The organism is Hoeflea sp. BAL378 (assembly GCF_000759435.1).
In the GTDB taxonomy this organism is placed as follows: Bacteria; Pseudomonadota; Alphaproteobacteria; order Rhizobiales; family Rhizobiaceae; genus Hoeflea.
Genome location: NZ_JRJG01000001.1, coordinates 1 through 55316 on the forward strand (window position 1 = coordinate 1; position 55316 = coordinate 55316).

Sequence of the window (55316 nt, forward strand, 5' to 3'; positions counted from 1 at the left end):
CGCCGAGATCGAGCGCCAGAACCGCCGCGACGCCGGACGCTACAAGGCGAGCCGGCGGCATGCGATCCAGGTCGACACCTATGAGTATCGCGGCGAACTCGAGGCGATCCTGCGGGCCGCGGAAACGGCCGGCCGCACCAGCGCCTAGCGCGCCGCGCGCTTCACCGCCTTGAGGATTTCCGCCTGCAGCGCGCCATTGTGGGTGACGGTCCAGTGGTCATCGCCCGCGCCCGCCACGTCGGCGCGCTTGCGCATGTCGATGTTGCTGATGCGCGACGGCGCGACGCCGGACCTGGGCTTGAGCTCGGAGCCGAGCCCGTTGCCAGGAAAATAGTAGTTCACGTATTTCTTGACGTTGGCCGACAGCGGGCCGGCGCGGGTCGGATCGACGCTGATGACCAGCGCCACAGGAATATTGTCCTTGGCCAGCAGCGAGGCGATCTCGAAGACGGCGTTGCCGCCGAAGGAATGGCCGACCAGCACGACGGGCCTGGGCTTTTTCGACTGGCGCCACTGGCTGACGATCTTCGCGCGGACCGTCGCGCCGGACAGATGGCCGTAGACCTCGGCCCTGATCCTGTCGCGCGCGAGCGTCCTGGCCATCTCGTCGAAGCCGGTGGAGAAAACGCCGAGGAAGCCGCGGATGAAATAGACCTGGGTCGCGGGCTCGCCCGCGGGTTTCGCGGCGGCTGTGGCGGGCGAGGGGACTGGCAGAATCAGGGCGAGGAGCAGGAGGATTGCCGCGCCCGGAGCGCGCGACAGGCGCCACAGGCGCAAACTCGAAATCGGAAACGCGGTCACGTGTCAGCTCCCGTTCAGACTATGTCGCGAGATCCCGTCGCCACGGCGCGCCTCAGGCGTCGACCAGCCCGAGGGCGGCCTCGAACAGGGCGCGGCCGTCGGCGCCGCCATGGGCGGCTTCGATCAGGTTTTCCGGATGCGGCATCATGCCGAGCACGTTGCCTGCGCTGTTGACAATGCCGGCGATGTTGTTGACCGAGCCGTTGGGGTTGGTGTCGGCGGTGTAGCGGAACGCCACCTGGCCCGATGCCTCGATGCCGGCGAGCGTGTCGGGATCGGCGAAATAATTGCCGTCATGGTGCGCCACCGGGCAGCGGATGATCTGGCCCGTGGTGTAGCCGCTGGTGAAGGCGGTCTCGGCATTGGCGACCTCGAGCCGGACTTCGCGGCAGACGAATTTGAGCGAGGCGTTGCGCATCAGCGCGCCCGGCAGCATGCCCGCCTCGACGAGGATCTGGAAGCCGTTGCAGACACCGATCACCCGCGTGCCCTGTTCGGCCTTCTCCTTGACCGCCCGCATCACCGGCATGCGCGCGGCGATGGCGCCGCAGCGCAAATAGTCGCCATAGGAAAAGCCGCCGGGGATGACGATCAGGTCGACATCGTCATCGATCGACGTCTCGGTCTGCCAGACGGTCTGCGGCGCCCGGCCGGAGATCTTGGTCAGCGCCGCGATCATGTCGCGGTCGCGGTTGAGGCCGGGGAGCAGGATGACGGCGGCTTTCATGGCCTAAAGCACCTCGACCGAGAAATCCTCGATCACCGTGTTGGCGAGAAGCCTGGCCGCCATGTCCCTGAGCTCGGCCTCGGCCTTGGCAGGGTCCGAGGTTTCGAGCGCGATGTCGAACACCTTGCCCTGGCGGACCTGGCCGACGCCCGAAAAGCCCAGGCCATCCAGCGCGTGCTCGATGGCCTTGCCCTGCGGGTCGAGGACGCCTGATTTCAGCGTAACCGTCACGCGTGCCTTGATCATGTCCGCTTTCTCCCGACGCCTACTTGACCAGAACCGGACCCGACGGGCGGTTCATCTCGTTCTCGTTCATGATGCCGAGCCGGCGGGCCACTTCCTGATAGGCCTCGACCAGGTTGCCCAGGTCGCGGCGGAAGACGTCCTTGTCGAGCTTCTGGTTGGTGTTGACGTCCCAGAGGCGGCAGGAATCGGGCGAGATCTCGTCGGCGACGACGATGCGCATCATGTCGCCCTCGAACAGCCGGCCGCATTCGATCTTGAAATCGACGAGCTGGATGCCGACGCCCAGGAACAGGCCGGTGAGGAAATCGTTGACGCGGATGGCGAGCGCCATGATGTCGTCGATTTCCTGGGGGCTGGCCCAGCCGAAGGCGGTGACATGCTCTTCCGACACCATCGGGTCGTCGAGCGCATCGGCCTTGTAGTAAAATTCGATGATCGAGCGCGGCAGCACGGTGCCTTCCTCGATGCCGAGCCGTTTAGCGAGCGAGCCGGCGGCGACATTGCGCACGACGATCTCGAGCGGGATGATCTCGACTTCCTTGATCAACTGCTCGCGCATGTTGATGCGGCGGATGAAGTGGGTGGGGATGCCGATCCGATTGAGATGCGAGAAAATGTACTCGGAAATCCGGTTGTTGAGCACGCCCTTGCCGTCGACGACATCGTGTTTCTTCTTGTTGAAGGCGGTGGCGTCGTCCTTGAAGAACTGGATCAGCGTACCGGGTTCGGGGCCTTCATAGAGGATTTTGGCCTTACCCTCGTAGATACGGCGGCGACGGGTCATTGGGGGGATCTCTGTCAGTTGAGCCGGCTGAAGCCGCGGCAACTCGGCATTGGGTCTGTTTGGCCCGTGCTTTAGCCGATTGTCCGGGCTTTCACAACGCCGTTGTCTGGTGTGTCCCCTGATTTGCATGGCGCGTGCGGGTTTAGATTGCACTTTCGGCGGTCTTTTGTTTTATGGGGCCAACGCCCATATAGGGTTTATCGATTCAAAGCCGGGAGCCAACCATGAGCAGCATGAATGACCGCGAGAAAGCCTTCGAAAACAAGTTTGCCCATGATGCGGAGCTGAAATTCAAGGCAGAAGCGCGCCGCAACAAGCTTTTGGGGCTCTGGGCGGCCGAATTGCTGGGAAAAACCGGCACGGACGCTGAAGACTACGCCAAGAGCGTGGTGATGGCCGACTTCGAGGAAGCCGGCGACGAGGACGTGTTCCGCAAGGTGCGCGGCGATTTCGACGCCAACGGCGTCGTGCAGTCCGATCACCAGATTCGCCGGCAGATGCTGGAGCTTCTGGCCATCGCCGTGGACCAGATCCAGAACAGCTGAGTCGGCCGGCAGCGTCATGGAAGACCGCCTTCGGCCAGCCGCGGGCGGTTTTTTGCTGGAGTGAGGCAGGGGCGGGCCCGGGACGGGCGAAGCCGTGAGTGGGGAGCCAGGGACATGAAATTGCAGGAGATGCTGGATCAGGGCAGGATGCTGATCACCGCCTGGTCGACTTCGCCGTCGCCGGAGATGGCGGGACACTTCGCCGGCTGCCCCTTCGACGCCGTCACGGTCGACATGCAGCATGGCGCGCACAGCGAATCAACCGCCTTTGCTTCCGTCAGGGCCATCGCCGTGGCCGGCAAACCCGCGATCCTGCGCATTCCGGTGGGCCGCAACGACCTCGCCAGCCGCGCGCTCGACATGGGTTTCGAGGCGGTGATCGCGCCGATGATCAATTCGGTGGCCGATGCGCAGGCCTTCGCCCGGGCGATGAAATATCCGCCGGTGGGCGAGCGCTCCTGGGGGCCGATGAAGGCGCTGCAGATCCATACCGGCTACACGCCGGACAGCTATTTCCGCTCCGCCAACCGGCAGACGCTTGCGCTGGCCATGATCGAAACCCGGGCCGCCTTCGCCGCGCTTGACGGCATCCTCGCTACGGACGGCATCGACGGCATCTTCGTCGGCCCCTCCGACCTGTCGATCTCCTGGTCGAACGGCGCGGCCGTCGACCCGAAAAACGAAGAGCTGCAGGACGTGATCGCCCAGATCGGACGCCGCGCCCGCGAGGCGGCCAAGTTCGCGGCGATCTTCGCCGTCGATCCCGCCGATGTCCCGCAATTTGGCAAGATGGGCTACCGCCTGGCGGCGCTCAACACCGATCCCGGCCTCTTGCAGGCGGGCGCGGCGGTGATGCTGGGCAAGGCGCGCGGCTGACGCGCCAGGCGGCGACGCTGGCGTTCCCGGCTGGTGACGGAGGCGCGCAGGCGCTGGCGCGTCAGGTTTTCAGCCGGGAGAGAAAATTGGCAAAGACCATGATGCCCTCGGGCCAGGGGCCATGCCCCGATTCGGCGTTGATGTGGCCGGCTTCGCCGGCGTCGATCAGCACCGATCCCCAGGCATTGGCCATGTCGCCGGCATGCTCGAAGGAGCCGAAGGGATCGTTGCGGCTGGCGACCACGATCGAGGGGAACGGAAGAGGATCCTGCCTGTAGGGGCCGAAGGTCATCAGGTGCTTGGGCCGGATCTGCGGGTTGTCGACCTCCGGGGGCGCCACCAGGAAGGCGCCGGCGATCTTGTCCGCACAGCGGGGCAATGCCTTGAGCATGGTGGCCACGCCCAGCGAATGGGCGATCACCACGACCGGCCGTTCGGCCTCGGCCACATAGTCGGCGAAGCGGGCGGTCCAGTCCTCGCAGACCGGCTTGGCCCAGGCGTCCTGCTCGACGCGGCGGGCGGTCGACAGCCGCGCCTGCCAGCGCGATTGCCAGTGGTCCGGGCCGGAATTGGTGTATCCGGGAACGATCAGGATATCTGCTTGGGCGGCTTTCATGCCGCCCGAGGTGGGGGAGCGCGCGGCAAATGTCAATCGGCGAACCCGCGGGGTGGAGGCGGGCGTCTCAAAAAAAAGCGCCGGGCCTCCGGGACAGGCCGGACCGTTCTAGCTTCCGCCCGAGGGCGGCGCGGCGACGGGGCCTGGCGGAACGATCAGGAAGGGCGCGCCGCCGTTCCTGAGGTTGACCTGATTGAAGGTCACGAACACGACCAGGGCGGCGGTCACCACGGCGGCGGCGATCCAGAGACTGGCTCCGCTGTCATGAATATCGTGCGGTTCGGTGTCGTGCGGCTTGCGCTTGCTGCGGCCGCGATGGGCAAAGGGCGGAGAGTCCCGCATGGCGTCCTCCATGGTTCGGACATGAGTTCAGGGTTGAACAGCATGTTCTGAAAGAACCACGGCGATATCAGGGCCACATCATGGCATCGGCGACACGGTCCGGTCACGTCCGGTGACAGTTGGTTAATCGCGCGTGCGATGGTCGAACGGGAAGGTCGGGGACAGTTTACTTTTTCGCGTTATAGTATAGTAATGACTACGCGCAATCTTTACGCGAAAAAGTAAACTGTCCCCGAATTTTCGAATTTCAGCTCCGGCCGAACACGCGCCTGAAGATCGTGTCGACATGCTTGGTGTGGTAGCCTAGGTCGAAGCGGTCGCGGATCTCGGTCTCGGAGAGATATTTGCGCACGTCCTCGTCGCCCAGCAGTTCGGTGAGGAAGTCGACCTCCGAATCGCCCGAGACCTGGTAGCTGTTCCACACCTTCATGGCGTTGCGCTGCACCAGCCGGTAGGCGTCCTCGCGCGAGGAGCCGGCCTGGGTGAGCGCCAGCAGGATGCGCTGGGAGTGCACCAGGCCGCCGAGCCGGTTCATGTTGCCGGCCATGCGCTCGGGATAGACCAGCAGCTTGTCGATGACGTTGGTGAGGCGGACGAGCGCGAAATCGAGCGTGATGGTGGTGTCCGGTCCGATCATGCGCTCGACCGAGGAGTGCGAGATGTCGCGCTCGTGCCACAGCGCCACGTTCTCCATCGCCGGCGTCACCGCCATGCGCACCAGCCGCGCGAGACCGGTGAGGTTTTCGGTGAGCACCGGGTTGCGCTTGTGCGGCATCGCCGAGGAGCCCTTCTGCCCGGGCGAGAAATATTCCTCGGCTTCCAGGACCTCGGTGCGCTGCAGATGGCGGATCTCGGTGGCGACGCGCTCGATCGAGGAGGCGATGACGCCGAGCGTGGCGAAGAACATGGCGTGCCGGTCGCGCGGGATCACCTGGGTGGAGACCGGCTCGGCGGCGAGGCCGAGCGCATTGGCGACATGCTCTTCCACGTAAGGATCGATGTTGGCGAAGGTGCCGACGGCGCCGGAAATGGCGCAGGTGGCGATTTCGGCGCGGGCATTGACGAGCCGCGTGCGGCAGCGGTCGAATTCGGCATAGGCCTCGGCCATCTTCAGCCCGAAGGTCACCGGCTCGGCATGGATGCCGTGCGAGCGGCCGATGCAGACGGTGTCCTTGTGTTCGAAGGCCCGGCGCTCGATCGCCGCAAGCAGCGCCTCGATGTCGGCGAGCAGCAGGTCGCTCGCCTTGGCGAGCTGGACCGAGAAGCAGGTGTCGAGCACGTCCGACGAGGTCATGCCCTGGTGGACGAAGCGGGCGTCGGGGCCGACGATCTCGGCCAGATGGGTCAGAAAGGCGATGACGTCGTGCTTGGTCTCGCGCTCGATCTCGTCGATGCGGTCGATGTCGAAACTGGCGGCGCCGCCCTTGTCCCAGATGGTCTGGGCGGCTTCCTTCGGAATGACGCCCAACTCGGCCAGCGCATCGCAGGCATGGGCCTCGATCTCGAACCAGATCCGGAACTTGGATTTTGGCGACCAGATGTCGACCATCTCGGGGCGGGAGTAGCGCGGGATCATGGCGGGGTCCGTGAATGTGTTTCCGTTGCGGCCGGTCTAGTCCATTTCGGCGCGGAATCAAATGCGCGATCGGCTTTGTCTAGGGGACAAGCGCGGATTTGGGCGGTTTGGCGCGCGGGGTGAGCCGCGCCAGCATGAAAGAGGCGGCGAACAGGAAGGCCACGCCGAGCGGCAGGTACAGCCGCAGGCCGATGACCGCGAACTGGTAGAGCGCCGAGGCGCTGGTGAAGGCGAGCTGCAGCAGCCAGAGCTTGGTGAAGGCATCGCCGTGCCACTGGGCGTAGAAATTGCGGTAGATGATGGCGAAGATCACCGCGGTCACACCAATGGTGAAAATCGTCAGGCACAGGAACGCCGCTGCGAAGGCCGCTTCGCGCGACCGACGGAAGGCGAGGAAGCGGAAGGCCGCCAGGCTCGGCGGCCAGGCCAGCGCCGCGCCGCCGAACAGCAGCGCGGTCAGGCTCCAGTAGTGATCGGTGAGGGCCGCCATCGACAGCCACAGCGCGGCCTGCGCCGACAGTCCCATCGCCGCGCCCCAGCCGATGGCGCCCAGGATCGCGTCGGACCAACCGATCCGCGCCGCGTGCAGCCGGTCGCGCAGATTGGAATTGTCGTTGGCCGGTCTGGGCGCCGGTCCCTTGTGCCGTTTGACGGGGGAGTTCATGTCGGGGTGACGGTTCCGTCGCCGATCCTGCGGGCCGTCGCCGCGCCGCGGGCGAGCGCCACGGCGGTGAAGCTGAAGACGAGGCGGCGGACAGTCGGCATTCCAAACCCCAATTCCGGTGATCATGACCCGGTAGCACCACAGCGCCGGGCGGGCAACCGGAAGACCGATCAAACTTGCTCACGACTCCAGGCGGGCATCAGGTCGCGCGGATCGGACGCCGCGGCATGGACGCCGCGGGCGATGGCGCGGCTCATGGTCGAGGCCGCCGCCGCGCAGAGGTCGAGGAAAGCCTCGGGCGCGGGTTTTCGGGCGGACGCGCCGGTGGCGAGCGCGAAGACCAGGTCGCCGTCAAACGGCGTGTGGCTGGGCCAGATCGCCCGCGCGAAGCCCGCATGGGCGGCGATCGCCAGCCGCTTGGCTTCGGCCTTGGTGAGAACGGCGTCGGTGGCGATGACGGCGATGGTGGTGTTGGAGACGCCGCGGGCCATGTCCCGGAACTTGATCCGGAGCGCGCTCGCGTCGGCGGGGAAGGGCGCGGGCTGGCCGAGGCCGCCGAACTCCGTGCCGATCTCGAAGGGCGCTGCCCAGAAATGGCGCGTGTCGCCGATGGTCGTTGACCCCATCGGGTTGACGGCGACGAGCGCGCCGACCATGTGCCCCTCGCCGAGCCGCGCGGAGGCCGAGCCGAGGCCGCCCTTGAAGGTCGCCGTGAGCGCGCCGACGCCCGCGCCGGCGGTGCCGATCTCGAAATCCTGGGCCGCCGCGGCGGCGGCCTGGTAGCCCAGCTCGCGATAGGGCGGATAGCGGCCCCAGTCCTTGTTGCCGCCATTGATCAGGTCGAACAGGATCGCCGCCGGCACGATGGGAATGCGGTGCGGGCCGACCTCGAAGCCCCGTCCCTGTTGCCTCAGCCAGGCCTGCGCGCCGCCGGCCGCATCGAGGCCGAAGGCGGAGCCGCCCGAGAGCACCAGGCCGTTGACGGTCGCGACCGTGTTGTGCGGCTCGAGCAGATCGGTCTCGCGCGTGCCGGGCGCGCCGCCCAGGACCTGGACGGCGGCGGTGGCGGGCGGATCGCACAGGATGGCGGTCGTGCCGGAATTCAGCCCCGCGTCGCTGGCGTTGCCGACGGTGAGGCCCTCGACGTCGGTGATCAGGTTGCGCGGTCCGGCTTCCATCATGTCTGCAGTCCCGTCTGCTCGGTCATTGGGTTTCGGCGGAAAGGCGCGCGGCGTCCTCGACGCTGAGCCGGGTGAAGCTTCCGTCCTTCTGGATGGCCAGCACGAAACCCGGTTCGCGCCGCTCGCCATTCGCATCGAAGGTCACCGGCCCCAGCGCGGTCGAGAAGGTGGCGCCGGTGAGGAGGTCGCCCAGATCGGTTTCGCCATAGTCGAGCCGGTTGGCGACCGCTCCCAGGATCTGCGCGGCGGCGAAAGCGGGGACCCGAAGTCCCTCGGCGATCATGTCGTGGCGGGCAAAGGCCTCGCGCGCGCTTTCCGCCTCCGGACCGTGAACCGCGCCGGCGGCCAGCACCGCGATGGTTCCGTCAGGCAGGGGATGCTCGGCGGCCGGCGCATTGAGCGCGTCGCCGCCCATGAACCTGAGCGCCACCCCCTGGTGCTCGGCCTCCTGGGCGATCACCGAAAGATCGGAGCGGTCGCCGCCGACAAAGACACGCGTGACGCCCGCGGCCTTGAGCCGGCGCACCAGGCTCGGCTGGGTCGCCTGGCCGGGGCGGTAATTGTCGACGAAGGCCGGCTTGAGCGAGCGGTCCTCGAGGATGGCGCGGATCGCCTCGACGAGCTCGCGGCCGGAAATAGCCCCGTCCTCGATGAGCGCGAAGGGCTTGTCGGCCCAGAAGCGGAAGATCGCGTCGGCGGCGATCTCGGCTTCGGAGCCGGCGCGCGGGGCGAGGCGGAAGAGCCGCCAGCCGAGCCGCGCGGCTTCCTCGCCGATGATATCGGCGCGCACCGTCAGCGTCATCACCGGGATCCTGTCCTCCGACAGGATCGGCAGCGCCGCCGCCAGGCTTTCCGTGCACAGGAAGCCCACGACGATGTCGACGCCGGCCTCGCTCATGGCGGCGGCCGCGTCGACGCCCGATTCGGCCGTGCAGCCGTCATCGCCCTCGACGATGTCGCCGAACACGCCCGGATTGTCGGCGTCCCACACCGTGAAGGCCTCGCGGACATGGTCGCCCAGGAGCTTGAACTGGTCCGATTGCGGAATGACGAGGCCCACGGTCAGCGGCTCCGCCCGCGCTGTGGCAGGGGCGGAAAGCAGGGCCAGGACCAGGACGAGGAGGCAAAGCGGACTGCGCATGATCATGCGCCACATTTAGCCCAGCACCGGTTGCAAATCCAAGCGATTTCCGAGGCTTTGCGCCCTGCGCGGCGGTCCGGGGCGATAAAAAGTCGTGGCCGCGGGTTTCAAATTCGCCGCCGACCTTTATGTATGGACCCTGATCACTCCGAAGCGTGAGGCCAGTGCGTGTTGAAACGGCAGACCATCGATTCCCGGGACTATCGCGACGCGATGGCGCGCTACGCCGGACACGTGCAGATCGCCACCACCATGCATGGCGGCGTGCGGCGGGGCGTGACGGTGACCGCCGCCTGCTCGGTGTCGGACAATCCCGGCACGCTGCTGGTCTGCCTCAATCACTCCAATCCGCTCAACGAGATCTTCTCCCGCTCCGGCGTCTTCGCGCTCAACACGCTGATGCGCGAGCACGAAGCGCTCGCGATTGCTTTTTCCGGGGCCAAGCATCTCGATGCCGACCAGCGTTTCGGGATGGCCGAATGGGACACGATCACCACGGGCGCGCCGGCGCTGGTCGGCGCCAGGGCGGTGTTCGACTGCCGGCTGATCGAGGCCAAGCCGGTGGCCACGCACACGATCATGATCGGCGAAGTCGTCGGCATCCGCATCGGAGAGCCGGGGCCGGCGCTTTTGTATATGGACCGCGGGTATCATTCGATCTAGCCTCGGTCCGGATCTGCCTGCTGTGGGAGCCATGATGTCGATCACCAATCCGCTGCCCAACTCCATCGACGAAACGCTCGCCATGCTGTCGAGCCAGGGCTATGTCGCCGGCCGGGCGCTGGCGACCGTGCTGTTCCTGGCGCTCAGGATGAAGCGTCCGCTGTTTCTCGAAGGCGAGGCGGGCGTCGGCAAGACCGAGATCGCCAAGGTGCTGGCCAAGGCGCTGGACCGGCCGCTGATCCGGCTGCAGTGCTACGAGGGCCTCGATGTCTCCTCGGCGGTCTACGAGTGGAACTATCCGGCGCAGATGCTGGAGATCCGGCTCGCCGAAGCCACCGGCGAGGACGACCGCTCCACCATCGAGCGCAACATCTTCTCGGAGAAGCACCTGATCCGCCGCCCGGTGCTGCAGGCGCTGGAAGGCTCGGGCGGCCGCGCGCCGGTGTTCCTGATCGACGAGCTCGACCGCACCGACGAGGCCTTCGAGGCGTTTCTTTTGGAGATCCTGTCGGATTACCAGGTGACGATCCCCGAACTCGGAACCATCGTCGCGCAGGAGCCGCCGATCGTCATCATCACCACCAACCGCACCCGCGAGATCCATGACGCGCTCAAGCGCCGGTGCCTCTACCACTGGGTCGACTATCCGAGCGCCGCGGTGGAGCTGGAGATCATCCGGCTCAAGGCGCCGGGCTGCCATGAGGACCTGTCGCGGCAGGTGGTGGCCTTCGTGCAGAAGCTGAGGCGGATGGACCTGTTCAAGAGCCCGGGCGTGGCCGAGACCATCGACTGGGCCACCGCGCTCACCGAACTCGACCGCCTGGCGCTCGATCCGGAGACCGTGTCCGACACGCTCGGCACGCTGCTCAAGTACCAGGACGACATCGCCCGGATCGAGGGCGGCGCCGGCCGGGAGCTGCTGGCCGAGGTGAAGGCCGAGCTGGCGCAGTCGCTCTGATGGCCGAGGCCGCAAACGCCGCCGAAAACGCCGCCGGGAACGCCATCGTCTTCAGGGAGGGCGACGGGCGCATCGTCGACAACATCGTCTATTTCGCCCGGGTGCTGCGCAAGGCGGGGCTGAAGGTCGGGCCGGCGGCGGTGCGCGACGCGGTGGAGGCGGTGCAGGTCGCGGGCATCGGCAGCCGCGAGGAGTTCTACTGGGTGCTGCACGCGGTCTTCGTCAAGCGGCGCGAGGACCACCAGGTGTTCGACCAGGCCTTCCGGCTGTTCTGGCGGACGCGCGATCTCATCGAGAAGATGATCGCCATGTTCTCGCCGGTGGCAATGGAGAACAAGCGGCGCGAGAAGCTCAAAGCCGGCGAGACCCGCGTTAGCCAGGCCCTGTTCGAGGGCCACGAGAAGAGCCGGCCGCCGGAAGACAAGCCGATCATCGACATCGACGCGCGGGAGACCGCCTCGGGCAACGAGGTGCTGCGCCAGCAGGATTTCGCCCAGATGACGGCGGCCGAACTCAATGAGGCCAAGCGGGCAATCGCGGCGCTGGCGCTGCCCTTCGACAAGGTCGAGACGCGGCGCTTCCGGCCGTCCTCCACGCCGAAGCGGATCGATCCGCGCGCGACCATGCGCGCCGCCATGCGCACCGGCGGCGACCTGATCCTGCCGCGGTTCCGCAAGCGGCGCGAGGTGCATCCGCCGCTGGTGATCATCGCCGACATTTCCGGCTCGATGAGTCAGTACACGCGGATCTTCCTGCATTTCATGCATGTGCTGAGCGAGCGGCGGCGCGGCGTGCACACCTTCCTGTTCGGCACCAGGCTCACCAACATCACGCGGCAGATGCGTAATAAGGATCCCGACGAGGCCGTGGACCAGTGCGCGGGTGCGGTCAGGGACTGGTCGGGCGGCACCCGCATCGGCGCGGCGCTGAAACTGTTCAACCGGCAATGGTCGCGCCGGGTGCTGGGGCAGGGGGCGGTGGTGATCCTGATCACCGACGGGCTGGAGCGCGATTCGATCGACGAGCTCGACGCCGAGATCGACCGGCTGCACCGCTCCTGCCGCCGGCTGATCTGGCTCAATCCGCTGCTCCGCTTCGACGGGTTCGAGGCCCGGGCGCGGGGGGTGCGGGCGATGCTCGCCCATGTCGACGAGTTCCGCGCGGTGCACAATATCGCGGCGATGGCCGATCTGGTGGCGGCGCTCGGGGAAAAGGACGCGGCCAGGGCCGATCCGCGCCGCTATCTTTGACAGACGGCCCGGTTCCGACTTGAATTCGTCATGGGGCGATGGCCATACTCGGGGCATGAGGCGATGGAGGCAGCCATGACAGAGCGGAATTCCAACCCGGCCGAAGACCAGGCGCCCGGCGGAGCGGCCGACGGCCAGTTCGATCCGCTGATGGTGGCGGAACGCTGGATGCTCGACGGGCGCAAGGTGGCGGTGGCGACCGTGATCGAGACCTGGGGCTCGGCGCCAAGGCCGGTCGGCAGCCATCTGGTGATCGATGCCGACGGCAATTTCGAGGGCTCGGTGTCGGGCGGCTGCGTCGAGGGGGCGGTGATCGCCGAAGCCGCCGAGGTGATCACGGGCGGCGCGGCGAAGATGCTCGAATTCGGCGTGGCCGACGAGACCGCCTGGCGGGTCGGCCTGTCCTGCGGCGGCAAGATCCAGGTCTATCTGGAGCGGATCGGCTGATGGATCTGAACCTTCTCAAGGCCCTCAATGCGGCGCGGCGCGACCGGCAGGCGGCGATCCTCGTCACCGCGCTCGAGGGCGGCAAGAGCTGGCTGGTGATGAAGGGCGACGCGGTCGAGGGCGAGCTGGGCGAGGCCATCGGCAAAGCATTCTCGACCGGCAGGTCCGGCGTCGTCGAGGCGGGCGGCGAACGGCTGTTCCTCAACGTGCATCTGCCTTCGCCGCGCATGGTGATCATCGGCGCGGTGCACATCTCGCAGGCGCTCGCGCCGATGGCGGCGATGACCGGTTTCGACGTCAGGGTAATCGACCCGCGCACGGCATTCGCCACCGAGGACCGGTTCTCGGGTGTCGATCTCGTCGCCGACTGGCCCGAGGATGCGCTCAGGGACCGGCCCATCGACGCCTTCACGGCACTGGTGGCGGTGACCCATGACCCCAAGATCGACGACTGGCCGCTGATCTCGGCGCTCAAGGCGCGCGCCTTCTATGTCGGCGCGCTGGGCTCGCGCAAGACCCATGCGCGCCGCGTCGAGCGGCTGATGCAGGCGGGGCTGAGCACAGACGAGATCAACCGCATCGCCGCGCCGATCGGGCTCGACATCGGCGCACAGAGTCCTCAGGAGATCGCCGTGGCGGTTCTCGCCCAGGCGATCGCGGCCCTACGCCAGCGGCCCGACCCGGCGGGCGGGTGAGCGATGCGGTTCGGCCCGGTTCCGCTTGCGCAGGCTGAAGGCGCGCTGCTCGCGCATTCCCTGTCGGTTGGCACGCTCAGGCTCAAGAAGGGCCATGCGCTCAACGCGACCGACCTGATGCTGCTCGCCCAGAGCGGGATTTCCGAGGTGATCGCCGCGCGGCTCGAGGGCGACGATGTCGGCGAGGACGCCGCGGCAGAGGCGCTTGCCCAGGCTTTCGGCGGCGCCCATATCCGCGCCGCCAACGCCTCGACCGGGCGGGTCAACCTGCACGCCACCCGCGCCGGCCTGTTCCGCGCCGAGCGGCTGCTGGTCGACCATTTCAACGCGATCGATCCGGCCATCACCTTCGCCTGCCTGCCCGACCAGACGCCGGTGCAGCCGGGCGAGATGGTCGCGACCATCAAGATCATTCCGCTGGCGGTGACCGGCGCCTCGCTCAAGCTGGCGCGCTCGGCGATCGAGACGCGCAGCATGGCCCGGGTGCTGCCCTACAAGCCGGTGCGCGCCGGCCTGATCGCCACGGTACTGCCCCAGCTCAAACCCTCGGTGATGGACAAGACGCGGGCGCTGCTGGAAAGCCGGCTGGCGCCGAGCGGCTCGAAGCTGGGCGAAGAAAGCCGCGTCGCCCACGAGACCGGTGCGGTCGGCGCCGAGATCGTCCGGATGGCGTCGAAATACGACCTGATCGTCATTTTCGGCGCTTCCGCCGTCACCGATCCCGATGACGTGGTACCGGCTGCGATCCGCGCGGCGGGCGGATCTGTCGAGCGGGTCGGCATGCCGGTCGATCCCGGCAATCTGCTGGTGCTCGGGTCGGTGGGCGAGGCGACCGTGATCGGCGCGCCCGGCTGCGCCCGCAGCCCCAAGGTCAACGGCTTCGACTGGGTGCTGGGCCGCATCCTCACCGGGCAGCACCCTTCGTCGCTCGATATTTCGCGGATGGGGGTGGGCGGCCTGCTCACCGAAATCGCCTCCCGCCCGCAGCCGCGGCAATCGGGTCGCGCCAGGGAGGACGCCCGCTCCGGCATCGCCGTCGGCGTGGTGCTGCTCGCCGCGGGCCAGGCGAGCCGCATGGGCGAGGCGGCCGGCCACAAGCTGCTGGCCGAGTTCGAGGGCGAGGCGCTGGTGCGCCGGATGGCCCGCACCGCGCTTGCCTCCAAGGCCGCCGGCACGATCGTGGTGACGGGCCATCGCGGCGAGGACATCGCCGCGAGCCTTTCCGGCCTCGAGGTCGAGCTGGTCCCCAATCCGGACTTCGCCACGGGCATGGCCTCGTCGCTCAGGCGCGGCCTCGAGGCGCTGGACGAGACGGTGGCGGGCGCGCTGGTCCTCTTGGGCGACATGCCGGCGGTGCAGGCCGGGCATCTCGATGCGCTGATCGACGGTTTCGCCCGGAGCAACGGAAGGGCCATCGTCCGGGCCTGCGACGGCGCCCGGCGCGGCAATCCGGTGATCCTGCCGCGCGCCGCCTTCACTGAGGCGATGCAGTTGTCGGGCGATGTCGGCGCGCGGGCGCTGATCGAGAACGGCGCCTGGCCGGTGATCGATGTGGAGATCGGACCGGCGGCGCGGCTCGACGTGGACACGCCCGAGGCGGTCCGGCTCGCCGGCGGCGTCACCGAGCTGAATGCGGGCTAGGAGGGCGCCGGCTTGCGCCGCGCCTCGCCGCGGCAGCGCTCGGAGCAGTACTTGACCTCGGTCCAAACGCGCGCCCATTTGCGCCGCCAGGCGAAGGGGCGGCCGCACTGGGCGCAGGGCTTTTGCGGAAGATCGGATTTGGCGACATGTTTCGGCATGGCGGGGATATGGCGCGCACCGCCCAGGCGGCAAGCGCGAGGGCGGCCGGGTCGCGGTGTTTCTCGACCATCCGCGCGGGGACACGGGAAGAAAGGTGCGTTCCATGGACAATGAGCGGATCCGCGAGATGTTCGACAGCCTCGGCGAGGTGACCATCAAGCGCATGTTCGGCGGCAAGGGCGTCTATCACCAAGGCAGGATCCTGGCCCTGGAAGTGGGCGGCGAGATCCTGCTCAAGGCGGATGCGGACAGCGCTCCGGCGTTCCGCGAGGCGGGCGCCTCGCAATGGGTCTACGAGGGCAAGGCGCGGGCGGGGCCGGTGGCGATGCCCTACTGGTCCATTCCCGATGCGGCGCTCGATGATCCCGACGAGCTTTCGACTTGGGTCCGGCTCGCCTGGGAGGCGGCGCTGCGCGCGAAAAAATAGCGTCGGTCGTCGCGCGACACCAAAAGCCTCCGGCCGGGTGGGGGCCGGAGGCTTGAACGGTTGGTCGAGTTCAGCCCTTCAAAGCCGGTTAGAACCCTTCGACGACAACCTTGCCCTTGGCCGTGCCGGTTTCGATCAAGGCATGGGCCTTGCGCATGTTTTCGGCGTTGATCGGGCTCAGCACCGTAGCGAGCGTCGTGCGAATCCGGCCGGCGTCGATTTCATCGGCGACATAGCTTAGCAGCTTGTGCTGCTCGATCATGTCAGGCGTCTGGTGCATGGCGCGGGCAAACATGAATTCCCAGTGCAGGCTGGCGGATTTCGTTTTCATGCCCGCCATCGGCATCGGCACGTCGGTGTTGTCGATCGAGACGATGCCGCCCTGCGGACGGATCAGCTCGACCGCGGCGTCCCAGTGACGCATGTCGTTGAAGATGGCGATGTGGTCCACATGCTGGAAGCCGAGGGCACGGACCTGCGCAATCATGTCCTGGCGGTGATTGACGACATGGTCGGCGCCAAGTTCCCTGACCCAGCTTTCGGTTTCCGGGCGTGAGGCGGTGGCGATGACGACCAGACCGGCGGCCTTGGCCAACTGGATGCCGATCGAGCCAACGCCGCCGCCGCCGCCGATGATCAGCATCGACTGCCCCTTGCAGGCGCCGTCGCGGTCGATTCCGAGACGGTCGAAGAAGGCTTCGTAGGCGGTGATGGTGGTCAGCGGCAGGGCTGCGGCTTCGGCGAAGTTCAGGCTTTTGGGCTTGCGGCCGACGATGCGTTCGTCGACGAGATGAAATTCCTGGTTGGTGCCGGAGCGGGTGATGTCACCAGCGTAATAGACTTCGTCGCCGATGTTGAACAACGTGACCTCGGGGCCGACGGCTTCGACGATGCCGGAGGCGTCGTAGCCGATGACGCGGGGTGTTTCTTCCACCGCGTCCTTCGGGGCGCGGACCTTGGTGTCGACCGGGTTGACCGAGATGGCCTTGACGGCGACGAGTATGTCACGGCCGGAGGCAACCGGTTTGGGCAGGTCGACATCGAGGAAGGATTTTGGGTCCGCGATGGGAAGGTAGTGGGTAAGGGCGACAGCTTTCATTGTGATTGTCCTGTTTGTGTCGGAGTCCGGAGAGAATCCTCCAGATGATGTCCGCGCGGCTTTTGCGCGGCGATTAGACCCGCTTACGCTGAAACATGCGTGTCGTGCGGGCGGGGCGGTGGGCGACAATCATGAAAAAGGCCACCGGCTGGGTTGCCGGCGGCCTCATCATGCAAGTCTTGATGCGTCGGCCTCAGCTGCCGATCATCATGAAGGCGGGGATCTCGTCGCCGAAGCCGACCGGGGTCGGTTCACGGTCGTCATTGTCGCGGCCATGGCGGCGATTGCGGTTGCGGTCTTCGTTGGCGTTGGCCGGCTCGGGCGCGCGCTGGCGCGACGGCCGCTCTTCGCGTTCCTGCCGGGGCTGACGTTCTTCACGCTCCTGCCGGGGCTGACGCTCCTCGCGCTCCTGCCTGGGCTGGCGTTCCTCGCGGACGGGCTTGGCGGCGGCTTCGGCGGGTATCTCCCGGGGCGCCATCTCGACCACCTTTTCCTCGGCTGCCGCCTGCTGCGGCCTGTCCTCGCGGGCGGGCCGGTCTTCGCGGGCGGGCTTGTCGCCGCGTCCGGAGCGGCGCGCGGTGCCCTTGCTGTCGGCGCGGCGGCCGCGGCCGGGCTTGTCGTCACCCTCGTCGGAGGAGGAATGCAGCGCGTCCTTGCCGTCGAGCCATTCGATCTCGCGGTCGATCAGCTTGGTGATGGCGTCGACATATTTGGCGTCGCGGCGCGTGACCATCGTAAACGATGCGCCGGCGCGGCCGGCGCGGCCGGTGCGGCCGATGCGGTGGACATAGTCCTCGGCATGGATCGGCACGTCGAAATTGAAGACATGGCTGACGGCGGGAATATCGAGCCCGCGGGCGGCGACGTCGGAGGCGACCAGCAGGGTGATCTCGTTGTCCTTGAAGCCCTGCAGCATGTTGGTGCGCGAGCGCTGGTCCATGTCGCCGTGCAGTGCGCCGACCGAGAATCCGTGCTTTTCCAGCGACTTGTACAGTTCGGCCACGTCCTTCTTGCGATTGCAGAAGATGATGGCGTTGGTGAGCTCGGTCTGCGAGCGGATCAGGTCGCGCAGGCGTTCGCGCTTTTCGAAATCCTTGCCGCCGCAGGCGACGAGCCGCTGCACCACGGTGGCTGCGGTCGAGGACGGCGGCGCCACTTCGATGCGGACCGGGTTCTGCAGGAAATTGTCGGCGAGCTTCTGGATCTCCGGCGGCATGGTGGCCGAGAAGAACAGGGTCTGGCGGGTGAAGGGGATGAACTTGACGATGCGTTCGATGTCGGGGATGAAGCCCATGTCGAGCATCCGGTCGGCCTCGTCGATGACCAGGATCTCGACGCCGGTCATCAGCAGCTTGCCGCGCTCGGTGTGGTCGAGCAGCCGGCCGGGCGTGGCGATCAGCACGTCGGCGCCGCGCTCGAGCTTGCGGTCCTGCTCGTCGAACGAGACGCCGCCGATCAGCAGAACGATGTTGAGCCGGTGGTTCTTGCCGTATTTCTCGAAATTCTCGTGAACCTGCGCCGCGAGTTCGCGCGTCGGCTCGAGGATCAGGGTGCGCGGCATGCGCGCCCGGGCGCGGCCTCTTTCGAGCCTTGTCAGCATCGGCAGCACGAAGCCCGCCGTCTTGCCGGTGCCGGTCTGGGCGATGCCCAGAATGTCGCGGCCTTCGAGCGCCGGGGGGATTGCGCCTTCCTGGATCGGGGTTGGCGTCGTGTAGCCGGCGTCGGTCACGGCGGACAGTACTTTTTGGCTTAAGCCAAGATCAGCAAAAGTGGTCAATTGAGAGCGTTTTCCGTTTCGGAGTTTGCGACAATGCGCGGGTGCGCGCTCTGTACGCGGACCCAATGTGCTCCGCATAGTCGCTGCAGTGCGTTAAGTCAAGGAAAAGCCCGGAATTGCGGTATCGCACCCGCCGGACGGCAGGGGCGCCGATGGAAAATTTCAAGGCCGGGGACCTGTTCAAAGAGACATATCACCTTCACCCCGTCCGGTCGGTCCGCGCGGTGAACCACGATCGCCCGGGCGGCGTGAAAGGGTGCGCAGGGGGCTTTGACTGCACAAGATGGAGAACAGATATGACACTGATCAAGACACTCGCCGCAGCCGTGCTCGCCATGGGCCTCGCCGGCGGAGCAGCCACGGCCGCGTCTCATTCGGGCGCCAAGGACATCGTCGACACCGCGGTCGAGACCGACGGCTTCGACACGCTGGTCGCCGCGGTGCAGGCCGCCGGTCTCGTGGAAACGCTGAAAGGCGAGGGGCCGTTCACCGTGTTCGCGCCGACCGACGACGCTTTCGCCGCGCTCGGAACCACGGTCGAGGACCTGCTCAAGCCCGAGAACAAGGACAAGCTCGTTGCGGTCCTGACCTACCACGTGGTTCCCGGCAAGGTGATGTCGGGCGATCTGGTCGATGACGCGACGCCCGCCACCGTTCAGGGCTCGAACGTCACCATCGATCTCGACAACGGCGCCATGGTCAACGACGCCAAGGTGGTCACCGCGGATATCGAAACCTCGAACGGCGTGATCCACGTGATCGACAAGGTGCTTGTGCCGGAAGGCGTGCTGTAACCGGTCCGACGAACCGGTCAACGGAAGCGAAGCTGGGGGCCGCGCCGATGCGGCCTCTTTTTCATGCGCGCGGATGCGTTGGCTGACGGCGCCCTGCGGTCAGTTCGACACCATCAGCGGCTCGAGCTTGCGGGCGGCCTTGAGATAGGCCATCGGATCGATGGCGTCGCCGTTGCGGCGGATTTCATAATGCAGGTGGGGACCGGTCGAGCGGCCGGTGGAGCCGGACTTGCCGATGCGGGCGCCCATTTCCACGTGATCGCCCTCCCGGACCTCGACCAGCGACAGATGCGCGTAGCGCGTGGTGATGCCGTTGCCGTGGTCGATCTCGACCATCTTGCCGTAGCCGCCGTTGCGGCCGGCATGGGTGACCACGCCCGCGCCGGAGCTCAGGATCGGCGTGCCGCTGGGCGTGCGGAAGTCGATGCCGCCGTGGAAGGCGAGCCGGCCCAGGAACGGATCCCGGCGGTTGCCGAACTGCGAGGTGATCTCGCGGCCCGGGGCGGGAATGCCGATCGGCAGCTTGCGGGCGTGGCGCCTGACGGTGTCGAGCCGGTTGAGCGCCTGATCGAGGTCGTCGAGGGTGGAGTCGAACGCATTGGGATCATTGGGGCGCACGAACGGACCGCCGACGGCCGTGTCGTCGATGGACGCCGCGGGGAGCCCTGCCGAGCGGATGATCTCGTCGATCTCGGAGGCGGTCTCGAAGGCGTCGATGGCCAGGCCCTGCATCCGTTCGATCTGGTCGCGCTCGATCGACTTGAGCGACAGGGTGACGGTCGAGAAGATCCGGTCCGCCCTTTCGCTGACCGACTCGGCGCCCGCCGACCCGGCGCTGGCGGCGAAGGCGAGAGGGTTGGTGTTGAGGCCGACCGGGTCGCCCATGGCCTGGGGCGCGGCGGCGAGAGCCGCAAGGCGTCCCGTCCTGGGCGTGCCGGAGGCGGCCTGCTTGTTCGGGTTCTCGACGGGGATGGGAACATGGGCGGGCATGGTGCCGGCGCGGTCGAGCAGCGGGCCGAGCTTGCCGTGGCGGTTGCTCAGCGCATCCTGCCGGGCAATCAGTTCGGCGACCTTTTCCTCCATCAATTGCTGGTCGAGCAACTGCCGGCTGGTCACCCGGTCGACCTGCGAACGGAGGGCGGCGATGCGGTCCTCGTAGGCGTGCTGCATGCGCGCCTGGCGCGCCATCGAGGCGCCGATCAGGTCGTCGCGCAGCACCAGGTAGGAGGTGGCGGCGAGATAGCCGATGGCCATGACGCCGAGCACCGACATGCACAGGCCTGCGATCCACGGGCGGACCGTCATGTGCCGTATGGTGTCACCGCTGGCAAAGATGATGGTGTGGGAACGTTTTGGCCGTTTGCCAAAGACGCGGCTGTCCTGCCTCTGCGACACTGAATAAATCCTCGTCAGAACGGGTTGCCGTTGATTGATCGAGGTCGATTACACCCTGTTAAGGTTAACAAAGATTTGACCCGGCGCCGCCGAGCCGAGGTTTCATGCGTTTTACGACATGTTCTGGCTCGACAGCGTGCGGTAGAAGGTGGGCGTGAGGCCGGCGGCGGCGCGGGCGAGGTCGTTGAACGGCGGCTTGGGCGCGCCGCGGAAATTGGCCCTGACCAGCAGACGGAAGGTCTCGGCCGCATCCTTGCCCTCGCGGGCGCAGAGAAAGCGGAACCATTTGGCGCCGATGGCGACGTGCTTCTTCTCGTCCTCGTAGATGACGTCGAGCACGGCGGCGCTCTCCTCGTCGCCGGCCTCCCGCATCTTCACCCGCAGCGAAGGGGTCACATCGAGGCCCCGGGCCTCGAGGATGAGCGGCACGACGGCCAGCCGCGCGGTCAGGTCGTTGCGGGTGTCGTGCGCCGCCTGCCACAGACCGTCATGGGCGGGCACGTCGCCGTAATCCGCACCGAGCGCGCGAAGTCGTGCCCGCACCATGTTGAAATGCTTGGCTTCCTCGAACGCGACCTGCATCCAGCCGTCGAAGAAGCTCTGCGGCATCGGGGCGGTGGCGAAGCGGGCGACGATGTCGAGCGCCAGATCGGTGGCGTTGAGCTCGATATGGGCGATGGCGTGCAGCAGCGCGATCCGCCCGTGGGTGGAATGAAGCGAGCGGCGCTTGACCTGGGTGGGCGAGACAAGATCGGGCTTTGCCGGGCGGCCGGGCCTGAGCGGCGCCAGCGTGTCGAGCGGCGACCTGAGCGACAGCCGCCGCGCATGCCAGCGGGTGGCCACGTCCTGGGCGAGCGCGGTCTTGACGTCGAGGTCATCCGCGAGGATGGCCCGCGCGGCGCCGTCGCGCAGCGACAGGATCGGCTGAACGGCGTTCACCGGCCCCGGCTCACAGCGCCCGGACCGCTTCGAGCACCTGCTGGGCGTGGCCCGGCACCTTCACCTTTCGCCAGACCCTGGCGATCTTGCCGTCCTTGCCGATGAGGAAGGTGGAGCGCTCGACGCCCATATAGGTGCGGCCGTACATGCTCTTTTCGGTCCAGACGCCATAGGCCTCGAGCACCGACTTGTCCTCGTCGGAGGCAAGGATCACGCCGAGGCTGTGCTTGGCGATGAACTTGTCATGGGCCTTGACCGGATCGGGCGACATGCCGATCACCACGGTGCCGGCCTTGGCGAAATCGTCCGAAAGCGCGGTGAAGTCCACGGCCTCGACGGTGCAGCCGCTGGTGTCGTCCTTGGGGTAGAAATAGAGGACGACGATTTTGCCCGCCTGACCCGCCAGCGACACGTTTCCGCCGCCATCACGTGGCAGATCAAAATCCGGCGCTGTCATGCCTTCGCCAAGTTCGCTCATCATGGAAACCTTTCATCGTGAAATGGATTTGTTGCAGGTGACCCTGTCCCGGGGCGATATATAAACGCAAGGGCAGCAGTCCATAGAATCACCGAAAAAGAAAGCTGACGCGCGCACGCCCATGCCGGATCACCCCATTGACAAGGTTCATTTCAGAAAACGCGACATCGTCGCGCTCAATGAGCTTCCGTCAGCCACCGCCGGCGACCAGATCCTGGTGCGCGGCCATCATCCGCGGCGCTGGCACGTCTCGGTGCTGCGCTGGGTCCTGGGTACGGTCCTGGTGCTGGCGCTTCTCGCAGGCGGGCTGCTGGCGGCGCTCGAAGCCGGGATCGCCGATGAATTCGTCCGCGACCGGGCGCAGCGCGCGCTCGCCCAGGCGGTCGGACCCGAAAACCGGGCGCAACTGAGCTCGGCGGCGCTGCGGCTGACGCGCGGCGGACATCTGGCGCTCGAGGCCCGCGATGTCTCGGTTAAACGGCGCGACGGCGCCTCGGAGGCCAATTCCGTCAAGAGCGTGCTGATCGGGCTCGATCCGATGGCGCTGCTGTCGGGCCAGATCTCGGTCACCTCCGTCGATATTGCCGGCGTCGGCCTGGCGGCGCCCGAAAGCAACGGCTTCAACCTTACCGACCTCGCCAGTTTCCGGGTCGACGCCACCGGCGCCATGATCGAGCAGATGTTCGTGGCGCTGAACCAGGTGGCGGCGCAGATCGACGCGGTCGAGGCCAGGTCGTTCCGGTTCTCCGACATCACCATTTCGGGATCGGGCGAGCCGATCGTGATCGCCGATGCCGAGGTGCGCAGGGTCAACGGGCCGAATTACGAGATCGAGGCAAACCTGCTGCGCGCCGGACAGTCCATCACGGTCACCGCCACGGCCAAAGGCCCGGTCAACGGTACCGGGTTGTCCGAAATCGCCGCCCGGATCGACGGATACGCCCTCGACTTCGCGACCGGAGAGGTGGCGGACCGCCAGAACGGCGTGTCGACGCCGCTGGCGATCTCGTTCAGCGCCTCGCGCGGCGGGCCGGACACGCTGCCGGCGCTGTCGGCCAATCTGAGCACATCCAACGGCACCATCACCATGGGCGGGGTCGAGGCGGAGTTGCGCGACGCCCAGGTAAGGCTTGTCTACATGCCGGCTCTGAACAAGCTCGAGATCACGCCCTCGGTGATCCGGATCGGCGAGACGGTGCTGCCGTTCACCGGCGGGCTGATCGACGCCGACAGGATCGAGGAGATCGAGGGCGCGGGCATCGCCTTTGATTTCGTCGTCAAGAAGGGCCGCGCCGCGCCGGGCGATTCCGACGAGGCGCCGATCTCCTTCGACGGCAAGGCGCTGGGACGGTTCGACGCCGCCGAGCGGCTGCTGGTCGCCGAGGAACTGGCGCTGGCCACGCCGCAGGGCGATCTCTACGCATCTGCCTCCTGGCGCTTCTTTGAAGGCATCTCGCCGGAGATCAACCTGGTGGCGCGGGCGCCGCGGATGTCGATGGCCGCGGTCAAGCAGTTCTGGCCCTACTGGGTCGGCAAGATGGCGCGGACATGGGTGCTCGACAATCTCTATGGCGGCACCGTGAGCAACGGGCGGATCCAGCTCGCGGCGCCGGCCGGCCATTATTCCGCGACCGGCGACGCCAGCTTCAATGAAAACCAGTTGCAGATCGATTTCGATGTCGAGCGCGCGCGGATGAATGTCGCGGGCGACATTCCGCCGCTGCGCGACACCAAGGGCCACATGCGCCTCAGGGGCTCGCATGTCAGCCTCACCATCGATTCGGCGACCGCCTTCTTTCCGACCGGCCGGAGCGTCGACGTCACGGATGCGAGCTTTTCCATTCCCGAGGCCGACAAGCAGCCGCTGATGGCGGATCTGAAGATGTCCGTGAGCGGCAACGCCGATGCGGTGGCCGAACTGATCACCTACCACCCGATCAACGCGCTCGACCAGATCGGCTTCAAGCCGGCGGAGCTCAGCGGCGACATCTCCTCGGTCGTGACGGCGCGGTTCGGCCTGATCGCCGACCAGTCGCCGCCGCCGCCCGACTGGACGGTCGAGCTTACCCTGAGCGGCGTCGATCTCGCCAAGCCGGTCGAGGGGCGGATGCTGACCGACATGGACGGCAGCCTCTCGGTCACCCCGCGACAGGCGGTCCTGAAGGCTGACGCGCTGGTCGACGGGGCGCGGATGACGCTCGACGTGCTGCAGCCGGTGGGCGGATCGTCGGTCAAGGCCGCGCGGGAACTTTCGGGCACGCTGAGCCCCGAGGCGCGGGAGAAGATGGCGCCGGGGACGGGCGAGCTGATCTCCGGGCCGGTCGGCTTCGTGCTCACCGCCGGCGCGGATGGCGGGCAGATCGTCAGCCTCGACCTCAAGCCGGCGAAGCTCACCGTCCCCGGCATCGGCTGGACCAAGGACAAGGGCGTCGCCGCGAGCTTGCGGTTCGCGATGCAGACGGAGGGCGACGAGGTCAGGCTCACCGACCTCAAACTGTCGGGCGACGGGTTTTCGGCCAGCGGCGCGGTGACGCTCAAGGGCGGGCGGCTGTCGGCGGCGACCTTCGATCAGGTCGCGCTGTCGCCGCGCGACGACTACCGGGTGCAGGTCACCGGCAACGGCAAGGCCTACCAGGTCAAGCTGGGCGGCAAGGCGATCGACGCGCGCCCGATCATCGCGCTCGCCAAATCCTCGGGCGGCCCTGGCAAGGCGCAGGACGGCGCCAGGATCGAGGTCACCGGCAAGGTCGACACGGTGCACGGCTATTCCGACGAGAGGTTCTCCTCCGCCAGCGTGAGCTACAAGGGCCAGGGCGCGCGGATCGATCTGCTGGATTTCAAGGCGGTGACGCGGAACGACCAGGCGCTGGTGATGAAGGTCGCGCGCGGCAGTGCCGGCGAAACGGTGGAGATCACCAGCGGCGACGCCGGCGCCTTCGCCCGGTTTGCCGGGATCTATTCGCGGATCCAGGGCGGGCTCCTCAACATCAGGCTCAGCCGCAAGGACGGCCCCATGCGGCGCGGCGTGATCGACGTGCGGAATTTCACCATCGTGGGCGAGCCCCGGCTTGAATCGCTGGTGTCAACGCCGAGCAAGAAGGACGGGCGTAGCCTCAAGGATGCGGCCAAGGCCGAGGTCAACGTGTCGAAGGCGCAGTTCGAGGTGGCCAACGCCAAGGTCGTCACGGGCAATGGCGAACTCAGGATCAGCGACGGGGTCATGCGCGGTCCGGAAATCGGCGCGTCGTTCCAGGGAACGGTGAACGACGCCAACGGCAACATGGATCTCACCGGGACGGTGATGCTGGCCTATGGCATCAACCGGCTGTTCGCGGAAGTGCCGGTGATCGGTCTGTTTCTCGGCAATGGCAGGGACCGCGGCCTGTTCGGCATCACCTTCCGGCTCGCCGGCAAGACCGGCTCGCCGCTGCTGCAGGTCAATCCGCTGTCGGCGATCGCGCCGGGCGTGTTCCGCTCGATCTTCGAGTTCCGGCCATAAAAATCCGCCGGACCTTGATGATCCGGCGGATCTTTCGTCCCCGATGGTCTCGGCCGGCTTTACTGCACCCGCACCAGGACGTGCTTCTTCTTGCCCATCGACAGCTTGATGACGCCGTCCTCGTTGAGATGGCTCGCGGTGACGAGGGTCTTGTCATCGCTGACCGCCTCGTCGTTGAGCCGGATCGCGCCGCCCTGCACCTGCCGCCGGGCTTCGCCATTGGAGGCGGCCAGGCCGGCGCGGACGAACAGCGCCAGCAGGCCGACGCCGGCTTCGAGCTCGGACGCAGCGACGGAGATGGTCGGCAGATTGTCCGAGATCGCGCCTTCCTCGAAGGTCTTGCGGGCGGTTTCGGCGGCCTCCTCGGCGGCGGCGCGGCCATGCAGCAGCGCGGTCACCTCGTTGGCGAGCACTTTCTTGGCCTCGTTGATCTCGGCGCCGCCGAGCGCCTCGAGCCGGCGGATCTCGTCCAACGGCAGGGGGGTGTAGAGCTTGAGGAAACGGCCGACATCGGCGTCCTCGGAGTTGCGCCAGTACTGCCAGAAATCATAGGCGCTGAGCATGTCGGCGTTGAGCCAGACCGCGCCATTGGCGGACTTGCCCATCTTGGCGCCCGACGAGGTGGTCAGAAGCGGCGAGGTGAGGGCATAGAGCTGCGGCCCGCCCATGCGGTGGCCCAGGTCGATGCCGTTGATGATGTTGCCCCACTGGTCGGAGCCGCCCATCTGCAGGCGGCAGCCGTAGCGCTTGTTGAGCTCGACGAAATCATAGGCCTGGAGGATCATGTAGTTGAACTCGAGGAACGACAGCGACTGGTCGCGGTCGAGCCGCGTCTTGACGCTGTCGAAGGCGAGCATGCGGTTGACCGAGAAGTGCCGGCCGACATCGCGCAGGAACTCGACATAGTTGAGGCCCATCAGCCAGTCGGCGTTGTCGGCCATCACCGCATCCTTCGGGCCGTCGCCGAAGCTGAGGTAATTGGAAAACACGGTCTTGATGCCGGCGATGTTCTCGGCGATCAGCTCCGGCGTCAGCAGCTTGCGGGCCTCGTCCTTGAACGAGGGATCGCCGATCATGCCGGTGCCGCCGCCCATCAGCGCGATCGGCCGATGGCCGGTCTGCTGCAGCCAGTACAGCATCATGATCTGGATCAGGCCGCCGGCATGCAGGCTCGCAGCGGTCGGGTCGAAGCCGATATAGGCGGTGACGGTCTCGGTCCGGAACAGGTCATCGAGGCCCGCTTCGTCGGACATCTGGTGAATGAACCCGCGTTCTGTAAGCGTGCGCAGGAAATCGGACTTGAAAGCTGACATGTCAGTGACCTTGAAATTATGACGGAAATACCGCAAACGGACCGGGGCGCTGCGGGAAGGACGCAGCCGCCTGCGGGCGCGTTTAGCACTAGCGCGGCCTGCATTCAACCAAAGCCGCCGGCGCCGGGCCTGAGCCCGCCGCCGCCCATGACCGCCGCTCTCGACCCTGATCGCCTGCGGCCGCAGGGGAAGGCGCGGCCAAGAAGAACTGGAATGGATTTCATGACCGGGCACACTCCTGTCACGCGGGCAATCGGGCTGATGAGCGGCACCTCGATGGACGGCATCGATCTCGCCATGCTCGACACCGACGGGGACGGGACCGTGCGCCGCGGCGCCTCTTCCTTCACGCCCTATGACCCGGTCTTCCGCAAGCGGCTGGAGCAGGCGCTGGAAATTGCCAAGGCCATCACGGAGCGCGGCGAGCGGCCGGGCGATCTCGCCGCGCTGGAAGCCGAGCTGACCGACCGGCATGCGGCCGCCGTCGAGGCGTTCCTGGCGCGCGAGGGACTGGCTGCCGCCGACATCGGCGTGATCGGCTTTCACGGCCAGACGGTGCTGCACCGGCCGCGCCAGGGGCTCACCGTGCAACTGGGCGACGGCGAACGGCTCGCCGCGCGGCTCGGCATCGACGTGGTCTACGATCTGCGCGCCAACGACATGGCGCACGGCGGGCAGGGGGCGCCGCTTGTCCCGGCCTATCACCGGGCGCTGGCCGCGGGGCTGACAGGCGAATGGGCGGCGGAAAAGCCCGTCGTCTTCGTCAATATCGGCGGCATCTCCAACATCACCTATATCGGCGAGGACGGCACATTGCTGGCCTTCGACAGCGGACCGGGCAACACGCTGATCGACCAGTGGGTGTCGCGGCATGCGGGCATCCCCTACGATGCGGGCGGCGCGATCGCGTCCGAGGGCCGGGTGCTGGCGGGGCTCGCCAACCGCTATCTGGCGTCTCCCTTCTTCACCGCCAAAGAGCGGGTCTCGCTCGACCGCAACGATTTCACGCTGCCCGACGATCGGGAGGCGGACCTGGAGGACGGCGCGCGGACGCTGGCCTTCATCACCGCCGCGGCGATCGCCACGGCGCAGAACCATCTGCCGGTCAAGCCGAGGCTGTGGATCCTGGCCGGCGGCGGGCGCCACAACCGGCTGATCTTCGAGGACCTGACGGTGGCGACACGGCACACGGGGCAGGTGATCCTGGCGGAAGAGGCCGGGCTCAACGGCGACGCAATGGAGGCCGAGGCCTGGGCCTGGCTCGCGGTCCGCTCGCTCAGGGGCCTGGCGCTCACCTATCCCGGCACCACCGGTGTCAGCGAACCCGCCACCGGCGGCGTGCTCGCGCGCGGACACCGGGGCTGAGGGGCGCCGGGGGCCGAGGCGCATGGCCTTGCCGCCTGCACCGCCCTGCCGGCGTCAGCGCGGCAGCGCCCACCAGTCGACCAGGACCAGCGACAGGGCCGGAAACGCGATCAGGATGCCCAAACGCACGAGGTCGGCGAGGATGAACGGGCCGACGCCGGCATAGATCGTGCTCAGCTTGGTGTCGGGCAGCATCGCCTTCATGACGAAGACGTTCATGCCGATGGGCGGGGTGATCATGCCGATCTCGATCACCATGACGGTGAGAATGCCCCACCAGATCGGATCGTAGCCGTAGCTCAGGATCAGCGGGAAGACGAAGGGGATGGTGATGACCATCGACGAGATCGTGTCGAAGATGGCGCCCAGGATCAGGTACATCACCATCAGCAGCAGCACGACCCAGATGCCCGGAAGGCCGGTGTCGCGGATGCCGTTGACGATGATCTCCGGCAGACCCGACAGCGTCACCGCATAGGTGAAGATCGAGGCGCCGATGATCATCAGATAGATCATCGAGGTGGTGGCCGCCGTGTCGCGCAGCGCGTTCCAGAATCCGCGCAGGGTCAGGCGCCGGCGCAGGACGGCAATGAGGAAAGCCATGAACGCGCCCACGGCGGCCGATTCGTTGACGGAAAAGATGCCGGCATAGATGCCGCCAGTGACCACGACCATCAGCACCAGCGCAGCCCAGCCGTTCTTGAGCGCCTTCCAGCCTTCCGACCAGGGCAGCACGTCGCCCTCGGGCGCGAGCGCGGGATTGCGGCGCACCAGGATCAGGATCGTGGCGATGTGCAGGCTCACGGCCAGGACCGCGGGGATCAGCGCCGCCACGAACAGCGTCTTGACGAACTGCTCGGTCAGCACGCCGTAGAGCACCAGGATGATCGAGGGCGGGATCAGCATGCCGAGCGTGCCGCCGGCGGCGATCGAGCCGGTGGCGAGGCGTTCGGAATAGTTGCGGCTCATCATCTCGGGCAGGGCGACCCGGGTCATGGTGGTGGCGGTGGCGATGGACGAGCCGCAGATCGCCCCGAAGCCGGCGCAGCCGCCGATGGTGGCGACCGCCAGCCCGCCGCGGACGTGGCCGATGAAGGCATAGGCGATCCGGTAGAGATCGGCCGACAGGCCGCCGAAGGTCGCGAACGCCCCCATCAGCAGGAACAGCGGGATGACCGAGAGCTCGAGGCTCGCGACCTTGCTGATCGTCTCGGTTCCGAACAGCGACAGGGCCGGGCCGAAACTGCCGCGGATCAGCCCGAAGGTCGCTACGCCCGCCACGCCCATCGCCACGCCGATGGGCACGTGGATGAAGATGAGCAGGAGCATGAGCCCCATGCCGAGCAGGCCGATGGTTGAGGGATCCATGGCTTAGTCCTGTGGATGGAGCGACTGATGGCCGAGGATCTCGGCGATGACGACGAAAAGCTGGGCCGGAATGCAGGCCCAGAAACAGATGCTGGCGATCCACCACCACGGGCCGATCGCCATGCTGAGCACCATGGTGACCTGGTTGCTGTCGCTCACGCGGATGGCGTGGAGCGTGACGAAATAGGCGATGAAGACGAACATCGCGCCGGTCAGCACCGCTCCGAGGATCTCCAGCGCCTGGTTCATGCGCTCCGACAGGAAGCTGCCCAGCACCGTGACCTTGATCTGGCGGCGCTCCAGAAGGCCGGCCGGAAACGACGAGGCGATGATGATGATGGTGAGAAGCCCGGCCAGATCCTGGGCGCCCTGGATCGGCCGTCCGGTGAGTTCCCGCACCAGGATGTCGACCACCGACATGCCGGCGATCAGCAACAGGAACAACACGCCAAGCATCGCCGCTGCGCGCGACATCAACAGGAAGGCCCGTTCCAGCTTTCTCATCTTCTCGCCCCTTGTGAACCGCCGCAGGGGCCGGGGTGATGCCCGGCCCCTGCGGTCCTTGAGCCTCAGCGTGCGCGGATCTCGTCCAGCTTGGCCTGAAACTTGTCGAGCAGTCCAGGCGTCGCGGCGGCGGCGACCATGTCGATCACCGGCGAGACGGCCTGCTTGATGCGCGCCAGATCCTCCTCGGAGGGCTGCACCAGCGTGTGGTCGGGGCTGGCTTCCCAGTCCGCGAGATTGCGGTCGATGGCCGATCCGTAGGAGGCGATCTGGTTGTCGGCGATGATCTGGCCGCTTTGCGCCAGAAGCTCCTTCACCTCGGCCGGCAGGCCGTCATAGACGCCGCGGTTCATGACGATGGTGAAGACCAGCACGCCGAGCTTGGCGGCGTAATGGTTGGTGGCGACATCGGCGACGCGGAAGGTCTTGGCGACCGAGGCGTCGGTCAGCGCGCCGTCGAGCAGGCCACGGTCGATGGCCTCGGCCATCTCGCCGGCGGAGGCATTCTGCGCCACGCCGCCGAGCGACTCGATCACCGCCGTCTGGATCTTGCCGGCGACGCGAAACCGCTTGCCCGAAATGTCGTCGAACGAGGCGATCGGCGGCTTGGAATGCAGCATGTAGGCATCCGACGTGTAGATGGCGACGACATAATAGTCCTCATAGCCCTTGAGCATGCCTTCCTGATGCAGTTCGAGGGCGGCGAGCGAGCCTTCCTTGACGTTGCCGATGTAGCCCGGCAGCTCGAACATGTCGAAATCCGGGTAGACGCCCGGCGTGTAGGAGGGAACCGTCAGCGCCATGTCGGCCACGCCGTCGGCCACCATCTGCGCCTGCGCCAGCGGGCTGCTGCCCAGCGTGCCGCCGGCATAGAGCTTGATGGCGACATCGTAGGGTGCTGCCTTCTCGTTGAACCAGTCGACCCACGGCTGGTAGACGGCGGACACGGTGGGCGAGGCGGCCGGCACGAAGACCGAAAACGCGAGGTCCTTGGCCTGGGCCCCGGTGACGCCGATCGCCAGGACGGCGCCTGCAAGTGCATGTTTAAGGTATCTGTTCAACATGGTTTCCTCCCTGGTGTTGAAATCATTGCTATGAAAAGCCTAGCCCGGCCCGAGCGGCGCGCTTCCGCGGGTGGCGCCACGGGTCCTCATGCGCCGCGGCCGACGACGAAGGACGCGATGGTGGTGGTCGAGCCGCCGATGTTGAGCAGGCCGACGCGTCGCGCGCCCTCGACCTGGCACTCCTCGGCCCGGCCCGTGACCTGCCGGAACCCGTCGAGCATCATCCGTACGCCGGTGGCGCCGACCGGATGGCCGAGGCCGATCAGTCCGCCCGACGGGTTGATCGGCAGCCTGCCGTCGGCGGCGATCACGCCGGCCTCGACCGCCTTCCAGGATTCGCCTGGCTCGGTGATGCCGAAGCAGTCGATGGCGGCGTATTCGGTCATCGCGAAGCAGTCATGGGTTTCGATCGCGTCGAGCTGAAAGGCATTGTCGATGCCGGCGCGGTGGAAGCATTCGCGGATCGTCTGATGCACCTGCGGCAGCACGAAGCGCGTGTTGCGGCTTTCGCGCAGCTTGTCGGCAAACAGCATCGGCGCGGTGCGGTGGCCCCAGCCGTCGATCCGGGCGAGGTCGGACAGCTTGAGGCCGCGGCTTTCGGCGTAGTCACGCGCGCGGGCCTCGGAGGCGAGGAAGATCACCGCCGCGCCGTCGGTCACCTGGCCGCAGTCGTTGCGGCGCACGCGGCCCTCGATCACCGGATTGGCGTCGTCGTCTTCCCTGAAGCTCCGCTCGCCGAACTCCCACTTGCGGGTCTGCGCGTTCGGATTGCGCTTCGCGTTGGCGTAGTTGATCCGGGCGATCTCGCCCAGGTGATCGTAGTTCACATAGCCGTATTTTTCGGAATAGGCGTCGATCAGGTCGGCGAAGGCCGCGGGCCAGACATAGGTGGCCTCGGTCCATTCCCGGCCGGCCCAGGCCGCGGCTCCCAGATATTCGGCGGCCCGCTGGCCCGGCACGTTGCGCATGTATTCCACGCCCAGCACGCAGACCAGGTCGTAGCGCCCGGCCTCGACCTCGGCGCTTGCCGCGAGGATGCCCATCGAGCCCGAGGCGCAGGCGGCCTCGTGACGGCTGGTGGGCACGCCCGACAGGTCCGGGTGAAGCGAGGCCACGATGCCGCCGAGCTGACCCTGGTTGCAGAACAGCTCCGCGGTGAAGTTGGTGACGTGCACGCTCTTTATGTCGCGCGCCTCGAGCCGGGTGGATTCGAGCCCCTTGGTGAGCACCTCCGCCAACATCGCGTCGATGCCGAGATCCTCGCGGTGCCAGTTGCGGGCGAAGTCGGTCTGCGCGCCCCCAAGGATGTAGACGGGATCAGGCATGATGAGCCTCCTCTTGTTCGGCCAGACGCCGGGTGAGCGCCTTGCGGTCGAGCTTGGCCAGCGGCGTGCGGGGCAGGGAGTCCACCAGGATCAGCCGTTCGGGCCATTTGAACTTGGCGATCTGGTGGGCGTTGCAGAATGTCTTGACGGCGTCGAGATCGAGGTCCGCGCCGGGCTCGAGCGCGGCGAACAGGCAGACCTTCTCGCCCATCTCCTGGTCGGGATAGGCGGCGACGGCGACCTCGCGGACCCCGGGCAGGGCCGACAGCAGCCCGTCGAGCTCGACCGGCGAGATCTTCATGCCGCCGCGGACGATCAGCTCCCGGGAGCGGGCGTGGAAGCGGATCAGGGTGCCGCAGTCGGAGATCTGGAACAGGTCGCCGGTGGCGAAGAAGCCGTGGGCGTCGATCCGGTCGCGGCGCAGGCCCTCGCGGCTGAAATAGCCGGGCATCAGGGCGGGGCCGCGAATGTGCATTTCACCCGTGTCGCCCGGCGCGGTGAGGGTTGCGCCGGTCAGCGGATCGACCAGCTTGAAGGTGCCGCCATTGGCCGTGAGCGTGTCGGGGCGGTCCGCCCAGCCTTCGTCGCCCTCGCGCGGAAAGAAGCTCGCGCGCTTGCGCGGGTCGTTCACCTGCGATGGCGAGGAGCAGAGCTGCACGCCCTCGTTCGAGCCGAAGAAGTTGAGCACCGGAATGTCGAATTTAGCGTCGAAGAAGGCGAAGACCTCGGGATCGGGCGGGGCCGAGCCGGTGCCGATGGCGTGCAGCCGGTGCAGCGCCGGATGCAGATCCGGATCGGCGGCCTTGTCGCGCAGGTAGACCAGCACCGTCGGCGCCACCATCGTGTAGGCGATGTCCTCGGTCTTGAGCTGGTCGATGAAGGTCGTAACGTCGAAAGGATGGTGCAGGATCATCGCGCCGGCGGTGCGCATCCAGCACATCATCAGTCCGCCCATCGCCGCCGCGTTGACGAAGGGAAAGGGCGCCAGGATGTTGGCGCCGTCGGGGAGGCCCAGAATGCGCCAGGCGCCGAGCGAACTCGCCATCATGTTGTTGTGGGTCTTGGGCACGGCTTTCGGCAGGCCTTCCGTGCCGGAGGTCCAGAACACCGCGAACAGCGAATCCGCGTCGAGGTCGAGCGGGGTTGGCGGGGTGTCGGCGCGGGCGGTGTCGATCCGGGTGACGGAGGCCGGCAGGCCCTCGCCCAGGCCGAGAAGGATCGTGCCGGGGGCGAGCGCCTCCATCCGTTCGGCGTAATAGGCCTTGCCGCGCATCCGGCCGACGGAGATATAGGCGTCGAAATCGGCGATCTCGGCCATGCCGCGCAGCTCCGCGCCGCGATAGGCGACGGAGATCGGGCTCAGCACCGCGCCGATCTGCGAGACGGCGAGATAGATCAGCACCAGTTCGGAGATATTGGGAAGCTGCGTCGCCACCAGCGACCCCGGCCCGAGGCCATGGCCCTGCAGGATGGCGGCGTAGCGGTCGACCTCCGCGGCCATCTCGCCATAGGTGAGACGCCTGGGCGCGCCTTCGAACACCTCCGCGCGATCGGGCGGGTCAACGAGGCCCAGGCGTCCCGGCGCGCGCAGGTAGGTCGCCTTGAACATAGCGGGGATGGTAACGTCGCCCCAGTGGCCGGAGGCGCGGTAACGGGCGGCGAGGTGGGGCGGAAACAGGCTCATGCGCACAGCGCCGCCACGCGGGTTCGGGCGGCCTGGTATTCCCCAGACAATCTCTCGACGATGGCAGCCGCGGGCTCGATCCGGTCGATCCGGCCCAGCCCCTGGCCGGCGCCCCAGATGCCGCTCCAGGGCTTGACCTTCTCATCCTTGCGGCCGGTGAAATTCATCCGCGCGACCTTGAACTCCAGTTCGGCCGGGTCAAGCCCCTGATTGACGATCGACGGCTTGAGCATGCTGGCGCGCGCGCCGGTGAAGGCCCGGGTGACGATGAGATCGGTGGGGCCGCACTCCATCAGCATCCGGCGGTACTCGTCGGACGCCAGGCTTTCCGAGGCGGGGATGAAGGCCGTGCCGATATAGCCGAAATCGGCGCCCAGCACCTGCGCCGCCAGCACCGCCTCGCCAGTGTTGATGGCGCCGGCCAGCGCGATGTAGCCGTCGAAGAACTGCCGCACGCGCTCGACGAACACGAGCGGGCTGAGATCGCCGGTGTGTCCGCCCGCGCCCGAACAGACCAGCACCAGGCCGTCGACACCGGCTTCCGCCGCCTTGCGGGCGAGCTCGACCGAGGTCACGTCGGCGAAGACCAGTCCACCATAGGCGCGAACGGTGGGGATTACCGGCTTCGGGCTGCCGAGCGCCGTGATCACCACCGGCGGCCGGTGCCTCGCCACCTGCTCGAGGTCGGAGGGCAGGCGCGGCGAGGTGGAGTGGGTGACGAGGTTGACCGCCCAGGGGGCCACGGGCCAGGTACTGTCGGCCGGGGCCTCCACGCCGTCGCGGATGGTCTGCATCCACTCGCCCAGCTCCTCGCTGGTGCGCAGATTGGGGGCGGGGAAACTGCCGACGATGCCGGCGCGGCAGCAGGCGATGACAAGCTCCGGCGACGAGACCAGAAACATCGGCGCGGCGATGACCGGCAGGCGCAGGCGGGACAGGTGCTCGCGGATGGTCATTGCGCGGCGGCTCCCGTCGTCATGTCATGGCGCATGAACGCATTGAGATGCGCGGCCACGACAGCGGGGCGCTCGATCACGGCCAGATGGCCGGCGCCTTCGATCTCGACGAAGCGGCCCCGCGGCAGACGATCGGCCAGGTCGCGACCGACGGAGGGCGGCGTCACCGTGTCGTCGGCGCCGGCCATCACCAGCACCGGGCAAGTGATGGCGGGGAGGCTGGCGGAATTGTCCGGCCGTCCGGCAAGCGCCGCCTGGTGGCGCGCGAAGACATCGAGCCCCTGGCTGCGGGCCATGCGGGCGACAGTCGCGCGCAGCTCGGCATTGTCGCGGCTGGCGGGACCGAGCAGGCTGTTGCAGATGGAGGTGGCGAGTTCTTCGATGCCCTCGCGCCGCGCCCAGGCGACGACCTTGCCGCGCTGGGCTGCGGCCCTCTCGCTGTCGGCCGCGGCGGTGCATCCGATCAGCACGAGGCCGGCGACGCGGTCGGGCGCGCGCCGGGCGATCTCCAAGGCGAGATAGCCGCCCATCGACATGCCGACGAGCACGGCGCGGTCGGGCAGGGTCGACACGAGGGAGGAGGCGATGTCCTCGAAGCTGTCGCTGTCGGGCAGCGCGAGCGCGACCGAATCGGTGTCGGCATACTCCAGGACGCCGGCGAAAACGTCCGGCGTGCAAAGCAATCCCGGCAGGCACAGCAGGCGCGGCATCGGCAAATCCTCCCTATGGAGAAATTGCTAGACCAGAAAATTCCAAGGGTCAAGGCGGTGTTCAAAAATTAGTACGGAGTTTCGCTTGACGGAACAAGCTAGGCGGGAGTCGTTGGCTGCTGAGCGTTTATTGCTGCGCCAAAGGGGCAAATCGGGGAAGTTGCGGCCCCCGATGCGACCAGAATTCCGTGTGGCAGCGGCGTGTCCGTGGCCGGCCGATCCGGCTCCGGCTTGACAAAGTCGGCATATTCGACCAATTTGGTCTAGTAATATACAAAAGGAACGCAGTGATGTCCCACGACACTCCCCTGATGGTGACCGCGGCCAATGTACGGATGGTCGCGCCCGACGGAACGCCGCCGCCGGACGCGCCGGACTGGATCAAGGGATATGATCACCCGTATCTGCACGGCGCCTTCGCGCCCAGCGACGTGGAATATGACGCCGAGGACCTGGAGGTGGAGGGCGAGATCCCCGCGGACCTGTGCGGCGCCTATGTGATGAACGGGCCGTCGCAGCGCTTCGAGCCGGTCAACAGCAAATATCACTACTACGACGGCGACGCGCAGCTCCGGGCGATCTATTTCCGCGACGGCAAGGCGACGTTCCGGCAGCGATATCTGCGCAGCGGCGCCTTCCTGGTGGAGGAGAAGGCGGGTAAGGCGATCTGGCCGGGCATTGCCGGACCCTATGATTTCCGGCTTCCCGGCTCGCCGATCAAGGACGTATCGAACACCGACGTGATCTATTACAACGGCCATCTCCTGTCGCTGTGGCACATGGCGGGCGATCCCTACCGAGTCGATCCGCTGACGCTCGAGACGACCGGCCGCGAGACGCTTCACGGCAAGCTCAAGCACAGCCTCTCGGCCCATTCCAAGACCGACCCGAACACCGGCGAACTGTTCTTCTTCAACTACCAGGACGAGCCGCCCTACATGAGCTACGGGATGGCCGACGCCGAGGGCAGGCTGAAATTCGACATCGACATCGATCTCGGCGGCCCGCGGTCGCCGCACGATATGGGGCTCACGGAAAACTACGCCATCCTGCACGACCTGCCGTTCTACCACGATGTCGACATCCTCAAGGCGCACAACCGCCGCGTCATGGGCTTCCACCGCGACCAGCCGGCACGCTTCGGCCTGATCGATCGTTTCGGGCGCAGCGACAGGGTTCAGTGGTTCGAGGCCGAGCCCTGCTACATCCTGCACATCTCCAACTCCTGGGAAGAGGGCGACTGGGTGCACATGATCGGCTGCCGCCAGGACGACCCGATGCCGCAGAAGGACGCCCGCGACCACCACCTGGCCTCGATGATGGCCTATCGCCGCCGCAGCCACGTGATGTACCGCTGGTCGTTCAACGTGAAGACCGGCGCCACCCGCGAGGGCATGATCGACGAGACCAACACCGAGTTTCCCACGATCAATTCGCACATGACCGGGCGCAAGACCCGCTACAGCTTCAACCAGATCATCCCGGTGCCGCGCGAAGGCTCGCTCGAGGGGCGTTGCCAGACCTTCAACGGCCTGCTGCGCTACGATCTCGAGACCGGACAGACGCAGCGCTACGACTATGGCGACGGCGTCTACGGCTCGGAAGCGCCGGTCGCCGCTGCCCATGGGCAGCAGGGCCTGAAGGACGAGACCAGGGCCTACCCGGTGATGTTCACGACCGACAGCAATGACTGGCAGTCCTATTGCCTGATCTTCGATGCCGCCGATATCACCGCGCCGATCGCCAAGGTGAAGATTCCGCGGCGGATCAGCATCGGCTTCCACACGACATGGGTGGATGGATCCGAGATCTGGGGCGCGTGAGGAGGCCTGCGTGACGCGCCCGCGGCCGAGCCCGATCGCGCCGCCCTGTTGCGCCGGCGCGACCGTCGTGGTTGGCTGTGCGGCAGAGGTGGCCATGTGAATGAGATCAATGCCGACAAGGCGGCCCGGACCGGGCCTCCGACCACGTCGTTGCGGCGGGCGCTGCGGATACTCGGCGATCCCTGGACGATGCTGATTCTCAAGGACGCCTACAATGGCGAACGCCGCTTCAGCGGCTTCCAACGGCGGCTCAACATTCCCAAGCAGACCCTGTCGCTCAGGCTCGCGCATCTGTGCCATGAGCAGATGATGTATCGCCGCCAGGTCAGCCCCACCCACAGCACGCTCGAATACTGGCTGACGGCCAAGGCCTTCGACCTGCAGGACGCGATGTATTCGGTCTGGCTGTGGCACGAGGCCAATCCGCGCGACGTGAGCGTGCTGCCCTTCGAGATGGTCCACCGGACCTGCGGCCAGCGCATCAGCGCCACCTACCGCTGCACCCATTGCCGCAATGCGGCCACCAGCCGGACCGTCACGGTCGAACGCACCCAGCCGCTGCAGTTCGACGGCGAACCGCGCGACCGGCTGTCGCGCCGCAACGACGCCGCGGTGACCGCCGCCGGAGACGCGGGCGCGGAGACGATGGTGGCGGCGTCGCTGGTGGGAGACATCGCCTGCAACGAGATCCTGTATGCGCTGTTCCAGTCCGGCAGGCATCTCACGGCGATTGCCGAGGACCTCGACCTCGGCCTCTCCGTCGTCCGCGGCCGGCTGGAGAAGCTGCGGCATCTCGGCCTGGTCGAGGAAAGCCGCGACGGCCGCAAGCAGGTCTATTCGGTGCTGCCCAAGGCCGACGAGTTCTATCCGCTGCTGCTGAGCATCGCCGATTGGGGGGACCGCTGGTGCAATGACGGGCAGCCGCCGCCGGAGCTGCGCATCCATGCCTGCGGGGAACTGGTGCGCGGTCGCTTCTGCTGCGATCATTGCGGTGGCTGGATCAGCCGCGACACGGTCTCCATCCGGCCGCGGGCCGGGGCGACGACCGCGGCGCCGGCGATGACCGACGGACCGGAGCTGCAATGACAATCGATCCCGACGACGACGCCGCCGATCCGAAATTCGTCACCGCGCTGGCGCGGGGCCTGGATCTGCTCAGCAGCTTCCGCAAGAACGAGGTGGAGCTGTCCAACCACACATTCGTCGAACGCACCGGCCTGCCCAAGGCCACCGTGACGCGGCTGACCTATACCCTGTGCAAGCTAGGCTATCTGGTGCAGTCCGCGCCGGGCGGCCTGTACCGGCTGGGGCCGGGCGTGCTGCGGCTCGGCTTCGGGGCGCTGGCCTCCACAGACATGAAGGACCGGGCCGAGGTCGAGCTGCGCGACCTCTGCGCCGGAGGCAACCCCAATGTCGCCGCGGCCATCGCCGAGCGGCACGATCTTTCGGCGGTCTATCTGGTTACCCACCGCGCACCTTCGGCGATCCTGACGGCCTTCTATCTCGGCGCCCAGGTGCCGCTGTTCTCCACCTCCATCGGCCGGGCGCTGCTGATGGGGATGCCAGAGCAGGACAGCGAGGCGCTTCTCAAGCGCGCCTGCGACCGCGCGCGGTCCGACGAGGAGCGCGCCGGCTTCGTCCACGGGCTGGCGCGGGCGCGGGCGGATTTCGCGGCCTACGGATTCTGCACCTCGTTCAGCGAATGGCGCAAGGAGATCAACGGCATCGCCGCGCCGATCGTGCCGGTGGAAGGCGACCGGATCTTCGCGCTCAATGTCGGCGGCGTGGCCTTTCTCAACAGCGCCGAAGAGCTGATGGAAACCCGCGCCGAGCGCCTGCTGCGCGCCGCCCGCACCCTGAGCCTGAGGCCGACGGACCATGACTGACCGACCCGAGCACACCGGCGGCTTCACTAGCGCCTATGGCTTCCAGGACCTGATCGGCTTTCGCAAGACCGCGTTCCGAGAGGGCTATGTCCGCTTCGAACTCGATCTCGGGCCGCAACACATGAACCGGGCGATGGTGCCCCATGGCGGGGTTCACAGCGGCCTGCTCGACGCCGCGCTCGGCGCCGCGGGCGTCTATGACGGCTCGCCCAACGACTTCCGCCCTGCGGTCACGCTCAATCTCAACATCAGCTTCCTCGCCGTGCCCAAGGGAAGGATGCTGATCGCCGAGGGCCGGCGCGTCGGCGGTGGCAAGACGATCTACTTTTCCGAAGGCCATGTCGAGGACGAGACCGGCCTGGTGGTGGCGCGCGCCTCGGGCACGTTCCGTCTGCTCAACCGGACCTGAAATGGCCTGAAGGCGGGCAAACCTGAACTCCCTGCAACCGGTACTGGCGGTGCGCGGGAAGCGGCGCGGCCGGCCGGAGCGGAACTTTCGGCGATGGCCGTCGTTGTCTGGCAGGCTCGCACAAAGGAGATTGCCATGGCCGAACCAAACTGGGTTTTCATTCTTGCCATGACCACGTTCGCGATCGCGGTCGGCTTGATCCTGTTTTCGATGGTCCGCACCCGTCGCGACAGGAAGAATCACGTCAAGACGTCGATCCCGCGGGAAGACATCGCCGAAGCCCGCGAAAAACGCACCGAAACGCCCTTCGTCTGAGGTTCGCTCGGCAGTCCTGTGACCCGGGTCCGTGACCCGGGCGCCCGGCCACGCGTTGCAGTGCGATCCCCAGCGGCGCGAATTTGATCCCCAGCGCCGCGAATTTCTCGTCAGAGGCCCGGGCCGAGATAGAGGAACGCCAGCGGCGCGGCCAACAGCAGGACAAGCGAGACGAGCACCAGGCCCCCGTCGCGGGTGAGATAGCCGGCGGCAAACAGCGCGATCACCGCCGAGGCGATGGAGCCCGAAGTCGGGATGAATTCCATGAATGGCATGACCACCGTCAGCCCCAGCAGCAGGACCAGCGGGAGCCAGCGCCAGGGCCGGTGAAACAGGAATGTCAGGCGCGGCTTGAGATAGCGCTCGACGACATGCACCGGTTTGCGCAGCCAGGCGATGCCCTTGGAGAGTTTGGCCGTGGACATCGGCCGTCGGGTGATGAAGCCCGGCAGCCAGACCGATGTCCGTCCGATGATCATCTGCACCACGAGGATAAAGACGATCGCCGCCACCGTCGCGGTGATGCCGGGGATGGCGCTCGCCGGCGATGTGGAGATCAGCGAGAACACCAGCATCAGCGAGGCGAAGGACTGCCGGCCGAGCCGCGCGATCACATCCTCGACCCTGATGCTGTCGCCTTCGGCGGACGCCTCCAACACGTCGAGAACATGGCTCAGGGCCCGGGTCTGCCGTTCCTCGGTCTCGGGGTCGGGCTTTGGCGCGTTCATGGCAGTCACTCTGGTTTGCTTGCGTGACTGGCCCAACGCCGGTGCGCCGGAAAGGTTCGCGTCTTTTCCGGCGTGCGGGCGCGGTTAGGGGCGCCACCTCCATCACTTCCGCGGCAGGCCTCTCGACCAGGCCGGTGTCCAGTGGCGCTTGGGGCGTCGACTTGGCGGCTCAGCGGATGAACTGATCCACGTAGTCGGCGCCGAGACCCACCGCTTCGTAGTGCTTGCGGCACAGGTCGATCTTGGTGAAGACGTCCTCGAAACCCATGGTCTTGCCGTAGGGGTCGACATAGAGCATGACGCCGTTGACCTGGAAATAGGTGATCATCTCCTCGACGCCCTCCGGCACCACAAGCGTGTGGGTCTCGCCCGGCGGCTCGTAGACATAGCCGCCTTCTTCGGCCACCCAGTCGTGCTCGAGATAGTGCCAGCGCCCCTTGAGAACCCAGCCATGGACCGCCTGGGGGTGGCGGTGCCGCGACAGTACGCCGGATTTTCGGACCTTGAGCAGGTTCATCCAGTAGCCCTGCGAGCGGTTGAGGCAGAGCGGCCGGAACCAGACGTTCTCGGCTTGCGGCACCCAGATCCGCTCATCCCTGGGCACCGCGTCCGGAATGACGATCTCCGGCAGCGCTTCTGCGGGAAATGGCAACTGATAGGGCATCCGGGCGTCTGAATCGTTCTCTTCAACGGGCATATCGGGGTCCTTACATCGCTGAGTAGCCGCCATCGACCGGATAGATGCTGCCGGTCACGAAGGAGGCCTGTTCGGATAACAGCCAGGCGACCAGGGCGCCGACTTCGGAGGGTTTGCCCCAGCGCCCTTGCGGTGTGCGCGCCAGGATGGGCTTGTTGCGATCGGGATCGGCGCGCAACGCGGTGGTCATTTCGGTCTCGATCCAGCCGGGTGCGATGGCGTTGACGCGGATGCCGTCCCCGGCCCATCTGCCGGCAAGCGCCTTTGTCAGTTGGGCGACGCCGCCTTTCGACGCCGAATAGGCCGGCACGAGGGGGCCGCCGAAATAGCTCAGCATCGAGGCCGTGTTGACGATGCCGCCGCCGCTCGCGGCCAGCAAGGGATGCGCCGAAACGCAGGTGCGCATGGTGCCGGTGAGGTTGATGTCGATGACCTTTTCGAAGGTGGCGATGTCGTATTCGCCGCCGCGATCGAGGATGCCCGCGCAATTGACCAGGCCGTCCAGCCGCTCGATGCCGGCGAAGAAGGCCTGCACGGCGGCGGTGTCGCGGACATCGAGCACGGAGGCTTTCGCCTGCGGGTGGCCGGCCCGGAAGCCCGCGACCTCATCCTCGCCGACGCCGGTGCAATGGACGTTCCATCCGGCCTGCGCCAGCGCGTCGGCAATGCCGGCGCCGATGCCGCGCGTTCCGCCGATAACCACCGCCTGTCTCATGCATCATCCTCGTTCAGAAAGGCCTCGACCGCCGCCGCCCGGGGGATCGGCGCCACGGCGCCGTAGCCCTGCGTCGACAGGGCGGCTGCCGCATTGGCGTAGCGGGCCGCGGCAAACGGATCGTCGCCCGCGACCAGCCGCGCCAGGAAGGCCCCGTCGAAGGTGTCGCCGGCGGCGGTGGCGTCCACCGCCTTGACCCGGCGTCCGCGGATGCGGCGGCGTTCGTCGCCGGTTGCGACCAGCGTGCCTTCTTCCCCGAGCGTCAACGCGACGATGCCTGCGCCCAGGCGGAGGTAGAAGTCGGCGATGTCGTCGGGCTTTTCGAGACCCGTGAGCTGGCGCGCGTCGTCAAGCCCGGGGAGGGCGATGTCGCATTGCGCCATGGCGGCGTGGATCACCGCGCGGGCGCGCGGCAGCGGCCAGAGCTTGAGCCTGAGATTGGTGTCGTAGGAGACCTTGCCGCCCGCCGAACGGACATTCTCGATGGCCGCAAACACCGTATCGGCGGCGGTCGCCGAAATGCCCTGGCTGATTCCCGACACATGCAGGATCCGGGTTGCCTTGAGCGCGTCCTGCGGCAGGTCTTCGGGCCTCATCCGGCTGCTTGCCGACCCCGCCCGCAGATAGCTGAATTCGTGCCCGTTCGGACCGTGAGTGACGAAATAGACGCCGGTATGGGCATCCGCGACCTGTCTGACCGTCGAGGTGTCGATGCCTTCCCCAGCCCACAGCTCCATGAAGGAATTGCCGAACGTGTCGGCGCCGATATGGGTGAGATAGCCGACGCGGGCGCCCTGGCGCGCGGCCGAGATGGCGCAGTTCGATGTGTCCCCGCCATGGCCCGGCAGATAGCTGCCGCCCGGCTGCTGATTGAACTCGAGCATCGGTTCGCCAAGGCAGAGTATGTCAGTGGGCATGGTCTTCCTCTTCTCTTCTTGCCCCCGCAGGCTGCCGGGGCAGCCTGCGGGGCTTGTTCGGTTTCAGATGCGGCCGTATTTGGCGAGCCCGTCCCGGAGCGACCCGGAGGCGATGATCAGGCGGGCCTGCTCGGCTTCGCGCGCATCGATTTCCAGCGCCATGGCGAGCACCTCTTCGGCCTGTTCGCGCGGCACGCGGACCACGCCGTCGATGTCGCCGACGATGATGTCGCCCGGCTTGACGATGATGCCGCCGATCGCCACTTCGACATTGGACGCGAGCGTGCGGATCCGACCGAGCGTGGTTCCGGGCGACACGCAGCGCGAATAGACCGGGAAGTCATAGTCGCGCCGGATCTCGACGATGTCGCGCAGGCCGCCATCCAGCAGGGCGGCCTCGTGCTTGTTGGCCACCGCGCCGGCCGTCATCAGCCCGCCCCACAGCGCCACATCGGTGGTGCCGTTGGTCGAAATCACGATCACCGAGCCGGCGTCCGCCTCGTCGATCGCGTCGATGGCATGCTGCGGCGGCAGGAATTCGGCGGTCGGGCCTTCGAGGATGGTGACCGCCGGGCCGACGATCTTCCTTTCGTTGATGCGCGGCTTGAAGGCTTCGGGCAGGAAGCCGGTCTTTCCGGTCACCTTGTCGACCGCGTCGGCCACCGAGGCCGTTGCGGCTGTGCGGAAACCCGCGATGAGTTCATCAAGTGTCATGTCTTCTTCCTTCAGAAGCTTGTGTTGAAAGGGAATTTCCCTGGGAGGAAAGGGCGGGATCCATGTCCCGCATGACTGGCGGGCCGCATGTCGACGGCGCGCCGGCGGCTGCCGGGCCTGTCGCTGAGGGCCTCACCATCTGTTCACCCAGTTTCTGGGCGGTTCACCGGAGAGCACGCGGCTGATCTCGGCGGCGGCGTTGCGCTGGAGCACCGCGACCGACCGCTCCGAATACCAGGCGGTATGGTCCGAGAGCACGGTGTTGGGCGTCGACAGCAGGGGGTGATCCGGGCGCACCGGCTCCTCTTCGAACACGTCGATGCCGGCGCCGAAGATCCGGCCCTGGTCGAGCGCCGCGGCAAGCGCCGCCTCGTCGACGAGGCCGCCGCGCGAGACGTTGACGACAATGGTAGTCGGCCGCATCAGCGCGAACAGCCGGGCGTCGAGGATGCGGTGTGTCTCGGGCGTCAGCGGCGCATGGACGCTGACGACGTCGCTCAGCCGGCAAAGACTGTCCAGATCGGTCAGTTCAAGGTTCTCGGCAGTCGCCTTTTCCCCGGACAGGAATGGATCGAAGACCAGCACCCGGGCGAAGCCGAGGGCGCGGAACTTGCGCGCCGTCGCCATGCCGATGCGGCCACAGCCGATCAGTCCGAGAACGGCATTCTCCCGGCTCGGAATCAGCGCCGCCTGGCCGATGCCCCATTTGTTCGAGCGGACTTCGCGGTCCCGGGCCGGAATGCGGCGCTGGACGGCGAGATAGAGCGCAAGGGCATGTTCGCTGACCTCGGTCTCGGCACCGTAATCAGGGACATTGGCCACATAGATGCGGCGCCTGGCGGCGGCTTCGAGATCGATGTTGTCGACGCCGACGCCGTAGCGCACGATGATCCTGAGGTCGGGGCAGACCTCCATCAGACCGGATGTCACGGCGCGCTCGCGCACCATGACACCCAGCGGATTGATGGTCTGCAGCGCGGAGGCCGCGTCCTGGTGCGCGGCCACCGGAACAACTTTCAGGGCATGGGCCGACAGAACCTTTTCCTCGGTGCTGTAGTCCGCATAGCCTGGTTCCAGAACGGCAACGGCATTCGCCATGACGCGACCTCTCCGTTTCGCTTAGTTGAAGGAGTCGCGATAGGCCGCGACCGCGGCATCGAGCTTGTCGGGCCATTCCGCGCCGACTTCGCTCACCACGAATTCCCGCACCGCCGGCTGCGCGGCCTGGCGGAACATCGCCTTCTGCTCGGGGCTCACCGGGACGACCGTCATGCCTTTTTCCGAGAGGATCGCCGAGGCGTTGGCATCCTGCGCCGCGGTCATGCCGCGGTGGATCACCTTGGCGATCTCCACGCACTGGTCGACGGCGGTTTTCTCGACATCCGTCAGACCCTGGTAGAAGCTGTCCGACATCAGGTAGGCGTGCCAACTGAACACGTGAGCGTCGAGGGTGACGTATTTCTGGTTCTGGTAGAGCGAGGCGTCGACGATGTTGGTCACGCCGTTCTCCTGGCCGTCGACGACGCCCTGCTGCAAGGCACCAGGCAGTTCCGGCCACGGCACGGGAGTGGCCGAGGCGCCGAGGCTTTCCACCAGCGTCACCCAGACCGGGGCGGTCATCACGCGCATCTTCAGGCCGGCCATGTCCTTAGGCTCGGCGACCGGACGCACGTTGTTGGTGAAGTTGCGCACGCCGTTGTCGGCGACGCCGAACATGCGGATGCCGGTCTTGGCAACCATGTCCTCGGCCATTTCCTTGCCGAAGTCGCCATCCATCACCGCCCAGGCCATGGCCTGGTCGTCGAAAAGATAGGGCAGGGCGAGCGCCGAGAAGGGCTTGTAGGTGGCCGAGATCGGGCCGTCATGGACGACCGCCATCTGGATCGATCCGAGCTGCAGGCCTTCCATCACCTCGTTGTCGCCGGCAAGCTGGCCGGCGGGATAGATCTGGACGTCGATCGAGCCGGCGGTCTTGCCCTCGACGCAGCTCTCGAAGGCAAGCGCCGCGGCATGCTTGGGCGAACTGAGGTCCGCGGACTGGAAGTGGGCGTATTTGAGCTCCTTGGCCGAGGCCGCGGACGCAGTGGCAAGGACCGCGATCGCCGCAGTCGCTGCAAGGTATTTTGACATGGATTTCATAATGTTCCTCCTTCTCATGTCAGTTGGCAAATCCAAATAGATTGGGGACGAAAGTGCTGACGCCGGGCACAAGGATGACCAGCAGCAGGACGAGAAGTTCTGCTATCAGCAGCGGCAGAACGGCCTTGGCGAGCGCTTCGAGGCGCAGCCGCCCGACCGCGGAAATGACGAAGAGGACCGGACCGACCGGCGGCGTGATCATGCCGATGGTCAGGTTGAGAACCAGCATCATGCCGAACTGGAGCGGGTCGACGCCGGCCGAATAGGCGATCGGCCCGAGGATCGGCGTGAGGATGATCAGCGCCGGCAGCGTGTCGATGAAGAAGCCGCAGACCAGGGCGAAACCGGCGAGGATGAAGAGGATCCCGAGCCGGCTGTCGGTGATGGTGGAGATCACGGATGCAAGCTGCTGCGGGATCTGCAGGTAGGTGAGCAGCCACGCGAAGATCGACGCCAGCGCCACGATCAGGAACACCGACGAGGTGACCACCGCCGCGCGCACGAAGGCGGCATAGATGCCGCGGAAGGTGAAGGAGCGCAGGACCAGGCCGAGCAGCAACGCGTAGGCGGAGGCCACCGCGCCGGCTTCGGTCGGCGTGAAGACGCCGAGCAGGATGCCGCCGAGGATGATCGCCGGCATGATGATCGCCGGCAGCGCCGCTAGCGTGGCGCCGGAGAGTTCCTTCATGCTCGCCCGGTCCTCGCGGCCGCGATAGCCGTTCCGGACCGAGATGATGTGGTTGGCGATGGCGAGCGAGACGCCGAGCAGGATGCCCGGCACGATGCCCGCCAGGAACAGCCCCGCCACGGTGACGCCGCTGGTCGAGATGGCGAAGATCACGGCAAGGATCGAGGGTGGGATGATCGGGCCGATGGTCGCCGTCGCGGCCGAGAGCGCGCCTGCATAATATTTGTCGTAGCCCGCTTCGCGCATCATCCGCATGACGATCGCCGACGGGCCGGCGGCATCGGCGAGCGCCGAGCCGCTGATGCCCGCAAACAGCATCGAGACCAGGATGTTGACATGGCCGAGGCCGCCGCGCAGGTGCCCGACCAGCGCATTGGCGAAGCCGAGCAGCGAGCGCGTCAGGCCGCAGGCGGTCATCAGCTCGGAGGCGAGAATGAAGAAGGGAACCGCCATCAGCGGGAAGCTGTCGATGCCGGCGAACATCCGCTGGGTGGCGACGAGCGGATTGAGCGAGCCGTCGAGATAGACGGCGACGATGCCCGCGATTCCCATGGTGAAGGCCACGGGGACGCCGAGAATCAGCGTCGCGAAGAACAGGATGATCAGCGTCTTCGCCATCGCTCAGGACTCCTTGGCCTGGACGAGGTCGACCGCGTCGATCTCGAATTCCTCGGCCACGAAGCGCCGGGCGAAGAAGGCCAACTGGACCAGGAATAGGCCGCAGCCGATGGGAATGGACAGGTAGGGAATGCCGCGCGACATGCCGGTCGACATGGTCTGCTTGTTCCAGCCGAACTCGACGAATTTGATGCCGAGCCACATCATCGTCGCCATGAAGGCGAACATGATGGCGACGATGATCCAGCGGATCGGTTTTGCAAGCGGGGCAGGGACCATGTCGACGACCGCGACGATGGCGACCAGGCGGCCTTCACGCAGGGCAAGGCCGGCGCCGGCAAAGGCGCCGAGGATCATCAGGTGGCGCGCGGCCTCCTCGACCCAGGCAAAGGAATGCGAGAAGCCGTAGCGCCCGACCACGTTGATGAAGACAATTGCAAAGACGATCGCCAGAACGGCCGCAACCAGAATGCGGTTCATCTCGACGATCAGCGTTTCCATGCGTCGCAAGTTCAAAGCCGTCTACCTCCCGATGGCGCGCAAACTGGCATACAGTATGCCACTGCGTCAATCCTGTATGTTGTATGCTAGTCACATCTGCGGTAGGTGTTGGTCTGGAGTGCAAAACCATGAAGCTATTGGAACGGCCGAAATCCCTTACCGAGCTGGTCACCGAGTCGATCAGGGACTGGATCGTCAGCGGCAGGCTGGATCTCGGCGAGCACCTGTCCGAGGTCCGAGTGGCCACCGAACTGGGCGTGAGCCGCACCCCGGTGCGCGAAGCGATGAACCGCCTGGAGATGGAAGGCCTGCTCACGGTCGAGCCGCAGAGGGGAACCTTCGTGTTCTGCCTGGCGCCCGAAGAGATCGCCATGCTCTGCGACGCCCGTGTCTGCCTCGAGACCACGGCGCTCAGGGCGGCGATCCGCACCAATCCGCAGCAGTTGCTGGAGAGGCTCAGGGCCTGCACGGCGGAGATGACGCTGGCCCGGCAGAAGGATGACGTCTCGGCCTACCTGGCGCTCGATACGCAGTTCCACCAGCATTTTTTCGACTGCTCGGGAAACCGGTTTCTCGACGACGCCTACCAGGCCATCGCCCAGAAGATGGCGTCGCTGCGCAACAGGCTGGGGCGGCATCCCGATCACATGGCCAAGTCGTTCCGCGAGCACATTGAACTCGCCGATGCCGTCGGCAATTCCGACACCGAAGGCGCCCTGGCGATCCTGCGATTGCACATCGACCGGAAGGAAGGCTCGTACTGGAATGTCGCGACCAAGGATGCCGGCTGATTTCCTGATTTCAATGGCGGAACACTGAGAAGCCTGGAGCCTGCCTGCGGCCTGCTGCAGTGAATCTGGTTGCCAGGATGCGTGCCAGGAGTTCCTATGGGCAGGGGACGGCCGGCCCCAAGCAGAGGGGCCCGACGTGGAAAATCCTTCTCCGATATTTATAATCAAAATCATAATAATAGTCGAAAATTATTTGTTTGTATCCGAAATCAAGGCGACCATAATGCCGTGAAAGCGCGCGTTAGTCGTGCTGCAAAGAACAATAAGGGCGTCGCGCGGTCTCTCATTGGCGGCATGGTTTGCGGTCCATAAGCCCATCGGTGCTCGATATGGCAGTCAGACGCGGCGGTGTCCGCGCCGGCGTCATTCGCAATCAAGACAAACGTGGAAATGGGAACTTACACGATGGTCAACACTCATACTTCAAGCGACAAAATCAAGGCAGCAGGGAAGTCCACCGGGAGCTACGCCAAGTTCATCGGCGGGGTGGTTGTTCTTGCTGCGACGGCCGTGCCGGCAATGGCGCAGACGGCGGATTGTTCTTTCTACGAAGGCAAGACGGTGGAGCTGATCGTCCCGTTCAACCCCGGCGGCGGGTTTGACTCCTATGGGCGCATGGTCGCCAATCACATGGGATCGAAGCTGGGCGCCCAGAACATGATCGTCCGCAACCAGCCGGGCGCCGGCGGCCTTCTTGCCACCAACCAGACCTGGGTGGCCGAACCGGACGGTCTTCTCGTCCAGTTGATGTCGACCAGCGGCCTGCTGACCGCCGAGCTTGGCGGCGCTGATGGCGTCAACTTCGAAAGCGGCGGATTTTCCTGGATCGGCCGGGTTTCCGGCGAGCCGGACGTCATCACGGTGGGTCCAAACAGCGAGATCAAGTCGATCGACGATGTCCGGGCCATTTCCAAGGAGCGCAAGGTTCGCATCGGGTCTTCGGGTCTGGGCGACATCGACTATATCGAGGCGGAGCTGATGACCTCGGTGTTCGATCTCGATTCCAACATCGTTGTCGGCTTCTCCGGCGCCCCGGAGGTCTATGCCTCGCTTGCTCGCGGCGAACTCGATCTCTTTTCGTCGTCCTACAGCGCTGCGCAGCAGGCCCAGTCAGCCGAATCCGCCAAGATCATGTGGCTCTTCGACAGCGAGGCAGATTCGGACTATCCCGATCTGACGCCGATCGGCTCCTTTCTGGAGGGCGACGACCTCGCCCTGGTGACGGCCCATGCCGATCTCGTGGCCGGCGGCCGCGCCCTTGCCGGTCCTCCCGGACTGCCCGCGGAGCGCCTCGCCTGCCTGCGCGAAGCCTTCGACAAGACCATGGAAGATCCTGCGTTCCTTGCGGAATCCGAGAGCACCAATCGTCCGGTCTCGCCCATCGCTGGCGCCGAACTCGCCGACATGATTTCGGGCCTCACGGCGAATGCTCCACAGGCCTATGTGAACCTCCTGCGCAAATCGTACCAGAACTGAGCGAACCCTCATCTGCTGCTCAGCGATGACAACGGGCCGGCCATCCCAGATGGCCGGTTCCGGACAGGTGTGATTGGTCGGGAGATTTTCTAATGATTGAAGCTGCGTTATCGGGACTGTTGCAGGTCATCAGCCCCTACGCGCTGAGCCTGATGTTGATCGGCATCGTCATCGGCTTCGTGGTTGGCATTCTTCCTGGCTTGGGCGGACCGGTCGCGCTGGCCTTGATGCTTCCCTTCACCTTCGGCATGACGCCGATCGAGACCTTCTGCTTTCTTCTGAGCACGATGGTCGTCACGACGACCGCTGGCGGCATCACGTCCATCCTGTTCGGGATACCCGGGGAAGCGACCGCAGCCGCCATCGTGCTCGACGGCCATCCCATGGCCAAGAAGGGCGAGGCGGGCCGCGCCATCGGGGCGATGCTGATGGCCTCGCTGCTGGGCGCCGTCATCGGTGCGATCGCCATCCTCCTGTCCATACCGATCATCCGGCCCATCGTCCTGGCGTTCGGTCCTCCCGAATTCTTCATGCTCACGCTTGTCGGCCTCACCTTCATCTCGGTCCTCTCGGATGGATCGATGACCAAGGGCCTGATCATGGCGACGGCGGGCATCCTGATCGCGCTGGTGGGCATCGACCCCCAGACCGCGGTGCCGCGCTACACCTTCGGCCTGCTCGAACTGTGGGACGGAATCAGCATCGTGGCGATCGTCATCGGCCTGTTCGGCGGCCCGCAGATCCTCGAGCTGATGCTGAGCAAGAGCAGCATCGCCACCGGCACGGCCTCCAACGACGTCCGCGGCATCTGGCAGGGCTTCAAGGATTCCTTCATTCACTGGAACGTGGTGCTCAGGGCCGGATTGATCGGCGCCGGCGTCGGCATCGTCCCCGGGGTGGGCGGATCGGTGGCCCAGTTCATTGCCTATGGCCATGCCAAGCAGACATCGCGCGAGCCGGAGAAATTCGGCAAGGGCAGCATCGAGGGACTGCTCGCCGCCAGCGGCAACAACAACGCCAAGGATGGCGGCGCGCTGATCCCGATGATTTCCTTCGGCCTTCCGGGCAGCGTCAGCACCGCGATCGTGCTCACGGCCTTCCTGATCGTGGGGATTACCCCCGGACCGGCGATGCTGACCGAGCATCTCGATGTGACCTTTGCCATGATCTGGGTGACCATCATCGCCAATGTCATCGTTCTCCTGATCACCATTCCGCTGATCAAGCCGCTGTCCCGGCTGACGCTGGTGAACGGGCCTCTGCTCGCGCCATTCCTCCTGGTCCTCGTCGTGCTCGGCGCCTATGCGGCGAACAACAGCATGCATGACGTCTGGGTGATGCTGGCCGCAGCCGCCATCGGCGTGCTCTGCCAGCGTTTCAACTGGCCCAAGGTGCCGCTGCTTCTCGGCGTGGTGCTGGGGGAAATCTGCGAGCGGTACTTCTTCCTGTCCCACTCGCTGTTCGGCTGGGAGTGGCTGAGCCGCCCGATCGTCATCGGCTTTGCGGTGATCATGGCCTTCATCTTCTTCCGTGCGGGCCGCCAGGCCTGGACCAAGATGCGCCAGGAAAGGAGTGCAGCATGACCGACATTACCCGAAAGACCGGCCTGACGGTCGATGACTACGCAGAATGGATCATCACGATCCTGGTGCTCGCAGTGATGGTTTCGGCCTTCGTGACGGCGCTGGATTGGCCCCAGTATGCGGCAGTGTTCCCGCTCATGATCAGCGGGTTCGGAAGCGGGCTTCTGTGTCTCAAGCTCGCGCAGATGGTTCTGGCCAGTTCGATGGGGGGACACGTGGCCAGTGCCGAGCCGCAGAATGCCGGAGACCGGCCGGTGGCTGAAGACGAGCCGACCGAAAAAGGGATGGACAGCGTGTTTGCCACCTCGCCCCGGGTGGTGTGGTTGGAGACGCTTTTCTCCGTGGCAGCCTTCTTCGTGTTGCTGACGCTCGTCGGCATCGAAGCCACGATTTTCGTGTTCTGCCTGGTCTACCTGAAGCTTGTCGCCCGGAAATCCATCCTGTTTTCGCTGATCTACGCGCTGCTGCTCGTTGGCCTCGTCTATCTGATGTTCGTCGTTCTGCTCACGCTGCCTCTGCCGAGGGGGCTCCTCTTTTCCTGAGCGGGCAAGGTTTTTCTGAATCTGGAGTCAAGTCATGTCTGATCTGAAGATCGGTTTCGTGGGACTGGGTCGGATGGGACGGCCCATGTGCCGGCACATCCTCAAGGCGGGTTTCCCGGTTGCCGGCTACGACCCGGTGGCCGAGTCGGTCAAGACCGTGGAATCCTTCGGCGGGGTGGGGCGCCCGTCGCCCAAGGCCGTCGCCGATGGGGCCGATGTCGTCTTCGTCATGCCCGGCTTCTACAACGAGGTTGAGGAAGCGATCTGCGGTCCGGAAGGGGTGCTGGCCGGCGCCGCCGCGGGCTGCGTGATCGTGGTCGCCAGCACGATCACGCCGGTGCAGGCGGAAGCGCTTGCGGCACGCTGCCAGGAGAAGGGCGTGGCCTTCGTCGACGCACCGGTCTGCCAGGGCGAGATCGGCGCCGAAGGCGGCTATCTCGTCTGGCTCGTCGGCGGCGAGGAAGCCGACATCGACAAGGCCCGCCCGGCGATGGTGGCCTGCGGGTCGGAAATCTTCCACCTCGGCAAGGTCGGCGCCGGCATGGTCGGCAAGGCGCTGAATAACATGCTGCTGTGGGCGGCGCTGACCGCCGACCACGAAGCCCTGGCGATCGCCGAAAAGCACGGCGTCCCGAAGGAGAAGCTCATTCCGGCTCTGCTGCGGTCGAGCGGCACGAACTGGCCGCTGCAGAACTGGAAGGACATGAACAAGATCCCGTGGGCGCACAAGGACATGCAGATCGTCCTGGAAATGGGGGACCGGGCCGGCCTGACGCTCCCGCTCTCGGGCCTGCTGCGCGAACAGGTGAAGCCGATCATGAAGGCGGCCGGCATGTCGGAGGACTTCATCCGATGACCACCGGAAAATACGGATCCGACCTCATGGTCGAGGTCATTCGCGGCCTGGGCGTTCCCTATATCAGTCTCAACCCCGGGGCGTCGTTTCGCGGCCTGCACGATTCCCTGGTCAACTGGGACGGCGGCGGACCCGAGCTGATCTGCTGCCAGCACGAGAAGGTCGCCATCGGCGTGGCCCATGGCTATGCCAAGGTGACCGGCGAGCCGATGGCCGTGGCGCTACACGACCTGGTCGGGCTGCTTCAGGCCACCATGGGGATCTACTACGCCTTTCACGACCGGGTGCCGATGCTGATCGTGGGGGGATCCGGCCCGGCCGACACCGCGCGCCGCCGCCCGTCGATCGACTGGTTCCACAGCGCCAATGTGCAGGGCAACGCGGTGCGCGACTATGTCAAATGGGACGATGAACCGCGTTCGGCGCAGGCCTCGGTGGAATCGCTCACGCGCGCCTGGAACATTGCCAGGTCCGGACCGGCGGGCCCGGTCTATGTGTCGCTCGACGCGGATCTGCAGGAACAACTGCTCGATGAGCCGCTGACGGCGCCCGATCCCGCGCTGTTCAGCCTGCCCACGCCCGCGGGCGCCGATCCGGCCGCCTTGATGCAACTCGCCGAGGCGCTGATGCAGGCGGAGCGCCCGGTGATTGTCGCGGGCTTTGCCGGGCGTGACCCGAGGGCCTTCGAGCTCATTCCGGAGCTGGCGGAACTGACGGCCGCCGGCGTGATCGACATGGGAAACCGGCTCAATCTTCCCAACCGGCATCCGCTCAACCTCACCGGAACCGACGTGGTCTCGGATGCGGACCTCGTGGTCTTCCTCGACTGCAAGGACGGCGAGCCGGCGATCACCGGCGTCGATCCGGCGACACGGGACCTGACATCGAAACTGGCGCCGGACGCGCGCTGCATGGCGCTGGGCTTCGGCGACACCGGAATCCGCGGCTGGTCGCACGACTATGGCCGCCTCAAGCAGCTTGCGCTCGACGTCACCGCCGACACGGTTTCCGCGCTCCCGCAACTGGTGGAACTCTGCCGGGCGCTGGGCGCCAAGGCAGATGAGAAAACGGCGGCCCGGCGGGATAAGCGCCGGCAGGAGCTGGCGGCAAAGCATGAGGCGCGCTGGGCCTCCTGGCAGGCGCAGGCCGACAAGGTGGCCGACGAGTCGCCCTTGTCCACGGCGCGCCTTGCCCGGGAGGTCTGGGAGGTGGTGAAGGACCACGACTGGGTGCTCACGGCCGGGACATCGCGCGGATGGGCCAAGAAGATCTGGGATTTCGACCGGCACTACCGGCATCCCGGCGACAGCCTCGGGACGGCGACGCAGATCGGGATCTCGCTCGGCGTGGCGCTGGCGCACAAGGGCTCGGGCAAGCTGGTGGTGGACCTGCAGCCGGACGGCGATCTGATGTTCGATCTCGGCACCCTGTGGGTGGCGGCCTATTACGAGATCCCGATGCTGGTGATCATGGTCAACAACCGGGCCTACTACAACGACTGGGCGCACCAGGAGCACATGGCCATCCAGCGCGGGCGTCCGGTCGAGAACGCCTATATCGGCATGGAAATCGATGGTCCTGCGCCGGATTTCGCCGCCATCGCGCGGGCCCAGGGCTGGTGGGCCGAAGGGCCGATCTCCGATCCGGAAGCCGTCCGCGACGTGATCCGCCGCGCAGCCGACCATGTCGCCCAGACCGGCAAGCCGGCGCTGGTGGACATCGTCACCCAGCTCGAGTGACGGCCGATCATCCAGGCCCCGCGTCTGCAATCATCCCAACCGGCGGTCTTGACGGGCCTTTTCGCGGCGCAACCCAAGGGCGTCCGGCGCGGCGCCGGATTGATCGGCAGGAGTGATGTTTTCCGTTCTCGATTTATATCCATAAACTATCAATTTGGAAAAATTAACAA

56 protein-coding genes are annotated in these 55316 nt (G+C 66.5%); 23 read left to right on the plus strand and 33 right to left on the minus strand.

The window, feature by feature from the left end; translation table 11 throughout:
- Positions 1-144: 144 nt before the first annotated feature.
- The 4 genes from LL06_RS26200 to purC are packed head-to-tail and all read right to left on the minus strand — an operon-like array spanning position 145 to position 2558.
- Positions 145-801, minus strand: coding sequence for a thioesterase domain-containing protein (locus LL06_RS26200; protein ID WP_052161040.1), 657 nt, complete (start codon positions 799-801; stop codon positions 145-147).
- Positions 802-853: 52 nt separating this feature from the next.
- Positions 854-1528: a phosphoribosylformylglycinamidine synthase subunit PurQ gene (gene purQ, locus LL06_RS00010; protein WP_035520854.1), complete on the minus strand. Its 675-nt coding sequence runs from the start codon at positions 1526-1528 to the stop codon at positions 854-856.
- Between the two features lie 3 nt (positions 1529-1531).
- Positions 1532-1774, minus strand: a complete 243-nt coding sequence (gene purS / locus LL06_RS00015) for a phosphoribosylformylglycinamidine synthase subunit PurS (RefSeq protein ID WP_035520855.1) — start codon at positions 1772-1774, stop codon at positions 1532-1534.
- A 19-nt stretch (positions 1775-1793) separates the two neighbouring features.
- Positions 1794-2558 (minus strand): phosphoribosylaminoimidazolesuccinocarboxamide synthase, encoded by a 765-nt coding sequence (purC, locus tag LL06_RS00020; RefSeq protein ID WP_035520858.1) that lies wholly within the window; start codon positions 2556-2558, stop codon positions 1794-1796.
- Between the two features lie 224 nt (positions 2559-2782).
- Between purC and LL06_RS00025 the strand changes: the two genes are divergently transcribed.
- The gene (locus LL06_RS00025; protein ID WP_035520859.1) at positions 2783-3103 is read left to right on the plus strand and encodes a DUF1476 domain-containing protein; all 321 of its coding nucleotides are present in this window, start codon (positions 2783-2785) and stop codon (positions 3101-3103) included.
- Between the two features lie 114 nt (positions 3104-3217).
- A complete protein-coding gene (locus tag LL06_RS00030; RefSeq protein ID WP_035520860.1) occupies positions 3218-3979 on the plus strand; it encodes an aldolase/citrate lyase family protein in 762 nt (253 codons plus the stop codon).
- Positions 3980-4040: 61 nt separating this feature from the next.
- Here LL06_RS00030 and LL06_RS00035 read toward each other — a convergent pair whose 3' ends face one another.
- From LL06_RS00035 to LL06_RS00060, 6 genes are all read right to left on the minus strand, one after another.
- Positions 4041-4595 carry an alpha/beta hydrolase gene (locus LL06_RS00035; protein WP_035520861.1) on the minus strand — a complete coding sequence of 185 codons (555 nt, stop codon included), beginning with the start codon at positions 4593-4595 and terminating at the stop codon, positions 4041-4043.
- 108 nt (positions 4596-4703) lie between these two features.
- A complete protein-coding gene (locus tag LL06_RS00040) occupies positions 4704-4937 on the minus strand; it encodes a hypothetical protein (protein ID WP_152599422.1) in 234 nt (77 codons plus the stop codon).
- A gap of 247 nt (positions 4938-5184) precedes the next feature.
- Positions 5185-6513 carry an adenylosuccinate lyase gene (gene purB / locus LL06_RS00045; protein ID WP_035520863.1) on the minus strand — a complete coding sequence of 443 codons (1329 nt, stop codon included), beginning with the start codon at positions 6511-6513 and terminating at the stop codon, positions 5185-5187.
- Between the two features lie 79 nt (positions 6514-6592).
- Entirely contained in the window at positions 6593-7177 is a 585-nt protein-coding gene (locus LL06_RS00050) for a hypothetical protein (RefSeq protein WP_244446992.1), read from the minus strand.
- Positions 7178-7347: 170 nt separating this feature from the next.
- Positions 7348-8358 (minus strand): P1 family peptidase, encoded by a 1011-nt coding sequence (locus LL06_RS00055; protein ID WP_035520864.1) that lies wholly within the window; start codon positions 8356-8358, stop codon positions 7348-7350.
- A gap of 22 nt (positions 8359-8380) precedes the next feature.
- Complete coding sequence (locus LL06_RS00060) at positions 8381-9499, minus strand: ABC transporter substrate-binding protein (protein WP_161784902.1); 1119 nt, start codon at positions 9497-9499, stop codon at positions 8381-8383.
- 168 nt (positions 9500-9667) lie between these two features.
- Here LL06_RS00060 and LL06_RS00065 point away from each other — a divergent pair, with 168 nt between their 5' ends.
- From LL06_RS00065 to LL06_RS00090, 6 genes are all read left to right on the plus strand, one after another.
- Positions 9668-10162, plus strand: a complete 495-nt coding sequence (locus LL06_RS00065; protein ID WP_035520866.1) for a flavin reductase family protein — start codon at positions 9668-9670, stop codon at positions 10160-10162.
- Between the two features lie 31 nt (positions 10163-10193).
- A complete protein-coding gene (locus LL06_RS00070; protein WP_035520867.1) occupies positions 10194-11120 on the plus strand; it encodes a MoxR family ATPase in 927 nt (308 codons plus the stop codon).
- Positions 11120-12370: a VWA domain-containing protein gene (locus LL06_RS00075; RefSeq protein ID WP_081963546.1), complete on the plus strand. Its 1251-nt coding sequence runs from the start codon at positions 11120-11122 to the stop codon at positions 12368-12370. The genes LL06_RS00070 and LL06_RS00075 overlap by 1 nt, the downstream gene beginning before the upstream one ends.
- A gap of 150 nt (positions 12371-12520) precedes the next feature.
- The gene (locus LL06_RS00080; protein WP_035521000.1) at positions 12521-12817 is read left to right on the plus strand and encodes an XdhC family protein; all 297 of its coding nucleotides are present in this window, start codon (positions 12521-12523) and stop codon (positions 12815-12817) included.
- On the plus strand, positions 12817-13512 hold the full coding sequence (locus tag LL06_RS00085; RefSeq protein ID WP_035520868.1) for an XdhC family protein: 696 nt from the start codon (positions 12817-12819) through the stop codon (positions 13510-13512). The genes LL06_RS00080 and LL06_RS00085 overlap by 1 nt, the downstream gene beginning before the upstream one ends.
- Positions 13513-13515: 3 nt before the next feature.
- Positions 13516-15153, plus strand: coding sequence for a molybdopterin-binding/glycosyltransferase family 2 protein (locus LL06_RS00090; protein WP_035520869.1), 1638 nt, complete (start codon positions 13516-13518; stop codon positions 15151-15153).
- Here the strand turns inward: LL06_RS00090 and LL06_RS26650 are convergent.
- Positions 15150-15311 carry a DUF2256 domain-containing protein gene (locus LL06_RS26650; protein WP_081963547.1) on the minus strand — a complete coding sequence of 54 codons (162 nt, stop codon included), beginning with the start codon at positions 15309-15311 and terminating at the stop codon, positions 15150-15152. The two genes, LL06_RS00090 and LL06_RS26650, sit on opposite strands and share 4 nt — an antisense overlap.
- Before the next feature lie 104 nt (positions 15312-15415).
- Between LL06_RS26650 and LL06_RS00095 the strand changes: the two genes are divergently transcribed.
- On the plus strand, positions 15416-15739 hold the full coding sequence (locus LL06_RS00095) for a TfoX/Sxy family protein (protein ID WP_035520871.1): 324 nt from the start codon (positions 15416-15418) through the stop codon (positions 15737-15739).
- An 88-nt stretch (positions 15740-15827) separates the two neighbouring features.
- Here the strand turns inward: LL06_RS00095 and LL06_RS00100 are convergent, their stop codons facing one another.
- Entirely contained in the window at positions 15828-16838 is a 1011-nt protein-coding gene (locus LL06_RS00100) for a zinc-binding alcohol dehydrogenase family protein (RefSeq protein ID WP_035520872.1), read from the minus strand.
- A gap of 193 nt (positions 16839-17031) precedes the next feature.
- Positions 17032-18615 (minus strand): DEAD/DEAH box helicase, encoded by a 1584-nt coding sequence (locus LL06_RS00105; RefSeq protein ID WP_035520874.1) that lies wholly within the window; start codon positions 18613-18615, stop codon positions 17032-17034.
- Positions 18616-18911: 296 nt separating this feature from the next.
- On the opposite strand from LL06_RS00105, the gene LL06_RS00110 reads away from it, so the two are divergent.
- Entirely contained in the window at positions 18912-19409 is a 498-nt protein-coding gene (locus LL06_RS00110) for a fasciclin domain-containing protein (protein WP_035520875.1), read from the plus strand.
- A 99-nt stretch (positions 19410-19508) separates the two neighbouring features.
- Here the strand turns inward: LL06_RS00110 and LL06_RS00115 are convergent, their stop codons facing one another.
- The 3 genes from LL06_RS00115 to LL06_RS00125 all read right to left on the minus strand — a co-directional run bounded on the left by LL06_RS00115 (position 19509) and on the right by LL06_RS00125 (position 22221).
- The gene (locus LL06_RS00115) at positions 19509-20804 is read right to left on the minus strand and encodes a M23 family metallopeptidase (RefSeq protein ID WP_035520876.1); all 1296 of its coding nucleotides are present in this window, start codon (positions 20802-20804) and stop codon (positions 19509-19511) included.
- 111 nt (positions 20805-20915) lie between these two features.
- The gene (locus tag LL06_RS00120; protein ID WP_035520878.1) at positions 20916-21743 is read right to left on the minus strand and encodes a ferritin-like domain-containing protein; all 828 of its coding nucleotides are present in this window, start codon (positions 21741-21743) and stop codon (positions 20916-20918) included.
- A gap of 10 nt (positions 21744-21753) precedes the next feature.
- On the minus strand, positions 21754-22221 hold the full coding sequence (locus LL06_RS00125; protein ID WP_035521002.1) for a peroxiredoxin: 468 nt from the start codon (positions 22219-22221) through the stop codon (positions 21754-21756).
- Between the two features lie 121 nt (positions 22222-22342).
- Here LL06_RS00125 and LL06_RS00130 point away from each other — a divergent pair, with 121 nt between their 5' ends.
- Complete coding sequence (locus LL06_RS00130) at positions 22343-25720, plus strand: DUF3971 domain-containing protein (RefSeq protein WP_035520880.1); 3378 nt, start codon at positions 22343-22345, stop codon at positions 25718-25720.
- A gap of 59 nt (positions 25721-25779) precedes the next feature.
- On the opposite strand, the gene tyrS is transcribed toward LL06_RS00130, so the two are convergent.
- Positions 25780-27033, minus strand: coding sequence for a tyrosine--tRNA ligase (tyrS, locus tag LL06_RS00135; protein WP_035520882.1), 1254 nt, complete (start codon positions 27031-27033; stop codon positions 25780-25782).
- A 222-nt stretch (positions 27034-27255) separates the two neighbouring features.
- On the opposite strand from tyrS, the gene LL06_RS00140 reads away from it, so the two are divergent.
- Complete coding sequence (locus tag LL06_RS00140; protein WP_035521004.1) at positions 27256-28398, plus strand: anhydro-N-acetylmuramic acid kinase; 1143 nt, start codon at positions 27256-27258, stop codon at positions 28396-28398.
- A 54-nt stretch (positions 28399-28452) separates the two neighbouring features.
- On the opposite strand, the gene LL06_RS00145 is transcribed toward LL06_RS00140, so the two are convergent.
- From LL06_RS00145 to LL06_RS00175, 7 genes are all read right to left on the minus strand, one after another.
- On the minus strand, positions 28453-29766 hold the full coding sequence (locus tag LL06_RS00145) for a TRAP transporter large permease (protein ID WP_035520884.1): 1314 nt from the start codon (positions 29764-29766) through the stop codon (positions 28453-28455).
- Positions 29767-29769: 3 nt separating this feature from the next.
- A complete protein-coding gene (locus LL06_RS00150; RefSeq protein ID WP_081963549.1) occupies positions 29770-30270 on the minus strand; it encodes a TRAP transporter small permease subunit in 501 nt (166 codons plus the stop codon).
- A gap of 65 nt (positions 30271-30335) precedes the next feature.
- Entirely contained in the window at positions 30336-31331 is a 996-nt protein-coding gene (locus LL06_RS00155; protein WP_035520888.1) for a TRAP transporter substrate-binding protein, read from the minus strand.
- Positions 31332-31420: 89 nt separating this feature from the next.
- Complete coding sequence (locus LL06_RS00160; protein ID WP_035520890.1) at positions 31421-32659, minus strand: acetyl-CoA acetyltransferase; 1239 nt, start codon at positions 32657-32659, stop codon at positions 31421-31423.
- The gene (locus LL06_RS00165) at positions 32652-34343 is read right to left on the minus strand and encodes a class I adenylate-forming enzyme family protein (RefSeq protein WP_152599423.1); all 1692 of its coding nucleotides are present in this window, start codon (positions 34341-34343) and stop codon (positions 32652-32654) included. Before LL06_RS00165 ends, LL06_RS00160 begins: the two co-directional genes overlap by 8 nt.
- Positions 34340-35299 (minus strand): nitronate monooxygenase, encoded by a 960-nt coding sequence (locus LL06_RS00170; RefSeq protein WP_035520892.1) that lies wholly within the window; start codon positions 35297-35299, stop codon positions 34340-34342. The genes LL06_RS00165 and LL06_RS00170 overlap by 4 nt, the downstream gene beginning before the upstream one ends.
- Positions 35296-36009 carry an alpha/beta fold hydrolase gene (locus tag LL06_RS00175; protein WP_035520894.1) on the minus strand — a complete coding sequence of 238 codons (714 nt, stop codon included), beginning with the start codon at positions 36007-36009 and terminating at the stop codon, positions 35296-35298. Before LL06_RS00175 ends, LL06_RS00170 begins: the two co-directional genes overlap by 4 nt.
- A gap of 290 nt (positions 36010-36299) precedes the next feature.
- Between LL06_RS00175 and LL06_RS00180 the strand changes: the two genes are divergently transcribed.
- The 5 genes from LL06_RS00180 to LL06_RS00200 all read left to right on the plus strand — a co-directional run bounded on the left by LL06_RS00180 (position 36300) and on the right by LL06_RS00200 (position 40442).
- Positions 36300-37832 carry a carotenoid oxygenase family protein gene (locus tag LL06_RS00180; protein WP_035520895.1) on the plus strand — a complete coding sequence of 511 codons (1533 nt, stop codon included), beginning with the start codon at positions 36300-36302 and terminating at the stop codon, positions 37830-37832.
- A 96-nt stretch (positions 37833-37928) separates the two neighbouring features.
- Positions 37929-38918 carry a winged helix-turn-helix transcriptional regulator gene (locus tag LL06_RS00185; protein ID WP_035520897.1) on the plus strand — a complete coding sequence of 330 codons (990 nt, stop codon included), beginning with the start codon at positions 37929-37931 and terminating at the stop codon, positions 38916-38918.
- On the plus strand, positions 38915-39718 hold the full coding sequence (locus tag LL06_RS00190; protein WP_035520899.1) for an IclR family transcriptional regulator: 804 nt from the start codon (positions 38915-38917) through the stop codon (positions 39716-39718). Before LL06_RS00185 ends, LL06_RS00190 begins: the two co-directional genes overlap by 4 nt.
- The gene (locus LL06_RS00195; protein ID WP_035520901.1) at positions 39711-40127 is read left to right on the plus strand and encodes a PaaI family thioesterase; all 417 of its coding nucleotides are present in this window, start codon (positions 39711-39713) and stop codon (positions 40125-40127) included. The genes LL06_RS00190 and LL06_RS00195 overlap by 8 nt, the downstream gene beginning before the upstream one ends.
- 93 nt (positions 40128-40220) lie before the next feature.
- The gene (locus tag LL06_RS00200; RefSeq protein ID WP_152599424.1) at positions 40221-40442 is read left to right on the plus strand and encodes a hypothetical protein; all 222 of its coding nucleotides are present in this window, start codon (positions 40221-40223) and stop codon (positions 40440-40442) included.
- A gap of 110 nt (positions 40443-40552) precedes the next feature.
- Here the strand turns inward: LL06_RS00200 and LL06_RS00205 are convergent, their stop codons facing one another.
- The 9 genes from LL06_RS00205 to LL06_RS00245 all read right to left on the minus strand — a co-directional run bounded on the left by LL06_RS00205 (position 40553) and on the right by LL06_RS00245 (position 48159).
- Positions 40553-41170: an exopolysaccharide biosynthesis protein gene (locus tag LL06_RS00205; RefSeq protein WP_052161043.1), complete on the minus strand. Its 618-nt coding sequence runs from the start codon at positions 41168-41170 to the stop codon at positions 40553-40555.
- Between the two features lie 169 nt (positions 41171-41339).
- Positions 41340-41867: a 2,4'-dihydroxyacetophenone dioxygenase family protein gene (locus LL06_RS00210; protein WP_035520904.1), complete on the minus strand. Its 528-nt coding sequence runs from the start codon at positions 41865-41867 to the stop codon at positions 41340-41342.
- 10 nt (positions 41868-41877) lie between these two features.
- Complete coding sequence (locus LL06_RS00215) at positions 41878-42582, minus strand: SDR family oxidoreductase (protein WP_035520905.1); 705 nt, start codon at positions 42580-42582, stop codon at positions 41878-41880.
- Positions 42579-43499: a sugar kinase gene (locus LL06_RS00220; protein WP_035520906.1), complete on the minus strand. Its 921-nt coding sequence runs from the start codon at positions 43497-43499 to the stop codon at positions 42579-42581. The genes LL06_RS00215 and LL06_RS00220 overlap by 4 nt, the downstream gene beginning before the upstream one ends.
- Before the next feature lie 63 nt (positions 43500-43562).
- Positions 43563-44213, minus strand: coding sequence for an RraA family protein (locus LL06_RS00225; RefSeq protein WP_035520907.1), 651 nt, complete (start codon positions 44211-44213; stop codon positions 43563-43565).
- 132 nt (positions 44214-44345) lie between these two features.
- Positions 44346-45311 (minus strand): C-terminal binding protein, encoded by a 966-nt coding sequence (locus tag LL06_RS00230; protein ID WP_035520908.1) that lies wholly within the window; start codon positions 45309-45311, stop codon positions 44346-44348.
- Between the two features lie 21 nt (positions 45312-45332).
- Entirely contained in the window at positions 45333-46352 is a 1020-nt protein-coding gene (gene dctP / locus LL06_RS00235) for a TRAP transporter substrate-binding protein DctP (protein ID WP_035520909.1), read from the minus strand.
- 19 nt (positions 46353-46371) lie between these two features.
- Positions 46372-47658, minus strand: a complete 1287-nt coding sequence (locus LL06_RS00240) for a TRAP transporter large permease (protein WP_035520910.1) — start codon at positions 47656-47658, stop codon at positions 46372-46374.
- A 3-nt stretch (positions 47659-47661) separates the two neighbouring features.
- Positions 47662-48159 (minus strand): TRAP transporter small permease, encoded by a 498-nt coding sequence (locus tag LL06_RS00245; protein ID WP_035520911.1) that lies wholly within the window; start codon positions 48157-48159, stop codon positions 47662-47664.
- Positions 48160-48287: 128 nt separating this feature from the next.
- Between LL06_RS00245 and LL06_RS00250 the strand changes: the two genes are divergently transcribed.
- From LL06_RS00250 to LL06_RS00275, 6 genes are all read left to right on the plus strand, one after another.
- Positions 48288-48950 carry a GntR family transcriptional regulator gene (locus tag LL06_RS00250; protein ID WP_035520912.1) on the plus strand — a complete coding sequence of 221 codons (663 nt, stop codon included), beginning with the start codon at positions 48288-48290 and terminating at the stop codon, positions 48948-48950.
- Positions 48951-49355: 405 nt separating this feature from the next.
- Positions 49356-50426: a tripartite tricarboxylate transporter substrate-binding protein gene (locus LL06_RS00255; protein ID WP_035520913.1), complete on the plus strand. Its 1071-nt coding sequence runs from the start codon at positions 49356-49358 to the stop codon at positions 50424-50426.
- A gap of 92 nt (positions 50427-50518) precedes the next feature.
- The gene (locus LL06_RS00260; RefSeq protein WP_052161045.1) at positions 50519-52009 is read left to right on the plus strand and encodes a tripartite tricarboxylate transporter permease; all 1491 of its coding nucleotides are present in this window, start codon (positions 50519-50521) and stop codon (positions 52007-52009) included.
- The gene (locus tag LL06_RS00265) at positions 52006-52551 is read left to right on the plus strand and encodes a tripartite tricarboxylate transporter TctB family protein (RefSeq protein WP_035520914.1); all 546 of its coding nucleotides are present in this window, start codon (positions 52006-52008) and stop codon (positions 52549-52551) included. The genes LL06_RS00260 and LL06_RS00265 overlap by 4 nt, the downstream gene beginning before the upstream one ends.
- A gap of 34 nt (positions 52552-52585) precedes the next feature.
- Positions 52586-53407: an NAD(P)-dependent oxidoreductase gene (locus LL06_RS00270; RefSeq protein ID WP_052161046.1), complete on the plus strand. Its 822-nt coding sequence runs from the start codon at positions 52586-52588 to the stop codon at positions 53405-53407.
- Positions 53404-55146 (plus strand): thiamine pyrophosphate-binding protein, encoded by a 1743-nt coding sequence (locus tag LL06_RS00275; protein ID WP_035520915.1) that lies wholly within the window; start codon positions 53404-53406, stop codon positions 55144-55146. The genes LL06_RS00270 and LL06_RS00275 overlap by 4 nt, the downstream gene beginning before the upstream one ends.
- Positions 55147-55316 lie beyond the last annotated feature (170 nt).

What these genes read in the sequence shown, in the direction of transcription:
- purQ (WP_035520854.1), bottom strand. Translation starts at nt 1,528, where the DNA reads ATGAAAGCCGCCGTCATCCTGCTCCCCGGCCTCAACCGCGACCGCGAC.
- purS (WP_035520855.1), bottom strand. Translation starts at nt 1,774, where the DNA reads ATGATCAAGGCACGCGTGACGGTTACGCTGAAATCAGGCGTCCTCGAC.
- purC (WP_035520858.1), bottom strand. Translation starts at nt 2,558, where the DNA reads ATGACCCGTCGCCGCCGTATCTACGAGGGTAAGGCCAAAATCCTCTAT.
- LL06_RS00025 (WP_035520859.1), top strand. Translation starts at nt 2,783, where the DNA reads ATGAGCAGCATGAATGACCGCGAGAAAGCCTTCGAAAACAAGTTTGCC.
- LL06_RS00030 (WP_035520860.1), top strand. Translation starts at nt 3,218, where the DNA reads ATGAAATTGCAGGAGATGCTGGATCAGGGCAGGATGCTGATCACCGCC.
- LL06_RS00035 (WP_035520861.1), bottom strand. Translation starts at nt 4,595, where the DNA reads ATGAAAGCCGCCCAAGCAGATATCCTGATCGTTCCCGGATACACCAAT.
- LL06_RS00040 (WP_152599422.1), bottom strand. Translation starts at nt 4,937, where the DNA reads ATGCGGGACTCTCCGCCCTTTGCCCATCGCGGCCGCAGCAAGCGCAAG.
- purB (WP_035520863.1), bottom strand. Translation starts at nt 6,513, where the DNA reads ATGATCCCGCGCTACTCCCGCCCCGAGATGGTCGACATCTGGTCGCCA.
- LL06_RS00050 (WP_244446992.1), bottom strand. Translation starts at nt 7,177, where the DNA reads ATGAACTCCCCCGTCAAACGGCACAAGGGACCGGCGCCCAGACCGGCC.
- LL06_RS00055 (WP_035520864.1), bottom strand. Translation starts at nt 8,358, where the DNA reads ATGATGGAAGCCGGACCGCGCAACCTGATCACCGACGTCGAGGGCCTC.
- LL06_RS00060 (WP_161784902.1), bottom strand. Translation starts at nt 9,499, where the DNA reads ATGCGCAGTCCGCTTTGCCTCCTCGTCCTGGTCCTGGCCCTGCTTTCC.
- LL06_RS00070 (WP_035520867.1), top strand. Translation starts at nt 10,194, where the DNA reads ATGATGTCGATCACCAATCCGCTGCCCAACTCCATCGACGAAACGCTC.
- LL06_RS00075 (WP_081963546.1), top strand. Translation starts at nt 11,120, where the DNA reads ATGGCCGAGGCCGCAAACGCCGCCGAAAACGCCGCCGGGAACGCCATC.
- LL06_RS00080 (WP_035521000.1), top strand. Translation starts at nt 12,521, where the DNA reads ATGGTGGCGGAACGCTGGATGCTCGACGGGCGCAAGGTGGCGGTGGCG.
- LL06_RS00085 (WP_035520868.1), top strand. Translation starts at nt 12,817, where the DNA reads ATGGATCTGAACCTTCTCAAGGCCCTCAATGCGGCGCGGCGCGACCGG.
- LL06_RS00090 (WP_035520869.1), top strand. Translation starts at nt 13,516, where the DNA reads ATGCGGTTCGGCCCGGTTCCGCTTGCGCAGGCTGAAGGCGCGCTGCTC.
- LL06_RS26650 (WP_081963547.1), bottom strand. Translation starts at nt 15,311, where the DNA reads ATGCCGAAACATGTCGCCAAATCCGATCTTCCGCAAAAGCCCTGCGCC.
- LL06_RS00095 (WP_035520871.1), top strand. Translation starts at nt 15,416, where the DNA reads ATGGACAATGAGCGGATCCGCGAGATGTTCGACAGCCTCGGCGAGGTG.
- LL06_RS00100 (WP_035520872.1), bottom strand. Translation starts at nt 16,838, where the DNA reads ATGAAAGCTGTCGCCCTTACCCACTACCTTCCCATCGCGGACCCAAAA.
- LL06_RS00110 (WP_035520875.1), top strand. Translation starts at nt 18,912, where the DNA reads ATGACACTGATCAAGACACTCGCCGCAGCCGTGCTCGCCATGGGCCTC.
- LL06_RS00125 (WP_035521002.1), bottom strand. Translation starts at nt 22,221, where the DNA reads ATGAGCGAACTTGGCGAAGGCATGACAGCGCCGGATTTTGATCTGCCA.
- LL06_RS00130 (WP_035520880.1), top strand. Translation starts at nt 22,343, where the DNA reads ATGCCGGATCACCCCATTGACAAGGTTCATTTCAGAAAACGCGACATC.
- tyrS (WP_035520882.1), bottom strand. Translation starts at nt 27,033, where the DNA reads ATGTCAGCTTTCAAGTCCGATTTCCTGCGCACGCTTACAGAACGCGGG.
- LL06_RS00140 (WP_035521004.1), top strand. Translation starts at nt 27,256, where the DNA reads ATGACCGGGCACACTCCTGTCACGCGGGCAATCGGGCTGATGAGCGGC.
- LL06_RS00145 (WP_035520884.1), bottom strand. Translation starts at nt 29,766, where the DNA reads ATGGATCCCTCAACCATCGGCCTGCTCGGCATGGGGCTCATGCTCCTG.
- LL06_RS00150 (WP_081963549.1), bottom strand. Translation starts at nt 30,270, where the DNA reads ATGAGAAAGCTGGAACGGGCCTTCCTGTTGATGTCGCGCGCAGCGGCG.
- LL06_RS00160 (WP_035520890.1), bottom strand. Translation starts at nt 32,659, where the DNA reads ATGCCTGATCCCGTCTACATCCTTGGGGGCGCGCAGACCGACTTCGCC.
- LL06_RS00165 (WP_152599423.1), bottom strand. Translation starts at nt 34,343, where the DNA reads ATGAGCCTGTTTCCGCCCCACCTCGCCGCCCGTTACCGCGCCTCCGGC.
- LL06_RS00170 (WP_035520892.1), bottom strand. Translation starts at nt 35,299, where the DNA reads ATGACCATCCGCGAGCACCTGTCCCGCCTGCGCCTGCCGGTCATCGCC.
- LL06_RS00175 (WP_035520894.1), bottom strand. Translation starts at nt 36,009, where the DNA reads ATGCCGCGCCTGCTGTGCCTGCCGGGATTGCTTTGCACGCCGGACGTT.
- LL06_RS00180 (WP_035520895.1), top strand. Translation starts at nt 36,300, where the DNA reads ATGTCCCACGACACTCCCCTGATGGTGACCGCGGCCAATGTACGGATG.
- LL06_RS00190 (WP_035520899.1), top strand. Translation starts at nt 38,915, where the DNA reads ATGACAATCGATCCCGACGACGACGCCGCCGATCCGAAATTCGTCACC.
- LL06_RS00195 (WP_035520901.1), top strand. Translation starts at nt 39,711, where the DNA reads ATGACTGACCGACCCGAGCACACCGGCGGCTTCACTAGCGCCTATGGC.
- LL06_RS00200 (WP_152599424.1), top strand. Translation starts at nt 40,221, where the DNA reads ATGGCCGTCGTTGTCTGGCAGGCTCGCACAAAGGAGATTGCCATGGCC.
- LL06_RS00205 (WP_052161043.1), bottom strand. Translation starts at nt 41,170, where the DNA reads ATGAACGCGCCAAAGCCCGACCCCGAGACCGAGGAACGGCAGACCCGG.
- LL06_RS00210 (WP_035520904.1), bottom strand. Translation starts at nt 41,867, where the DNA reads ATGCCCGTTGAAGAGAACGATTCAGACGCCCGGATGCCCTATCAGTTG.
- LL06_RS00215 (WP_035520905.1), bottom strand. Translation starts at nt 42,582, where the DNA reads ATGAGACAGGCGGTGGTTATCGGCGGAACGCGCGGCATCGGCGCCGGC.
- LL06_RS00220 (WP_035520906.1), bottom strand. Translation starts at nt 43,499, where the DNA reads ATGCCCACTGACATACTCTGCCTTGGCGAACCGATGCTCGAGTTCAAT.
- LL06_RS00225 (WP_035520907.1), bottom strand. Translation starts at nt 44,213, where the DNA reads ATGACACTTGATGAACTCATCGCGGGTTTCCGCACAGCCGCAACGGCC.
- LL06_RS00230 (WP_035520908.1), bottom strand. Translation starts at nt 45,311, where the DNA reads ATGGCGAATGCCGTTGCCGTTCTGGAACCAGGCTATGCGGACTACAGC.
- dctP (WP_035520909.1), bottom strand. Translation starts at nt 46,352, where the DNA reads ATGAAATCCATGTCAAAATACCTTGCAGCGACTGCGGCGATCGCGGTC.
- LL06_RS00240 (WP_035520910.1), bottom strand. Translation starts at nt 47,658, where the DNA reads ATGGCGAAGACGCTGATCATCCTGTTCTTCGCGACGCTGATTCTCGGC.
- LL06_RS00245 (WP_035520911.1), bottom strand. Translation starts at nt 48,159, where the DNA reads ATGGAAACGCTGATCGTCGAGATGAACCGCATTCTGGTTGCGGCCGTT.
- LL06_RS00250 (WP_035520912.1), top strand. Translation starts at nt 48,288, where the DNA reads ATGAAGCTATTGGAACGGCCGAAATCCCTTACCGAGCTGGTCACCGAG.
- LL06_RS00255 (WP_035520913.1), top strand. Translation starts at nt 49,356, where the DNA reads ATGGTCAACACTCATACTTCAAGCGACAAAATCAAGGCAGCAGGGAAG.
- LL06_RS00260 (WP_052161045.1), top strand. Translation starts at nt 50,519, where the DNA reads ATGATTGAAGCTGCGTTATCGGGACTGTTGCAGGTCATCAGCCCCTAC.
- LL06_RS00265 (WP_035520914.1), top strand. Translation starts at nt 52,006, where the DNA reads ATGACCGACATTACCCGAAAGACCGGCCTGACGGTCGATGACTACGCA.
- LL06_RS00270 (WP_052161046.1), top strand. Translation starts at nt 52,586, where the DNA reads ATGTCTGATCTGAAGATCGGTTTCGTGGGACTGGGTCGGATGGGACGG.
- LL06_RS00275 (WP_035520915.1), top strand. Translation starts at nt 53,404, where the DNA reads ATGACCACCGGAAAATACGGATCCGACCTCATGGTCGAGGTCATTCGC.